Source organism: Pseudophaeobacter flagellatus (assembly GCF_021228235.1).
Taxonomy (GTDB): Bacteria; Pseudomonadota; Alphaproteobacteria; order Rhodobacterales; family Rhodobacteraceae; genus Pseudophaeobacter; species Pseudophaeobacter flagellatus.
This window is the reverse complement of record NZ_JAJQRG010000002.1, coordinates 169,693-225,672: the sequence shown is the minus strand read 5'-3', so window position 1 is coordinate 225,672 and position 55,980 is coordinate 169,693. Positions and strand designations below refer to the sequence as shown.

Annotated in this window: 57 protein-coding genes (2 of these 57 cut by a window edge); 36 read left to right on the top strand and 21 right to left on the bottom strand. The window is 58.1% G+C overall.

Annotated elements, in window-relative coordinates; translation table 11 throughout:
- On the bottom strand, positions 1-291 hold the 5' portion of the coding sequence (locus tag LRK71_RS04595; RefSeq protein WP_232401435.1) for a COG4223 family protein. The gene continues 1,107 nt to the left of window position 1, outside the view; the window shows 291 of its 1,398 coding nt (coding positions 1-291); it begins with the start codon at positions 289-291; the stop codon falls past the left edge of the window.
- 53 nt (positions 292-344) lie between these two features.
- On the bottom strand, positions 345-1,094 hold the full coding sequence (locus tag LRK71_RS04590; RefSeq protein ID WP_232401433.1) for a uroporphyrinogen-III synthase: 750 nt from the start codon (positions 1,092-1,094) through the stop codon (positions 345-347).
- Between the two features lie 75 nt (positions 1,095-1,169).
- Here LRK71_RS04590 and tsaD point away from each other — a divergent pair, with 75 nt between their 5' ends.
- From tsaD to LRK71_RS04565, 5 genes are all read left to right on the top strand, one after another.
- Complete coding sequence (gene tsaD, locus LRK71_RS04585) at positions 1,170-2,267, top strand: tRNA (adenosine(37)-N6)-threonylcarbamoyltransferase complex transferase subunit TsaD (protein WP_232401432.1); 1,098 nt, start codon at positions 1,170-1,172, stop codon at positions 2,265-2,267.
- Positions 2,264-3,226 carry an NAD(P)H-dependent glycerol-3-phosphate dehydrogenase gene (locus LRK71_RS04580; protein WP_232401431.1) on the top strand — a complete coding sequence of 321 codons (963 nt, stop codon included), beginning with the start codon at positions 2,264-2,266 and terminating at the stop codon, positions 3,224-3,226. Before tsaD ends, LRK71_RS04580 begins: the two co-directional genes overlap by 4 nt.
- 1 nt (position 3,227) lies before the next feature.
- On the top strand, positions 3,228-3,500 hold the full coding sequence (locus LRK71_RS04575; RefSeq protein WP_232401430.1) for a YciI family protein: 273 nt from the start codon (positions 3,228-3,230) through the stop codon (positions 3,498-3,500).
- Positions 3,500-3,922 (top strand): EVE domain-containing protein, encoded by a 423-nt coding sequence (locus LRK71_RS04570; protein ID WP_232401429.1) that lies wholly within the window; start codon positions 3,500-3,502, stop codon positions 3,920-3,922. Before LRK71_RS04575 ends, LRK71_RS04570 begins: the two co-directional genes overlap by 1 nt.
- 88 nt (positions 3,923-4,010) lie before the next feature.
- Positions 4,011-4,406 carry a DUF1761 domain-containing protein gene (locus LRK71_RS04565; RefSeq protein WP_232401428.1) on the top strand — a complete coding sequence of 132 codons (396 nt, stop codon included), beginning with the start codon at positions 4,011-4,013 and terminating at the stop codon, positions 4,404-4,406.
- Between the two features lie 331 nt (positions 4,407-4,737).
- On the opposite strand, the gene LRK71_RS04560 is transcribed toward LRK71_RS04565, so the two are convergent.
- From LRK71_RS04560 to LRK71_RS04550, 3 genes are all read right to left on the bottom strand, one after another.
- The gene (locus tag LRK71_RS04560; protein ID WP_232401427.1) at positions 4,738-5,079 is read right to left on the bottom strand and encodes a DUF2853 family protein; all 342 of its coding nucleotides are present in this window, start codon (positions 5,077-5,079) and stop codon (positions 4,738-4,740) included.
- 267 nt (positions 5,080-5,346) lie between these two features.
- Entirely contained in the window at positions 5,347-6,738 is a 1,392-nt protein-coding gene (gene ahcY / locus LRK71_RS04555) for an adenosylhomocysteinase (protein WP_232401426.1), read from the bottom strand.
- Between the two features lie 120 nt (positions 6,739-6,858).
- Entirely contained in the window at positions 6,859-7,173 is a 315-nt protein-coding gene (locus tag LRK71_RS04550) for a hypothetical protein (protein WP_232401425.1), read from the bottom strand.
- A 270-nt stretch (positions 7,174-7,443) separates the two neighbouring features.
- Between LRK71_RS04550 and LRK71_RS04545 the strand changes: the two genes are divergently transcribed.
- Entirely contained in the window at positions 7,444-8,040 is a 597-nt protein-coding gene (locus LRK71_RS04545; protein ID WP_232401424.1) for an HD family hydrolase, read from the top strand.
- 2 nt (positions 8,041-8,042) lie between these two features.
- Here LRK71_RS04545 and LRK71_RS04540 read toward each other — a convergent pair whose 3' ends face one another.
- The 3 genes from LRK71_RS04540 to LRK71_RS04530 form a co-directional block, all read right to left on the bottom strand.
- The gene (locus LRK71_RS04540; protein ID WP_232401423.1) at positions 8,043-9,197 is read right to left on the bottom strand and encodes a glycosyltransferase family 61 protein; all 1,155 of its coding nucleotides are present in this window, start codon (positions 9,195-9,197) and stop codon (positions 8,043-8,045) included.
- 10 nt (positions 9,198-9,207) lie between these two features.
- Positions 9,208-9,762: an ActR/PrrA/RegA family redox response regulator transcription factor gene (locus LRK71_RS04535; protein ID WP_232401421.1), complete on the bottom strand. Its 555-nt coding sequence runs from the start codon at positions 9,760-9,762 to the stop codon at positions 9,208-9,210.
- Positions 9,763-10,122: 360 nt separating this feature from the next.
- On the bottom strand, positions 10,123-10,740 hold the full coding sequence (locus tag LRK71_RS04530; protein ID WP_232401419.1) for an SCO family protein: 618 nt from the start codon (positions 10,738-10,740) through the stop codon (positions 10,123-10,125).
- Between the two features lie 142 nt (positions 10,741-10,882).
- Here LRK71_RS04530 and regB point away from each other — a divergent pair, with 142 nt between their 5' ends.
- The 11 genes from regB (at position 10,883) to LRK71_RS04475 (ending at position 24,208) form a co-directional block, all read left to right on the top strand.
- On the top strand, positions 10,883-12,274 hold the full coding sequence (regB, locus tag LRK71_RS04525) for a sensor histidine kinase RegB (protein WP_232401417.1): 1,392 nt from the start codon (positions 10,883-10,885) through the stop codon (positions 12,272-12,274).
- Between the two features lie 89 nt (positions 12,275-12,363).
- Positions 12,364-13,920: a PAS-domain containing protein gene (locus tag LRK71_RS04520; RefSeq protein WP_232401416.1), complete on the top strand. Its 1,557-nt coding sequence runs from the start codon at positions 12,364-12,366 to the stop codon at positions 13,918-13,920.
- Positions 13,921-14,030: 110 nt separating this feature from the next.
- On the top strand, positions 14,031-14,618 hold the full coding sequence (gene tsaE / locus LRK71_RS04515) for a tRNA (adenosine(37)-N6)-threonylcarbamoyltransferase complex ATPase subunit type 1 TsaE (protein ID WP_232401415.1): 588 nt from the start codon (positions 14,031-14,033) through the stop codon (positions 14,616-14,618).
- A complete protein-coding gene (locus LRK71_RS04510) occupies positions 14,605-15,615 on the top strand; it encodes an aminoglycoside phosphotransferase family protein (RefSeq protein ID WP_232401414.1) in 1,011 nt (336 codons plus the stop codon). The genes tsaE and LRK71_RS04510 overlap by 14 nt, the downstream gene beginning before the upstream one ends.
- Positions 15,612-16,322, top strand: coding sequence for a nucleotidyltransferase family protein (locus LRK71_RS04505; RefSeq protein ID WP_232401413.1), 711 nt, complete (start codon positions 15,612-15,614; stop codon positions 16,320-16,322). The genes LRK71_RS04510 and LRK71_RS04505 overlap by 4 nt, the downstream gene beginning before the upstream one ends.
- Positions 16,312-19,266, top strand: a complete 2,955-nt coding sequence (gene addB, locus LRK71_RS04500) for a double-strand break repair protein AddB (RefSeq protein ID WP_232401971.1) — start codon at positions 16,312-16,314, stop codon at positions 19,264-19,266. Before LRK71_RS04505 ends, addB begins: the two co-directional genes overlap by 11 nt.
- Positions 19,263-22,658 carry a double-strand break repair helicase AddA gene (gene addA / locus LRK71_RS04495; RefSeq protein WP_232401412.1) on the top strand — a complete coding sequence of 1,132 codons (3,396 nt, stop codon included), beginning with the start codon at positions 19,263-19,265 and terminating at the stop codon, positions 22,656-22,658. The genes addB and addA overlap by 4 nt, the downstream gene beginning before the upstream one ends.
- 40 nt (positions 22,659-22,698) lie before the next feature.
- A complete protein-coding gene (trxA, locus tag LRK71_RS04490) occupies positions 22,699-23,019 on the top strand; it encodes a thioredoxin (RefSeq protein WP_232401411.1) in 321 nt (106 codons plus the stop codon).
- 68 nt (positions 23,020-23,087) lie between these two features.
- On the top strand, positions 23,088-23,306 hold the full coding sequence (locus tag LRK71_RS04485; protein ID WP_232401410.1) for a DUF6500 family protein: 219 nt from the start codon (positions 23,088-23,090) through the stop codon (positions 23,304-23,306).
- 177 nt (positions 23,307-23,483) lie between these two features.
- Positions 23,484-23,831 carry a Lin0512 family protein gene (locus LRK71_RS04480; protein WP_232401409.1) on the top strand — a complete coding sequence of 116 codons (348 nt, stop codon included), beginning with the start codon at positions 23,484-23,486 and terminating at the stop codon, positions 23,829-23,831.
- Positions 23,832-23,842: 11 nt separating this feature from the next.
- Complete coding sequence (locus LRK71_RS04475) at positions 23,843-24,208, top strand: Lin0512 family protein (RefSeq protein ID WP_232401970.1); 366 nt, start codon at positions 23,843-23,845, stop codon at positions 24,206-24,208.
- Positions 24,209-24,294: 86 nt separating this feature from the next.
- Here the strand turns inward: LRK71_RS04475 and LRK71_RS04470 are convergent, their stop codons facing one another.
- A complete protein-coding gene (locus tag LRK71_RS04470; protein WP_232401408.1) occupies positions 24,295-24,486 on the bottom strand; it encodes a DUF1127 domain-containing protein in 192 nt (63 codons plus the stop codon).
- Positions 24,487-24,711: 225 nt separating this feature from the next.
- Between LRK71_RS04470 and hslV the strand changes: the two genes are divergently transcribed.
- The 4 genes from hslV to LRK71_RS04450 all read left to right on the top strand — a co-directional run bounded on the left by hslV (position 24,712) and on the right by LRK71_RS04450 (position 28,937).
- On the top strand, positions 24,712-25,302 hold the full coding sequence (hslV, locus tag LRK71_RS04465) for an ATP-dependent protease subunit HslV (protein WP_232401407.1): 591 nt from the start codon (positions 24,712-24,714) through the stop codon (positions 25,300-25,302).
- A gap of 1 nt (position 25,303) precedes the next feature.
- Positions 25,304-26,374, top strand: a complete 1,071-nt coding sequence (locus LRK71_RS04460) for a hypothetical protein (protein ID WP_232401406.1) — start codon at positions 25,304-25,306, stop codon at positions 26,372-26,374.
- 13 nt (positions 26,375-26,387) lie between these two features.
- Positions 26,388-27,701, top strand: a complete 1,314-nt coding sequence (gene hslU / locus LRK71_RS04455; RefSeq protein ID WP_232401405.1) for an ATP-dependent protease ATPase subunit HslU — start codon at positions 26,388-26,390, stop codon at positions 27,699-27,701.
- A 111-nt stretch (positions 27,702-27,812) separates the two neighbouring features.
- Positions 27,813-28,937: an alpha/beta hydrolase gene (locus LRK71_RS04450; protein ID WP_232401404.1), complete on the top strand. Its 1,125-nt coding sequence runs from the start codon at positions 27,813-27,815 to the stop codon at positions 28,935-28,937.
- A gap of 99 nt (positions 28,938-29,036) precedes the next feature.
- Here LRK71_RS04450 and LRK71_RS04445 read toward each other — a convergent pair whose 3' ends face one another.
- From LRK71_RS04445 to LRK71_RS04435, 3 genes are read right to left on the bottom strand one after another with little or no spacing between them, the layout of a single operon-like run.
- Positions 29,037-29,636 carry a Smr/MutS family protein gene (locus LRK71_RS04445; protein WP_232401403.1) on the bottom strand — a complete coding sequence of 200 codons (600 nt, stop codon included), beginning with the start codon at positions 29,634-29,636 and terminating at the stop codon, positions 29,037-29,039.
- A complete protein-coding gene (gene mltA / locus LRK71_RS04440) occupies positions 29,636-30,685 on the bottom strand; it encodes a murein transglycosylase A (protein WP_232401969.1) in 1,050 nt (349 codons plus the stop codon). The genes LRK71_RS04445 and mltA overlap by 1 nt, the downstream gene beginning before the upstream one ends.
- A gap of 59 nt (positions 30,686-30,744) precedes the next feature.
- A complete protein-coding gene (locus LRK71_RS04435) occupies positions 30,745-31,398 on the bottom strand; it encodes a Tim44/TimA family putative adaptor protein (protein WP_232401400.1) in 654 nt (217 codons plus the stop codon).
- A 115-nt stretch (positions 31,399-31,513) separates the two neighbouring features.
- Between LRK71_RS04435 and LRK71_RS04430 the strand changes: the two genes are divergently transcribed.
- Entirely contained in the window at positions 31,514-32,035 is a 522-nt protein-coding gene (locus LRK71_RS04430; RefSeq protein ID WP_232401398.1) for an FxsA family protein, read from the top strand.
- Positions 32,036-32,123: 88 nt separating this feature from the next.
- Positions 32,124-32,609, top strand: coding sequence for a protein-export chaperone SecB (gene secB, locus LRK71_RS04425; RefSeq protein WP_232401395.1), 486 nt, complete (start codon positions 32,124-32,126; stop codon positions 32,607-32,609).
- 86 nt (positions 32,610-32,695) lie between these two features.
- Here the strand turns inward: secB and dnaQ are convergent, their stop codons facing one another.
- Genes dnaQ through LRK71_RS04405 form a run of 4 tightly spaced genes read right to left on the bottom strand, consistent with a single transcriptional unit; the run spans position 32,696 to position 35,436 of the window.
- Positions 32,696-33,424, bottom strand: coding sequence for a DNA polymerase III subunit epsilon (gene dnaQ / locus LRK71_RS04420; RefSeq protein WP_232401393.1), 729 nt, complete (start codon positions 33,422-33,424; stop codon positions 32,696-32,698).
- A complete protein-coding gene (coaE, locus tag LRK71_RS04415; protein ID WP_232401392.1) occupies positions 33,417-34,010 on the bottom strand; it encodes a dephospho-CoA kinase in 594 nt (197 codons plus the stop codon). Before coaE ends, dnaQ begins: the two co-directional genes overlap by 8 nt.
- Positions 34,007-34,840, bottom strand: a complete 834-nt coding sequence (locus LRK71_RS04410; protein ID WP_232401391.1) for a shikimate dehydrogenase — start codon at positions 34,838-34,840, stop codon at positions 34,007-34,009. Before LRK71_RS04410 ends, coaE begins: the two co-directional genes overlap by 4 nt.
- Positions 34,837-35,436 (bottom strand): Maf family protein, encoded by a 600-nt coding sequence (locus tag LRK71_RS04405; RefSeq protein WP_232401390.1) that lies wholly within the window; start codon positions 35,434-35,436, stop codon positions 34,837-34,839. Before LRK71_RS04405 ends, LRK71_RS04410 begins: the two co-directional genes overlap by 4 nt.
- A gap of 410 nt (positions 35,437-35,846) precedes the next feature.
- Between LRK71_RS04405 and LRK71_RS04400 the strand changes: the two genes are divergently transcribed.
- The 7 genes from LRK71_RS04400 (at position 35,847) to LRK71_RS04370 (ending at position 43,310) form a co-directional block, all read left to right on the top strand.
- Positions 35,847-36,302 (top strand): CopD family protein, encoded by a 456-nt coding sequence (locus LRK71_RS04400; RefSeq protein WP_232401389.1) that lies wholly within the window; start codon positions 35,847-35,849, stop codon positions 36,300-36,302.
- Between the two features lie 197 nt (positions 36,303-36,499).
- Entirely contained in the window at positions 36,500-37,771 is a 1,272-nt protein-coding gene (gene rho, locus LRK71_RS04395; protein ID WP_232401388.1) for a transcription termination factor Rho, read from the top strand.
- 32 nt (positions 37,772-37,803) lie between these two features.
- Complete coding sequence (gene mnmE / locus LRK71_RS04390; protein ID WP_232401387.1) at positions 37,804-39,090, top strand: tRNA uridine-5-carboxymethylaminomethyl(34) synthesis GTPase MnmE; 1,287 nt, start codon at positions 37,804-37,806, stop codon at positions 39,088-39,090.
- A gap of 12 nt (positions 39,091-39,102) precedes the next feature.
- Positions 39,103-40,977 carry a tRNA uridine-5-carboxymethylaminomethyl(34) synthesis enzyme MnmG gene (gene mnmG / locus LRK71_RS04385; protein WP_232401385.1) on the top strand — a complete coding sequence of 625 codons (1,875 nt, stop codon included), beginning with the start codon at positions 39,103-39,105 and terminating at the stop codon, positions 40,975-40,977.
- Positions 40,974-41,594 carry a 16S rRNA (guanine(527)-N(7))-methyltransferase RsmG gene (gene rsmG / locus LRK71_RS04380; RefSeq protein WP_232401383.1) on the top strand — a complete coding sequence of 207 codons (621 nt, stop codon included), beginning with the start codon at positions 40,974-40,976 and terminating at the stop codon, positions 41,592-41,594. The genes mnmG and rsmG overlap by 4 nt, the downstream gene beginning before the upstream one ends.
- On the top strand, positions 41,587-42,396 hold the full coding sequence (locus LRK71_RS04375) for a ParA family protein (protein WP_232401381.1): 810 nt from the start codon (positions 41,587-41,589) through the stop codon (positions 42,394-42,396). Before rsmG ends, LRK71_RS04375 begins: the two co-directional genes overlap by 8 nt.
- A 14-nt stretch (positions 42,397-42,410) precedes the next feature.
- Entirely contained in the window at positions 42,411-43,310 is a 900-nt protein-coding gene (locus LRK71_RS04370; protein WP_232401379.1) for a ParB/RepB/Spo0J family partition protein, read from the top strand.
- Here LRK71_RS04370 and LRK71_RS04365 read toward each other — a convergent pair whose 3' ends face one another.
- Genes LRK71_RS04365 through rph form a run of 4 tightly spaced genes read right to left on the bottom strand, consistent with a single transcriptional unit; the run spans position 43,311 to position 46,159 of the window.
- Positions 43,311-43,664: a YbaN family protein gene (locus LRK71_RS04365; protein WP_232401378.1), complete on the bottom strand. Its 354-nt coding sequence runs from the start codon at positions 43,662-43,664 to the stop codon at positions 43,311-43,313.
- 23 nt (positions 43,665-43,687) lie between these two features.
- Positions 43,688-44,842: a radical SAM family heme chaperone HemW gene (gene hemW, locus LRK71_RS04360; RefSeq protein WP_232401377.1), complete on the bottom strand. Its 1,155-nt coding sequence runs from the start codon at positions 44,840-44,842 to the stop codon at positions 43,688-43,690.
- Positions 44,835-45,449: an RdgB/HAM1 family non-canonical purine NTP pyrophosphatase gene (gene rdgB / locus LRK71_RS04355; protein ID WP_232401376.1), complete on the bottom strand. Its 615-nt coding sequence runs from the start codon at positions 45,447-45,449 to the stop codon at positions 44,835-44,837. The genes hemW and rdgB overlap by 8 nt, the downstream gene beginning before the upstream one ends.
- Positions 45,446-46,159, bottom strand: a complete 714-nt coding sequence (rph, locus tag LRK71_RS04350) for a ribonuclease PH (RefSeq protein ID WP_232401375.1) — start codon at positions 46,157-46,159, stop codon at positions 45,446-45,448. The genes rdgB and rph overlap by 4 nt, the downstream gene beginning before the upstream one ends.
- Positions 46,160-46,300: 141 nt before the next feature.
- On the opposite strand from rph, the gene hrcA reads away from it, so the two are divergent.
- Entirely contained in the window at positions 46,301-47,365 is a 1,065-nt protein-coding gene (hrcA, locus tag LRK71_RS04345; RefSeq protein ID WP_232401374.1) for a heat-inducible transcriptional repressor HrcA, read from the top strand.
- A gap of 10 nt (positions 47,366-47,375) precedes the next feature.
- Entirely contained in the window at positions 47,376-47,939 is a 564-nt protein-coding gene (locus LRK71_RS04340; RefSeq protein WP_232401373.1) for a nucleotide exchange factor GrpE, read from the top strand.
- A 99-nt stretch (positions 47,940-48,038) separates the two neighbouring features.
- Here LRK71_RS04340 and mutS read toward each other — a convergent pair whose 3' ends face one another.
- Entirely contained in the window at positions 48,039-50,657 is a 2,619-nt protein-coding gene (gene mutS / locus LRK71_RS04335; RefSeq protein ID WP_232401968.1) for a DNA mismatch repair protein MutS, read from the bottom strand.
- 168 nt (positions 50,658-50,825) lie between these two features.
- On the opposite strand from mutS, the gene LRK71_RS04330 reads away from it, so the two are divergent.
- The 4 genes from LRK71_RS04330 to LRK71_RS04315 all read left to right on the top strand — a co-directional run.
- Positions 50,826-53,081, top strand: a complete 2,256-nt coding sequence (locus tag LRK71_RS04330; RefSeq protein WP_232401371.1) for an NADP-dependent malic enzyme — start codon at positions 50,826-50,828, stop codon at positions 53,079-53,081.
- Positions 53,082-53,086: 5 nt separating this feature from the next.
- On the top strand, positions 53,087-53,959 hold the full coding sequence (locus LRK71_RS04325) for a ribokinase (protein WP_232401369.1): 873 nt from the start codon (positions 53,087-53,089) through the stop codon (positions 53,957-53,959).
- A gap of 517 nt (positions 53,960-54,476) precedes the next feature.
- Positions 54,477-55,385, top strand: coding sequence for a D-amino acid aminotransferase (locus LRK71_RS04320; RefSeq protein ID WP_232401367.1), 909 nt, complete (start codon positions 54,477-54,479; stop codon positions 55,383-55,385).
- On the top strand, positions 55,385-55,980 hold the 5' portion of the coding sequence (locus tag LRK71_RS04315) for a sulfotransferase-like domain-containing protein (RefSeq protein ID WP_232401365.1). Its footprint extends 118 nt past the window's final position; only the first 596 of its 714 coding nucleotides appear in the window; the start codon lies at positions 55,385-55,387; its stop codon lies beyond the right edge, outside the window. Before LRK71_RS04320 ends, LRK71_RS04315 begins: the two co-directional genes overlap by 1 nt.

The following is a 55,980-nucleotide window of genomic DNA, read 5'->3' as shown; positions in this document are numbered from 1 at the left end:
CTCAGTCTCAGTCTCAGTCTCAGTCTCAGTCTCAGTCTCAGTCTCAGTCTCAGTCTCAGTCTCAGTCTCAGTCTCAGTCTCAGTCTCAGTCTCAGTCTCAGTCTCAGAAGAGATCACCTCTTCCGCAGCCTCAAGATCAACCGTTTCGGCGGGGGGCTGATCGTCATTCCGAACTTCGGGCGCCGCAGGCTCCGGTTTATCCGTCGCTTGTTCGCTGGCCTTCTGCGGATCAGAGTCCGGCGTTTCAACCTCCGGCTTGGTCACATTGTCGGCAGTCTTTTTGTTAGCCACGCCGGCCTCCCTCGATTCTAAAATCACCCAAACGCACCGGGATTTCTGCGATCCTACTGCGCAGAATCCCCACCCTCAAGCCGCGTCAGGCGAACTGCGGCATCACGGACCATATCAGCCATACTGGCCGCATCTGGTTTCTTACTGACCTGCAAGCCCTTGTATTTCAAGCCCTGCAACTCTGCGGCAACGGCCTGGCTTATTGCAATCAAAGACAAATTCGCTGCGTCAAGACCCAGGCTGGCGAAATGCCGCGCAGTACGTGGTGAAAAAAGCGGCACGATTACATCGCTTTGCGCCCCGATCTGTTGCCGGGCCGCGTCCCCCAGCGGCAAAAGCTGCTGTTCATAGACCACCTGGCCCCGGCAGGGCAGGCCAGCTGCGCTTAGCCGGGCCGCGATATCACCGCGGGTATGGCGGCCATGCAGATGCAGCAGCGGGCTGGCGGGCCGCATCTTGATCAATTGCGCCACCAGTTCTGCGCCGTTGGTGCCGCAGCACTGCGCCTGCCAGCCCGCCGCCTGCGCCGCCTGGGTGGTGCGCTGCCCTACGCAATAGGCGGGAATCTCACCCGCGGCGGTGACTGCTGCGACCCCATTGGCAGAGGTGAAGATCACCCCGCCATAATCGGCACATGAAACCTCACCCTCCAGCCACTGCACCTGCATCAGCGGCGCATTGATCAGCGCCAACTCTGCGCGCAGCGGCGCTGGCAGCTCTGCGACAAACCGGGCCGCCGCCGCTTTGGGGCGGGTCATCAACAAGGCCACCTGGCGCGGCGATGGGTCGCTGGCAGTGTCCATGCCTGTTGCTCCTGGGATTGTTTGCATGTCGCATAGGTGCTAGCTCCACCAGCAATTCGATGCAACGGGTAGAGCATGACACAAAGCCTGACACTCTTGGGGCTGGAAAGCAGCTGTGACGATACCGCCGCCGCCGTGGTGCGGCAGGAACCGGGCCAGCGGGCCGAGGTTCTGTCCTCTATTGTCTTTGGCCAAACCGAGCTGCACAGCGCCTTTGGTGGGGTGGTGCCGGAAATTGCCGCCCGCGCCCATGCGGAAAAGCTGGACCACTGCGTCCGCGATGCGCTGCAGGCTGCCAATGTCACCCTACGCGATCTGGACGCGATTGCGGTCACCGCCGGGCCGGGGCTGATTGGCGGGGTGATGTCGGGGGTGATGTGCGCCAAGGGCATTGCCGCTGCCACTGGCCTGCCGCTGGTTGGCGTCAACCACCTGGCCGGTCATGCGCTGACCCCACGGCTGACCGATGATCTGGCCTATCCCTATCTGATGCTCCTGGTCTCTGGCGGGCATTGCCAATATCTGATCGCGCGGGGCCCGGAAGATTTCACCCGGCTCGGCGGTACCATTGACGATGCCCCCGGCGAAGCCTTTGACAAGACCGCGCGCCTGCTGGGCCTGCCGCAACCCGGCGGTCCCTCGGTGCAGAAAGAGGCGGAAACCGGCGATCCCAAGCGGTTTCGCTTTCCCCGCCCACTGATCAACCGAGATGATTGCGACCTTTCCTTTTCGGGATTGAAGACCGCCCTGATGCGGATGCGCGACCAGATCGTCGCCGAAAAATCAGGTCTGACACAGCAGGACCGGGCCGATCTTTGTGCCGGGTTTCAGGCTGCAGTTGCCGATGTGCTGGCCTCTAAAACGCGCCGCGCACTGGCGATTTACATGCAGGACGCCCCCAGTTCCCCAGCCCTGGCCGTTGCTGGTGGTGTCGCAGCAAATACCGCCATTCGCGCCGCATTAGAGACGGTTTGTGCCTCGAACAACACCCGTTTCATAGCACCGCCGCTAGCCCTGTGCACCGATAATGCGGCGATGATCGCCTATGCCGGCCTAGAGCGGTTTCGCGCAGGCGCGCGCGACGGCATGGATCTGACTGCCCGCCCCCGCTGGCCACTGGATCAGACCAGCCCCGCCATGCTGGGATCGGGCCGCAAAGGGGCAAAGGCATGAGCATTTCTGTTCTGGGTGCCGGGGCCTTTGGCACCGCGCTGGCCATTTCACTGGCCAAGGAAACACCCGTCACCCTCTGGGCGCGCGATCCGGCGCATGTGGCGCAGATGCAGGCTGAACGCTGCAACGCGGCGCGCCTGCCCGATGTGCCGCTGCCAGCGGGGCTGATCCTGACGGATGATATTGCCAGCGCCGCAAAATCAGAGGTGCTTCTGCTGGCGGTGCCCATGCAAAAACTGCGCGCCGTTCTGACCACCTATCAGGCCGAGTTGGCTGATAAGGTGCTGGTGGCCTGCTGCAAAGGGGTTGAGCTGAAAACCGGCCTTGGCCCCGTGAAGGTGATCGCCGAGACCCTGCCCAAGGCCCGGCCTGCGCTGCTGACTGGCCCCAGTTTTGCCGCCGATATTGCCCGCGGATTGCCTACGGCGCTGACCTTGGCCTGCGCCGATGCTGCACTTTGCCATCGCTTGCAGGAACAGCTGACCACCGCCAACCTGCGGCTCTACCGCACCACCGACACCAGCGGGGCCGAACTGGGCGGGGCCCTGAAAAATGTTATCGCCATCGCCTGCGGTGCAGTGATTGGGGCTGGCCTTGGCGATAGCGCCCGCGCGGCGCTGATGACGCGCGGCTATGCCGAGATGCAGCGCATGGCCCTGGCCTGTGGTGCCCGGCCTGAAACCCTGGCTGGCCTGTCCGGGTTTGGCGACCTGACCCTGACCTGCAGCTCTGCCCTGTCACGCAATTATCAGCTTGGGCTGGCGATTGGCCGGGGCGAGGGGTTTGACCCCAATATCACCGTCGAAGGTGCCGCCACCGCCCGCGCCACCGCAGCCAAGGCCACCACCATGGGGCTGGATATGCCCCTGACAGAAACCGTAGTCGGGCTACTGAATGGTGACTTGACGATTGCCAGCGCCAGCGCTCAACTGCTGGCACGCCCTTTGAAAGAGGAATAACATGCTGATTGCCCTGATCGCCCGCGACAAACCGGATCACCTACAGACCCGCGTCGACAACCGCGCCGCCCATCTGACCTATATCGAAGAAACTGGCGCTGTTGCTCAGGCCGGGCCGCTGCTGGATCAGAACGGCGATATGGCCGGATCGCTGGTCATTCTGGATGTAGAAGACATGGCGACAGCCGAAGCCTGGGCTGCAGCAGACCCCTATAAACTGGCTGGCCTGTTTGAATCGGTAGAGCTGATCACCTGGAAGAAAGTCATCGGCTGATGCGGTATTGGCTGTTCAAATCGGAACCTTCAACCTGGGGCTGGCCGGATCAAGTCGCCAAGGGTGATGCGGGCGAAGAATGGGACGGCGTGCGCAACTATCAGGCGCGCAATTACATGCGAGAGATGACCCTGGGGGACCGGGGGTTTTTCTATCATTCGCAAAAGGAACGGGCGGTGGTCGGCATTGTCGAAATCTGCGCCGAAGCACATCCTGACAGCACCACAGATGATGAACGCTGGGACTGTGTTGATATCAAGGCCGTGCGCCGCTTTGAACGGCCGGTGACGCTGCAGCAGATCAAATCCGATCCGCTGCTGGCAGAGATGCCGCTGGTCAAAAGCCCGCGCCTGTCGGTGCAGCCGGTCAGTGCAGAACAATGGCAGGTGATCTGCGCAATGGGACAAACCGATCCAGAGTGATCCGGGGGCGCGTTGTCCAGGGTCTAATCCAGGCCCCATCCAGGCCTGATTCAGATCTGCTGTAGCGTGCTGAAATGGGAGGAACGTCTTGGAACTTTTGAATGTAATCATCGCAGCCCTTGCCGGCTTTGCGCTGGGGGCTGTCTATTACGGGATCCTGGCAGAGCCCTGGATGGTGGCCGCCGGGATACGACGTGGCACCGACGGCAAACCCGAAGGCGGCCCAAAACCACTGATCTATGTGCTGAGCTTCTGCCTGCAACTGGTTGTGGCAGGCATGATGCGCCATGTTTTCACCCTGTCAGGCATCTCTGGCGCAGGCGCTGGTCTGGTGGCTGGTCTGGGTGTTGGCTTATTCTTTATCAGCCCCTGGATTGCACTGAACAATCTCTTTGGCGGACGTCCTGCCAAACTCACGCTGATTGATGGTGGCTATGCCAGCCTGGCCTGCGCCACCATTGGCCTGGTGCTAACGTTATTCTGAAGCGCCGCGCCCAGCCCCGGAGACGATCCTGCTGACGGTGCTACAGGCCAAAGGAGGGATCAGACATAAAAAAAGGGAAGACCCTACAGGATAGTAGGATCTTCCCTTTCACCCCGCGTGCTCCACAGTCCACCACACGCGTATGAAAATTCCGTCCTAGCCATCCTGGCTGGTATAATCTTTATAGCTTACTTTGGGTTGTGCTGGCAAACTCTATGCACAGACAATTCCATTCAAATGAAAAACACCCGGCACGCCTGCCGAGTGTTTCTGGTCTTGTGTCGCGCCCTACATGGCTGGCGCAGAGCCACAAATCCACAAAGAGTGGGGCTTAGCCGTAGACGGCTTCTTTGCCGAAATGCTTGGTCAGCATGTAATAGACAACTGCGCGATACTTGTTGCGCTCGGATTTTCCGTAGATATCTACAACCTTAGTGATTGCCTCCATCAGTTCTGGACCATCCGCCAGGCCAAGTTTCTTGACCAGGAAGTTTTCCTTGACGGTTTCCAGTTCACTGTCCTGGGTGGCCGCCACGGTAGAGGAATCGGCATTATAGATCGCCGGACCGCAGCCAATGGTCACCTTGGTCAGCAGATCCATATCTGGTTCCATGCCGCATTTGTTTTTCAGATCATCAGCATATTGCGCGATCAAATCATCACGTTTTCCCAAAATCTTTTCTCCCTTCTGGGTTGGATCTTATTCAGGATCCTTCCGGCTGTATCGTTGCCACCTATAGTTTAGAGGCAGATACACACAGAGCAACTGGGAATTTTGGCGTTCAGAGCTCACGCTTCGGCCATTCGCCGCTACAAGACCAATGCCCCCCTTTGGAAAGCTAGGTCAGCATAAGGCGCGCCGATCCCGCCAACAAAAAATCCTCCGCAAGATACTATCTTGCGGAGGATTTAAGGGTATCACAACCTGTAGGTTACGCAGTTAGTAGCGATAGTGCTCTGGCTTGAAGGGGCCTTCCGGGGTCACACCGATATAGGCGGCCTGCTCTAGGCTTAGGCTCGACAGTTTGACGCCAATCCGATCAAGGTGCAGACGGGCGACTTTTTCATCCAGATGCTTGGGCAGGATGTAGACTTCGTTCTTGTACTCATCGCCGCGCAGCCACAGCTCGATCTGAGCCAGAACCTGGTTGGTAAAGGAGGCCGACATCACAAAAGACGGATGCCCGGTGGCATTGCCAAGGTTCAAGAGACGTCCTTCAGACAGCAGGATCAGACGGTTACCCGAGGGCATCTCGATCATGTCGACCTGTTCTTTGATGTTGGTCCACTTGTGGTTCTTCAGGCTTGCCACCTGAATTTCATTGTCAAAGTGACCGATGTTGCCAACGATCGCCATATCCTTCATCTCGCGCATGTGCTCGATGCGGATCACATCCTTGTTGCCAGTGGTGGTGATAAAGATATCGGCGCTATCGACGACATCCTCCAGACGCACCACTTCAAAGCCATCCATCGCGGCCTGCAGGGCGCAGATCGGGTCAACTTCGGTAACTTTGACGCGGGCACCAGCACCGGACAGGGACGCAGCAGAGCCTTTGCCCACATCACCATAGCCACAGACAACGGCAACCTTGCCAGCCATCATGGTGTCAGTGGCGCGGCGAATCCCGTCGACCAGAGATTCCTTGCAGCCGTATTTGTTGTCGAACTTCGACTTGGTGACCGAATCGTTCACGTTGATCGCAGGGAAAGGCAGCTGGCCGTTTTTCTGCAGCTCATACAGGCGGTGCACGCCAGTGGTGGTTTCTTCCGAAACCCCCAGGATCGCCTCGCGGGTTTTGGTGAACCAGCCGGGGCTTGCCGCCATACGCTTTTTGATCTGGGCAAAGATGGCTTCTTCTTCTTCCGAAGTTGGCACCTCGATCAGATCGGTTTCGCCGGCCTCAACGCGGGCGCCAAGCAGCACATAAAGCGTAGCATCGCCGCCATCATCAAGGATCAGATTGGCACCCTCGGGGAACATGAAGGAACGGTCGAGATAATCCCAATGTTCAACCAGCGTCTGGCCTTTGATGGCAAAGACGGGTGTACCACCTGCAGCGATGGCCGCAGCCGCGTGATCCTGGGTTGAAAAAATGTTGCAAGAGGCCCAGCGCACATCTGCGCCCAGCGCCACCAGCGTTTCGATAAGCACCGCAGTCTGAATGGTCATATGCAGCGAGCCAACGATGCGAGACCCTGCCAGCGGTTTGCTATCACCATATTCAGCGCGCAGCGCCATCAGGCCTGGCATTTCGGTCTCGGCGATATCCAATTCCTTGCGGCCAAATTCAGCCAACGCAATGTCTTTTACAATATAATCCTCGGCCATGGTCCGCTCCGTTCTGGTTACGAGTTCTCTTGGCAGCAGGAGGTAACACCGCAATGGTTTACAAGCAACGAAGATAGCAGCGGTGATGCAATGCCGGATCCATTACCGGAAAACCCACCATCAGCTTGGCACTCCGGGCTCGGAACCCGACTTTGTCACTTTGAAATAATTCTGACCGGAGGCGACGATACAACTGATACCCGAAGGATAGGTCACCAGCACGGTAAAGGTCCCGCTATCGGCGGAACTCCAGATCTCGATCATCGTATCAAAAGGCTGGGAATTCTGCAGACCGGCCGATGATAGGCTTTCGGAAAAGGAGGCTTGCAATTGTTGCACCAGTCCTTCGCGCGGCGCACAGCTTGCGGCCAAGGCAGGCGGTGCCATTGCAGACATGCCAAAGACCAGCGCGGATGAGAAGAGACGTTTAAACATGATAAGCTCCTATTTTGTTGAGGTTTCTCTCAGCACTAGGGGCGCATTATCCGGGCGGATAACGCCCCTGTCATGGTATACAATTTAGGTGTTAAACTGGAATTTTCAATCTCACGGCGGATCACCTTCGCGTCGTAGCCCCTGCCGCTGACCTGTCAAACACCCGCACAATTGTCGGCAAAAATCCGGCTTTGCTGCGCTTCGCGGTTTACCTTTGGGCCACCAAACAGATAGGCAGAGAAGGTCTGCTAACCACCGGAATTTCGCCCGATGCCCCCTAAACCCGCCCGCGCCTGGCAACGTATGCTCTCTGGTCGTCGTCTGGACCTGCTGGACCCCACGCCGATGGATATCGAGATAAGCGATATCGCGCATGGCCTGGCCTTTGTGGCGCGCTGGAACGGTCAGACGCAGGGGGATTTTGCCTATTCCGTCGCCGAACATTCGCTGCTGGTGGAAGAACTGTTTTCGCGCATGCATCCCAACGCGCTGGTGAAATGGCAGCTGGCGGCGCTGCTGCATGATGCGCCGGAATATGTCATCGGCGATATGATCTCGCCGGTGAAGGCAGCGGTAGGGTCAGGCTATGGCGAATTGGACCAGCGGCTGACCTCGGCCATTCACATCAAATTTGGCCTACCGGCCCAGCTGCCCAAAACCATCAAGGCGCAGATCAAACGGGCCGACAAAATCAGCGCCTGGATGGAGGCGGTGCAGATTGCCGGCTTTTCCGAGACCGAGGCCAACAAGCTGTTTGGCCGCCCCAGAACCGAGGTGATCGCCGGACTGGCCATTGACCTGCGCCCACCGCTACAGGTGCGCCAGTCCTTTATCGCCCGCCATGCAGATTTGCTGGCCCGCCTTTAGGCCTAGGCTGCCTCACCGCGCTTTTTCTGGGGCTTCGCCTCGACAAAGCCCGCCTGCCCGCCCAGACCTTTGTCCTGCAGGATCTGGTTGCGCTCTGCCTCTGTCAGAATGGTCCAGCCCGTGGTCTTCGAGATAAAGCCAAGCCGCGCCAAGGTTTCGCCAATGACCTGGTGATCCAGTTCACCAAAGCTCAGCCGACTGGATTTTTGCTTGGCCTGGGGCACCCATTCCGCCCGCAGACCGCCAATCACCACCGGGGCGCGGTTGCAAAAGCTTTCGACATGCTGCGCCAGCAAGTTATTGGCGCCAGAGCTACGCCGCAGGATCATCGCCACCTCTTGGTCGGCCCGACCCACCATGGCAAACAGATGCAGCGCCGATCCATCGGCAGCGATCACTTTACGCGCTGCCTTGTAGCGCGCAACCTGTACCGCCAGGCTGTGCTCCTGCGGGTGAAAAATTTCATAGCCTTCGGCCTCTAGCAGGGTTTCCAGCCGTTCTTCGCCCAGCAGACCGCCCTTGCCCAGGCCCAGTTTGGAACGCGAGATATAGAGTTTTTCCGCACCCTCGGCCGCGACATCGCAGGCAAAGCGGCTGTGGACCGCCTGGCGGAATTTTCCCGTACCTCGTGTAATTTTCCCCAGGCCAAACCCCTGCCCCGGCACCACCAGTTCTTCCACATAGGTCGGGCGAGTCGCAACGTGGATAGGCAGATTGCTGCCAAACAGCGACAGGTATTCCCGCTGGTAACCACGCACCACATCGCCGACCTTGGGCCGTTTGGGGATGAACAAAATGCCACGAATATCCTCTTCCACCCGCGACAAAGCCCAGAGCCGCGAAGAGCTTTCGACCAAGAAATGGCCAAAATGTGCCCAAAGCACCCCACCCCAAAGCCAGCGGCCCTGCAGGGATTTGCGAACCTTCCTAGGGCGTTCTGGTGCGATAGTGATGGGGCGGTATTTGCGCCAGAGCGCCGCCTCGGGGCAATAGCTGCCATCGCTGTACAGTACCCCGGCGGGCTGTACCAAGGCGCTGATCTTCGGCGGCACCACACAGGCATCGGCCAAGATATGCATGTCTTCGGACCAGCCGCCACTTGGCAGGGGCTGCAAGGCCGGGTCGGTGATTTCTGGCTGAGATGACGTTTGTGACATCCCGCAGCCCCTAACGCGGGCTGCGTTTGGCCAAGATGCGCTGCAGCGTCCGGCGATGCATGTTCAACCGGCGCGCGGTCTCGGATACATTGCGATCACAGAGCTCATAGATACGCTGGATATGTTCCCAGCGCACGCGATCTGCGCTCATCGGGTTTTCAGGTGGCGGCGGCATTTCGTCATCACCGCTGAGCAGCGCATTCATGATATCTGCCGCATCTGCCGGTTTTGACAGATAATCCGTTGCGCCGATCTTGACCGCTGCAACCGCAGTGGCAATGGCGCCATAGCCAGTCAGCACCACCACCCGGCTGTCGGGGCGCTTTTCGCGCAGGACTTCGACCACATCCAGGCCATTGCCATCTTCGAGGCGGAGATCCACCACCGCAAAGGCCGGCGGGCGGGCGGTTGCGATGGCACATCCACCGGCAACCGAATCGGCAGTTTCCACTTCAAAGCCGCGTTTTTCCATGGCCTTGGCAAGACGCCGCAGGAAGGGTTCATCATCATCAACCAGCAAAAGCGTCTTGTCTGGCCCAATTTCCTGCAGTGCGTTTTCGGTCATGCCCGGTTCTCCGCCAATTCTGCGCAAAGGCTACGCAGATTATTGAAGGCGATACTAGCGACCCCGCCAGCAAGGTCAAACAGCCTAGGTGCGGAACCCGGTCAGTCTGGCATTGCTGGTTTGAAAGATATCTGGCCTGACAACATATAACGCGATAGGAAAAATGGTTATATTTCTATGCATTACACAGCAGTCAGGCCGTTTATCCGCCAATTCCACAGGACGTAGAATCCGCCTCATCTCAGGGATTTTCTGCGCTTGAAAAGTGACCTGCTCTTCTCTGCGCCCAGGAAACCCCTGATGTTTTTTTGGATTTTTCGCCAGAGATGCCGGATGACCGGGTCCAGCGCCTGGACTATTTTACATATTCTCGACGTAGCAGCTAACCTTGTCGGCGACCTGCTCGGGCGTTTCATCGCGGCGGAAGAAATCCACAAAACCGATCTCGGGCAGCACCAGATAGGCAAAGGTCGAATGATCGACCAGGTAATAATCTTCATCGCCGGGCTGGCGTTTGAAATAGGTCTTATAGGCCCGGCTGGCCGCTTTTACCTGTTCAAGGGATCCGGTCAGTGCAATCATCTTTTCATGCATATTTTCGGCGTAGTCTCCCATCACTTCGGGGGTGTCGCGCTCAGGATCAATCGAGACAAAAACCGGAGTGGTGCTGATGCCACGTTCCGCCAGCAGATCGACGGCATCGGCGTTGCGAGTCACGTCCAACGGGCAGACATCAGGGCAGAAGGTATAACCAAAGTACAGGATCGACGGTTCAGTAAAGACATCGCGGTCAGTTACCAGCTCTCCCTTTGCATTGATCAACTCGAAGGGGCCGCCAATCGTATCGCCACCGCTGGCAATGGTACTGCCGCCGCACTGGGCGAATTTATCTTCCCCGCTGCTGCGGGTGAAGAACCATGTGCCGCCGGCCAGGACAGCGATAAAAAGGACGGCAAGAAGCGAATAGAGACGGGTCATGTGATCACACTTTATGTTGCAGGAGGAGAGTTGATCGTTTCTGCCGCCAGACCTATCAAGAAACACAGGCAATGCAACTACGCCAAAACATCACAGCTGTGCGAGGCCGACCCCGGTTTGCGCAGGCTGCAGGAGCGATAGCATGAGTGATAGGCAAATTGACCTGATGCAGGGGCAAGAACGCAGCCATTGGATTAGGCTGCGCACCCTGATTGTGCTGCGCTGGGTTGCCATTACCGGCCAGCTGATTGCCATCACCGTGGCGCAGCAGCTCTATAATCTACAGCTGGATCTGGTCCTCTGCCTGCTTGCGGTCGGGATCTCGGTGATTAGCAACATGCTGGCGATCTTTGTCTTTCCGGTCAACAAGCGCCTGTCAGAGTTTGAAAACCTACTGATGGTTCTGTTCGATCTGCTGCAACTGGGGTTCTTGCTCTTTCTGACAGGGGGGCTGAACAATCCCTTTACCCTGCTGGTACTGGCCCCGGTGACCATTTCCGCCGCAATGATGGGGCTGCGCTCTACCCTGGTGGTGGGGGGAACCGCAATCATTCTGGTGACGCTGCTGGCGGAATTCCACATTCCGCTGCGCACCGCACAGGGATTTATCCTGCGTATTCCGGATGTCTTTATCTTTGGCAATTGGACCGCCATTGTCATCGCCATTCTGTTTATCGGCGCCAACTCCTTTCGCATCAGCACCGAAATGCGGCGCATGTCCGATGCGGTTGCCGCCACCCAGCTGGCGCTGTCGCGGGAACAAAAGCTTACTGATCTGGGCGGGGTCGTGGCCGCCGCCGCGCATGAGCTGGGCACGCCACTGGCCACCATCAAGCTGGCCAGTGGCGAATTGATCGACGAATTGGACGCGCAGCCTGACCTGCGTGAAGACGCGGTGCTGATCCGCGAACAAGCCGAGCGCTGCCGCGATATCCTGCGCGACATGGGCCGGGCCGGCAAAGACGATTTGCACCTGCGCCAGGCACCGCTGTCTACCGTCATTCACGAAGCCGCCGAACCGCATCTCAACCGCGGCAAGGAAATCCATTTTGACGAGGCCCCACTGGAAGATGGCAGTTTCCAGCAACCCACCATTCTACGCAAACCGGAAATCATCCATGGGCTGCGCAATCTGGTGCAGAACGCCGTTGATTTCTCGCGCACGACCGTCTGGATAAAATCAACCTGGAACGACGAAAAGATCTCTCTGCATATTCATGACGACGGGCGCGGGTTTTCTCCACATCTGCTGGGCCGCATTGGCGACCCCTTCATGCGACGCCGCCGCAGCGAAACCGACCGCAAACAGCGCCCAGAATATCAGGGCATGGGTTTGGGATTGTTCATCGCCAAAACTCTGCTAGAGCGCACCGGAGCCGAGTTGAAATTCGCCAATGGGGCCAGTGAACCGCCACCACACCCATCTGATCGCCCCGGTGCCATTGTTGTGGTATCCTGGCCGCGCGGCAAAATTGACGCCCAGTTCGGGGAAAATGCCGTTCCGAAGGGAAAAAATAAGTGGATAGAAGTTTAACTGTTCACTTTTGGATAATTAATTAAACTGCAGTTAACCATTTGTGAGCCACCATGGGAAAAAACGAGCACTGAAATAGGCAGGACAATATGCAGAACCTCATCTCGATCGAGTGGTTGATGCTGGCCACACTTTGCTGTGCAACTGCAGCAGCAGCCGTCTGGTGGCTGTCACCAGAACAGCGCTCCAAGAGTATGGAGCAGGATCTTTTGGTTGGCGATGGCCGTACCGACGCCGTTTTTCTCTTTGATGATACCAGCTTGATCGGGTGGTCCTCGGGCGCGCGGAAATTTATCGGCGAACATGCCGAACATTTCAGCTGGAACATGCTTCGCGACCAACTGGCCCGCAACTATCCAGGCCTGCCGCAAAGCCCCGGTTTTCTGAAAGATATTGGCCCGCTTGTGCTGACCGGAACCGCCTCTGCCGAAAGCCGCGAAGCCCATTGCGAATGGATTGATGGGATCACCCGCGTACAATTGCGCCGCAGCACCCTGGAAGAGCAAAACAAATCGCTCGACCAGGAACTGACCACCCTGCGCGCTGCGGTGCATCAGGCCCCCTATCCGGTCTGGCTGCAATCGGACGAGGGTGCCGTCACCTGGTCGAATCTGGCCTATGATGATCTCAGCCATAAACTGCGCGGACGCGATGCCGATTTTTCCATCCCGCTGTTCGACAATCTCGAAGAACCAAAAGCCAGCGGCAAGGCAGAGCGGCTGTCCATCCCGATGCCCGAAAGCACCAAGCGCCTGTGGTACAATATCTCGACCACCGAAACTGAGGCCGGCTGGCTGTGCCATGCAGTTGATGTCAACGCCGTGGTTGATGCCGAGATCGCACAGCGCAACTTTGTACAGACGCTGGCAAAAACCTTTGCACAGCTGTCCATTGGGCTTGCCATTTTTGACCGCAACCGCCAGCTGGTACTGTTCAATCCGGTGCTGATCGACCTGACCGCCCTGCCGGCCGATTTCCTCAGCTCGCGGCCCAGCCTGATGACCTTCTTTGATCGGCTGCGCGACCAGCGGCTGATGCCTGAACCAAAGAACTATTCCAGCTGGCGCCACCAGATCGAAGACCTGTTGGAAGCCGCCGCAGAAGGCCGGTACCAGGATACCTGGTCGCTGCCCTCGGGTTCTGTCTATTCGGTCTCTGGCCGTCCCCACCCCGATGGGGCCATCGCCTTTCTGTTCGAAGATATCACCGCTGAGGTCACGCTCACCCGGCAGTTCCGTTCCGAATTGGAACTGGGACAGTCGATCATGGATCAGATGGACGAAGCCATTGCGGTCTTTGCCAATGATGGCACCATGACCTTTTCGAATGAAACCTATCATTCGCTGTGGAAAATGGATCCCGAGGCCAGCTTTGCCAAGGTCTCTATCATGGATGCAGCCCGCATCTGGCAAGACACCTGCAGACCCAACCCCGCCTGGGGTGAGATCCGCGATTTTGTTGCCGGCAGCGATGGGCGCACGCCGTGGTGGACCCAGGTGCAACTGCGCGACGGCACGCCGCTGCTCTGCAAGGTCACCGCAATCCAGAACGGCGCAACCATGGTCAGCTTTCAGGCACCAGACCCCGGGCTGCCACCGCTGGAGCAGCAAAAATTCGCCATCACCGATCAGACTGGGCAGGCCTGAGGCCTAGCGCCGCGTCTGGCCAATCATACCTGCCAAAAGGGCGCGATCAGCGGGGGCTGATCGCGCCCTTCTCGCTTGCAGCACAGCCCAGCCAGAGGCATTGTGGCGCCATGATTGAAAGCCCTGATCCTGCCGCCACTGACAGCGGCACCACAACGCCCCCCAGCAGCCCGTTTTCCTGCGACCTTGCCTCTGCCGAGGCAACCGCAGAACTGGCGCGGCTGATCGCTGAACAGTTGCAGCCCGGCGATTGCCTGCTTTTGGCGGGGCCAATCGGGGCAGGTAAAACGCATTTTGCCCGCAGCCTGATCCAATCCCTGATGCCGGTGCCCGAAGACGTTCCCTCGCCCACCTTCACCCTGGTGCAAACATATGACCTGCCGGGCTGCGACCTGTGGCACGCAGATCTTTATCGTCTGTCCGCCCTGGAAGAGATAGAGGAGCTGGGCCTGGTTGAGGCCTTTGAAGAAGCCATTTGCCTGATTGAATGGCCGGATCGCCTGGCCGAACTGACCCCGGCCCATGCGCTGCAGCTGTCGCTCTCGCTTGACCCGGCACTGGAAGACAGCCGCCATCTGACCCTGACATGGACGGATCCAAAATGGCAGCACCGGCTGGATCAGATCGCCAGCCTCAACCGGGCCAGCTCCCCCCCTGCACAGCCCACCCCAAGTGAGAGCCAATATGACCAGTCGTGACACCCAGATCACCGCATTCTTACAGCGCAGCGGCCACGGCGATTGGCAGCGCGCAACACTGGCGGGCGATGCCTCGGCGCGACGCTATGACCGACTGACCAACCCGGATGGGCGCAGCCTCGTGTTGATGGATGCCCCGCCTGACAGCGGCGAAACCATCCTTCCCTTTGTGCGCATCGCCAATTTCCTGCGCAACCAGGGGCTCAGCGCGCCTGGCATCCTTGCCCAAGACCCCGAGGCCGGCTTTTTGCTGATCGAAGACCTGGGCGACCAGCGGTTTTATGAAGTCCTGCAGGCGGATCCCAGCCAGGAAAAGCCGCTTTATGGCCTGGCGACCGACCTGTTGCTGCATCTGCATCAGCAGCCTGCCACCAGTATCCCATTGGCGCTAGAGCCACTTGGACCGCGCGCCATGGCGGAATTGTCCAGTCTGGTAATCAGCCACTATTGCGGCCCGCTGCGCGGAGGCGCCGACACCGACCTGCAGCACCGCTTTGAAAATCAGTTTGAAGACATCCTGCGCCAGACCCTGCGCGGCGAAATGGTTTTTGTGCATCGGGATTTTCACGTGCAAAACCTGATGCACCTGCCGGATCGCACCGGGCTTGCCCAAGTCGGCGTGATTGATTTTCAGGACGCCCGCGCGGGCCATCCCGCCTATGATCTGGTTTCGCTCTTGCAGGACGCCCGCCGCGATGTACCCGCCGCAATCGAGGCGCAGATGATCAACCGCTACCTTGCGACCAGCCCAATCGACGACTCCAGCTTTCGCAGCGCCTATGCGGTGATCGGAGTGCAGCGCAATCTGCGCATCCTTGGCGTTTTTGCCCGGCTCTCGCTAGAGCACGGAAAGCCCCAATATCTGGAACTGATCCCACGGGTCTGGAACCATGTGATCAACGGCCTGGAACACCCGGCGATGGCACCGCTAGCCAATTGGCTGCAACAGGACCTGCCCCCGCCCAGCCCGGAAAACCTGGCAAAGCTGCGCCGATGACCAACGCCGTCCACCCGCAAGACAGCCCCGAAAGCATCCTGCTGTTTGCCGCCGGCTTTGGCACCCGGATGAAGGCACTGACACAGAACTGCCCCAAGCCGATGATCGCCGTGGCCGGCCAGCCGCTGATTGACCATACGCTGACCCTGGCCCAGGCCATGCAACCACGGCATATTGTGGCCAATCTACACTATCTGCCGCATATCCTCGCGGCGCATCTCTCCCCCAAAGGCGTGCTGCTCAGCCAGGAAAGCCCAGAGGTGCTGGATACCGGAGGCGGGCTGCGTCATGCGCTGCCCCTCTTGGGGGCGGCGCCGGTCTTTACCGCCAATACCGATGTGATCTGGAAGGGGCCAAACCCATTTAAGGTTGCCCTGGACGCCTGGGACCCGGCCCGCATGGACGCGCTGTTGGTCTGCATTCCGATCCCCCGCTGCCATGGCCGCAGCGGGGTCGGCGATTTCACCCGCGATTCCGACGGGCGGCTCAGCCGAGGCGGCGATCTGGTTTATGGCGGGGTGCAAATTGTCAAAACCGCCGGACTTGCGCTGATTGAAGAAGATGTTTTTTCGCTCAACCTGTTGTGGAACGATATGGTGCGCGATGGGCGGCTTTTTTCGGTGGAATACCCTGGCCACTGGTGCGATGTGGGCCACCCCGAAGGAATTGCCATTGCCGAGGATCTGATTGCCAATGATGTTGTTTGAACCTCAGGATACGCCACGCATCTTTGCTGTTCCCATTGGCGTCGATTTTCCCCGTGCGCTGGCCCAGGGGTTGCTGCACCGGGCACATGCGCTGCCTCCCGAAGGCCTGGCGCAGGTCGAAGTGATCCTCAACACCTCTCGGATGATGCGCCGCTGTCGCGCGCTGTTTGAAGAAGGCCCGGCCCTGCTGCTGCCACGCATGCGCCTGTTGACCGATCTTGCCCATGAGGCCAGCCTGCAGGGCCTGCCCCCCGCACTGCCACCGCTGCGACGGCGGCTGGAACTGTCACAGCTGATCGCCAAACTTCTGGATGCGCAGCCCGATCTGGCCGCCCGGTCTTCGCTCTATGATCTGTCGGACAGTCTGGCGGCGCTGATTGACGAAATGCAGGGCGAAGGCGTCAGCACCGACGTGATCCGCAATCTCGATATTTCCGATATGTCGGGTCACTGGGCGCGGGCGCAGTCTTTCATCGGCATCGCAGATGATTTCATCGAGGGCCATGATGGTGCTATGGATGCCGAGGCCCGCCAGCGCCAGGTGGTTCTGAACCTGATCGAAACCTGGCAAGACACCCCGCCGCAGCATCCGGTCATCCTTGCAGGCTCTACCGGGTCGCGCGGCACCACCCTGCTGCTGATGCAGGCCATTGCCCGGCTGCCGCAGGGGGCCGTGGTGCTTCCCGGCTATGATTTTGAACAGCCTGCCTCTGTCTGGCAGCACCTGCATGATGCGCTGACCAGCGAAGACCACCCGCAGTATCGCTTTGCCAAGCTGATCGCCGATCTTGATATGACACCGGATATGGTGCGCCGCTGGAACACAGCCGAGCCCACCTCGGTGCCGCGCAACCGCTTGATTTCCCTTGCTCTGCGCCCGGCTCCGGTCACTGACGCCTGGATGAGCGAAGGCCCGGATCTGACCGATCTGGACAAGGCCTGTGCCGATGTCACCCTGGTCGAGGCCCCCACTCCGCGCGCCGAGGCGCTGGCCATTGCCCTGCGTCTGCGCCAGGCTGCCGAAGACGGCAAGACTGCGGCGCTGATCTCGCCAGATCGGATGCTCACCCGGTTGGTTTCGGTGGCACTGGACCGTTGGGACATCCTGCCCGATGATTCCGCCGGCCTCCCGCTGCAGCTGACGCCTCCGGGACGTTTCCTGCGGCATGTGGCCGAATTGTTCTGCCGCCCGCTGACAGCCGATGCACTGCTGACCCTGTTGAAACACCCGCTGACCCATGATGGCACCAGCCCAGACGCTGCGCGCGGTGAACACCTGCGCCATACCCGCGATTTTGAACTGGACCTGCGCCGCAATGGCCCGCCCTTCCCCGATGCTGACAGCTTTGCAGCCTTTGGCATCAAACAGGATCTAACGCCGGGCTGGACCAACTGGCTGGCGCAGAACTTTGCCAACCAGCAGGTCCAGGCCCCCCTCCATCTGAGCGATTGGGCCGCGCTGCTGCGCAGCCGGGCCGAAGCCATCTCAGCCGGCAGCCAGATCACCTTGCCCGGTGCAAGCGGTACGCTATGGGACAAAAAGGCCGGGCAAATAGCGCATGAGGTCTTTGCCAACCTGGAAGCGGAAGCCGCATATGGTGGCGAAATGTCAGCGCGCGATTTTGCCGATCTGCTCTCGGCGCTGTTGTCGCAGGCAGAGGTACGCGACCGCGACACCCCCTATGGATCGATCATGATCTGGGGCACGCTCGAGGCCCGCGTACAGGGTGCCGATCTGGTCATCCTCGGCGGGCTGAACGAAGGCAGCTGGCCCGAAGCCGCCAAGCCCGATCCCTGGTTGAACCGACAATTGCGCCATCAGGCCGGGCTGCTGCTGCCGGAACGCCGCATCGGGTTGTCAGCGCATGATTTCCAACAGGCCGTCGCCGCACCCGAGGTCTGGCTGACCCGCGCCGCTCGCACGGATGAGGCCGATACCGTTGCCTCGCGCTGGCTCAACCGCCTGACAAATCTGCTAAAAGGCCTGCCAGATCAAGGCGGCAAAGCGGCTTTGGATGCAATGAAGGCCCGTGGCCAAACTTGGCTGGACTGGGCCGAAGCGCTGGAAGAGCCGATAGAGCTGCCCGCCGCTCATCGCCCTGCCCCGCGCCCGCCCCTGGCTAGCCGACCGCGCAGGCTAACCATCACCGAAATCCCGCGGCTGATCCGCGACCCCTATGCGATCTATGCCAAACATGTGCTGCGCCTGCGCAAGCTGAACCCGCTGGTGCAGGAACCTGACGCCCTGCTGCGCGGTACGGTTGTGCATGAAATCTTTGAAGATTTTATTCGCGATACGCTGCAGGATCCCAGCCTGCTCAGCCCGGATCACCTGATTGAAACGGCCCGCGCCCTGCTGGAACGCGATGTCCCCTGGCCTGTGGCCCGGATGCTCTGGCTGTCGCGGATTGAACGGATCGCCGGAGATTTCATTCTGTCCGAACAGGCCCGCCAAAGCCGTGGCAAACCGCTGAAACTGGAAGCCAAGGGCGAAGCACGGCTGGAACCTTTGGATTTCTCTATCGCCTGCCGGGCTGACCGGATTGATCAGGATGATCGCGGTTTTCTGCATCTCTATGACTACAAAACCGGCATTCCCCCTTCGGAATCGCAACAAAAGAAGTTCGAAAAACAGCTGCTGATCGAGGCCGCCATGGCCGAGGAAGGTGCCTTTCAGGAGATTGGCCCCGCCGAGGTGGCCAGCGCCGCCTTTATCGGGTTGGGCAGCAGCCTGAAAGAGGTGCCCGCGCCGCTGCAGGATCAGCCCCCCGCCAAGATCTGGGAGGAATTGAAAACCTTGATCGGTGCTTATTTTGAACAGGAACAGGGCTATTCCAGCCGCCGTATGGTGCACCGCGATGATTTTGCCGGCGACTACGATCACCTGGCCCGTTTTGGCGAATGGGATCGCAGCGCCATGCCCAGCCCCGAGGATCTGACATGAGCAGCCCAACCGCCAAGCCCCGCGATGCCGCCTCTGAGGCGCAATTTCGCGCGGCCCGCCCCGATGCCTCTACCTGGCTGGCGGCCAATGCCGGCTCTGGCAAGACCAAGGTGCTGACCGACCGAGTGGCGCGGCTACTGCTCAAGGGGGTGCAACCGCAACATATTCTGTGCCTTACCTATACCAAAGCCGCTGCCAGCGAGATGCAGAACCGGCTGTTCAAGCGCCTTGGCGAATGGGCGATGCTGCGCGATGATCAGCTTACCGCCGCGCTGAACGATCTGGGGGCAGATGATGCGATATCTGCAGAGGGTCTGTCCCAGGCGCGCACCCTGTTTGCCCGCGCGATTGAAACCCCCGGCGGCTTGAAAATCCAAACCATCCATTCCTTCTGTTCGTCCCTGTTGCGGCGTTTCCCGCTAGAGGCCGGCGTCAGCCCGCAATTCGCCGAAATGGAAGACCGCGCCGCCGCGCTGCTGCGGGCCGAGATCGTCGAGGATTTTGCCAAGGGCGATCACGCCCATCTGGTTGAACCCCTGGCGCGCCATGTGGGTGGCAGCGATTTTGAAGACCTCACCGCAGCCCTGTGTCAACGCCGCGCCGCTTTTGAAGCGCCGCTAGACTGGTCCGAGCTGCTGGCGCGGTTTGATCTGCCGCCCGGATTTGACCGTGCAGCACTGGAACAGCGGGTCTTCCTCGGCGGCGAAACAGAACTGTTGCAAGCCAGCCGCGCAATGCTGGCCACGGGCGGCACCACGGATCAGCGCGCCGCCGCCAAACTCGCCGGGATTGACCAGCCCCGCCTTGCCGATCTGCCAGTTCTGGAAAGCCTGTTCCTGACCGGTGCCGCCGCGGCAGCGCCCTTTACCGCAAAGATCGGCAAATTCCCCACCAAAAAGCTGCGCGAGGCCAATCTTGGCCTCATGAACCAGCTAGAGCCGCTGATGCTGCGGGTGGAAGATGTCCGTGCCAAGCGGCTGGCGCTGGTGGCAGCGCAGAAATCGCACGATTTACACCGCTTTGCCGCCGCCTTCCTGCCGGAATACGAGGCCCGCAAACGGCTGCGCGGCTGGCTGGATTTCGACGATCTGATCCTCAACGCCCGCCAGCTGTTGAATGACCCGGCAGTGGCCGCCTGGGTGCTGTACCGGCTGGATGGCGGCATTGATCACATTCTGGTGGATGAGGCCCAGGATACCAGCCCGGTGCAATGGGATGTGATCGAAACCCTGGCGCAGGAATTCACCGCCGGGGAAGGCGCGCGCTCTGATGTAGAGCGCACGATCTTTGTAGTTGGCGACAAAAAGCAGTCGATCTACTCGTTTCAGGGTGCCGACCCGGATGCCTTTGACCGGATGCAGGAAGAATTTGCCAATCGTCTGGCCGAATCCGGCGAGGGACTGCAGAACGCGGCGCTGGAATTTTCCTTTCGCTCTTCCGCCGCGATCCTGCGGCTGGTTGATCTGGTGTTCAAAGATAGCCCGCGCGCCGGGTTTCACGCAGAAGCGCTGCACCGTGCCTTCAAATCCGACCTGCCCGGCCGGGTTGATCTCTGGCCTGCGGTAGAGAAGAGCGAAGACGAGGATGACAGCGACTGGACTGATCCGGTTGATCGTCCCGGCAGCCGCCATCACACCGTGGTACTGGCCGAACGCATCGCGGCACAGATCAAGGAAATGATCGTCACCCAGGTCACCATCCCCGAGGATGGAACCGCACGCGGCACATTCAATCGCCGACCCGTGCATGCCGGCGATTTTCTCATTCTGGTGCAGCGCCGATCCGAGTTGTTTTCCGAAATCATCCGCGCCTGCAAATCCGCCGACCTGCCCATCGCCGGCGCCGACCGGCTGAAGGTGGGGGCGGAACTGGCGGTAAAGGACATCGCTGCGCTCTTGTCCTTTCTTGCCACGCCAGAGGATTCGCTATCATTGGCCGAGGCGCTGAAATCTCCACTGTTTGGCTGGTCAGAACAAATGCTGTTTGACCTGGCGCATCGCCGCGACGGGGGGCAGCATCTTTGGGCCGCCCTGCGGGCGCGCAGCACAGAGTTTGCCAACACCATGGCGGTGCTGAACGACCTGCGCAGCCAGACCGATTTCCTGCGCCCCTTTGATCTGATCGAACGCATCCTGACCCGGCATCAAGGGCGGCAAAAACTGTTGGGCCGTTTGGGAATAGAGGCCGAAGATGGCATCAATGCACTGCTGTCGCAGGCGCTGGCCTATGAACGATCAGACATTCCCAGCCTGACCGGATTTCTGGTCTGGATGAAGACAGATAATCTTGAAATAAAACGCCAGATGGGCGCTGCGGGCGATATGATCCGGGTGATGTCGGTGCATGGATCAAAAGGGTTGGAAGCCCCCATCGTCATCCTGCCGGACACCGCCAAGCGCAATGCCCCTAGTGACGCCGAAATCATGCTGGCCGAGGGCACTCCGCTGTGGAGACTGCCCAAAGACCAGATGCCGGATCTGTTGTTTTCAGCCCGTGAACTGGCACAGGAAAAGCAGCAGAACGAACGGCTGCGCCTACTCTATGTTGCCCTTACCCGAGCGGAAAAATGGCTGATCGTCGCCACAGCCGGCACGCTCTCGAAAGAGGGCGACAGCTGGTATCAACGGGTGGAAGCCGCCCTGCGCGAAGCCGGTGCCACCGCCTGTAATCTGCCCGGTGGCGAAGGCCTGCGCCTGTCGCATGGCGATTGGGAGGGGCTGGAATTTGTCCCGCATGAGGTCGCCATACGGGACCGCGCCAGCCTGCCTGCGGTCTTTGGCCATCCTGCCCCTATCTATCAAGCCCCTGCCGCCGCGCTGACCCCATCGGATCTGGGCGGGGCAAAAGCGCTGCCGGGGGATCAGGGGTTGGAGGAAGAAGACGCCAAGGCGCGCGGCAGCCGGTTGCATCTGCTGCTGGAACATCTGCCCGCACAATCAAGCACCGATTGGCCCATGCTGGCAGCGCGGCTGCTGCCCGAGGCCGAAGACTGCGAAGAGCTGCTGGCCGAAGCGAGCGCGGTGCTGCAGACCCCGGCCCTGGCGCATATCTTTGCAACCGATGCCCTGGCCGAGGTAGCAGTCACGGCGCAGCTGGGCGACAACCGCCTTTTTGGCATCATTGACCGGCTGGTGGTGACGCCAGAACGAGTGCTGGCGGTGGATTTCAAATCGAATGCCCAGGTGCCGGACCGGGCTGAAACTTGCCCCAAGGGGCTGCTGCGCCAAATGGGGGCCTATGCCCATGCGTTGAAACAGATCTACCCGGATCGCAAGATCGACACCGCGCTATTGTGGACCCGTAGTGCCAGCCTCATGCCGCTGCCGCACGATCTTGTGACAGATGCGCTGAAGCCGGTGCTGGACCTTGACGATCCGTTAAGCCCTACCTAGGTTCCAATTTCAGTTGCCATAGATCTCAGGAGACATTTCAATGTCCACCGTAGCCGTCACCGACGAAACATTTGACGCCGAAGTCAAGAACTCCTCTGTCCCCGTTGTGGTCGATTTTTGGGCCGAATGGTGCGGTCCCTGCAAACAGATCGGCCCCGCGCTGGAAGAACTGGCTGCAGAATATGGCGACAAGCTGAAGATTGCCAAGGTTGATGTCGACAGCAACCCAAATGCCGCCGCCGCCATGGGCGTGCGTGGCATTCCGGCACTGTTCATCTTCAAGGACGGTGAGGTTGTATCCAACCGCGCCGGCGCCGCCCCCAAGGCCGCGCTGCAAAGCTGGATCAACGATTCCATCTGATCCAAGCCATCCTCTGGATTTCAAAGGCGCCCTCGCTGGGGGCGTCTTTTCATTTCAAGGGACAGTTTATGACACCCGATTTTCGCCAAAAAGCCATTTCCATCTGCACCGACAAGATCGCCAAAAAGGGCGAAGGCGTTGGCCTGTCGTTTTATGCCTTTTTCAAAAACCGCAATGATGATCCCCTGCTGCTGATGCAGGTGGCCCGCTGGTGGATTGAAACGCATCAATTGGACCATTTTGTAAAGGCCGTGAAAATCCGCAACATGCTGGAAACCGGCGCATAGCCTGTCTGACCCGGACCCGAAGCTGCTTTGTCGGGGAGATGTCTATCCTATGGGGCGCTGCCCCATTCGGCCCTAACGGGCCTCACCCCCCGGGATATTTTTGGCCAAATGAAAATATGGGGTTTTCTTTTGCGGCCTGCTGCGGAGAGTGGCCAGGACAGAAACGGGGAGGCAGAGATGGCCAAAACACGGGTATTGGTGGAATTCGGCATGGGCACATCGCTGCGCCGCGAGGACTACACCGAGGCGGCAAAACGCGCGATCAAGGATGCGCTGTGGCATAATTCTGTGAGTGTCGCAGAGCTGTTTGGTTTTCCGAAAGAGGCGATGATTATTGATGCCGAGGTGGGCGTGGCCCGGCCTGAACGGGTCGATCTGGCCGCGCTGAAGGCGATCTTTCCCTATGGCCAGCCGGAAATCACAGTCACCCAGGGCGGGTTGGATGTGGAAAAACCCGATGGGGCAGGGCGCACGGTGATTGCCAATGCTGCGGTAAGTGTCTCTTTTGATATGGAATCCATCTGATGGAACAAAAAATGGGCGAAAAACGCATCATCCTGGAAATGGGCACTGGCAACGATCTCTACGGTCAGGATTATACCAAGGCGGCGCGGCGCGCGGTGCAGGACGCCCTGCATCATTCCTCGATCACGTTGTTTGCCAAGCTGGGTGTCGATCACAGCAAGATGCGGGTCGCTGTCACCATCGCGGTACAACAGCCAGAACTGGTCGATTGCGATCTGGTGGCGCGGGATCTGCCGCGCGGCTGTGCATCGGTGCGGGCGGTCAAAGGCGGATTGGATGTGGCCGATGCCGGATCTGGCAGCCCGCATGTCATCGCCACTGCCGCAATCGAAGCCTGGATGCCGGATCTGGCACCGCATTACAAGCTCAGTTCCTGAAGTGGGTGAGCCAAAAGACAAAGCCGCCCCGAAATGGGAGCGGCTCATCCTATCTCTGGCGCGGCAGCGCCCAGACCAGACTGTTGTTACAGTTTGGCGATCTCTTCGGCGGTGAGGCCAATATCTTCCAGCTGAGCAGCGGAAAGCTGCGACAGCGCCTTGCGGGTCTGGCGGGATTCGTTCCACTCAACCAGGTTTTCTTTGGCGTTGAAGATGAAGTCTACCAGGCGAAGAACGGAGACTGCGCCCAGCGGCGCATGGAGGTTTGCGGTCGTCATTGCACGAGTCCTTAAAGTGAAGAGTGTTGAGCACAGTGTATGTCTGTGACCTCCATGTAGGAGAGCAATGTGAGTCTCACAATTGCCTATTAAACAGTCCTGAAATGCGCTGGATGCATAGCAAGTAAGCAGCATATTAACGCCCCTCAATTCCGCAGCAGCAGCCGAGCCTTGTACAGCGCTGGCGATGCTTCCATATAGGGGGCAACAAAACTGGAGGCATAAATGGCAGAGGATCAATTCCCCGGCTGGCACGGAACCACCATCATCGGGGTCAAGAAGGGCGGCCAGGTCGTCATCGCCGGCGATGGACAGGTTTCACTGGGGCAAACCGTGATCAAGGGCACCGCCCGCAAGGTGCGCCGCCTGTCCCCCGGCGGGTTTGACGTGGTTGTCGGCTTTGCTGGTTCAACCGCCGATGCCTTTACCCTGCTGGAACGCCTGGAAGCCAAGCTGGAAGCCACCCCCGGCCAACTGGCCCGCGCCAGTGTTGAACTGGCCAAGGACTGGCGCACCGACAAATATCTGCAAAAACTAGAGGCGATGCTGATCGTCACCGACGGAACCGAGCTTTTGGTGATCACCGGTGCCGGTGATGTGCTGGAACCGGAACATAACGTGGCGGCGATCGGATCGGGCGGCAACTTTGCGCTCGCAGCGGCGCGTGGCATGATTGACAGTGATCGCACTGCCGAGGAAGTGGCGCGCGAGTCGATGGCAATTGCCGCCGATATTTGCGTCTATACCAATGGGCGCCTGACGGTCGAAGCCATCGCTGCCGATGGTAGCGATCCAAACAGCAAGTCGGAGCACTGAAGTGAGCCTGATCGACCAGAATGACATTCGCGCAGCCGTTGGCTCTGGCCTGATCAGTGAAGCTCAGGCGACCTCTTTGATGGCCATGGCCCAGAGCCGCCGTGGCGCGCGCGAAAACCTGGCCCCCGGCGATGAACCCTTTGAACTGTTCAGAGGCTTCAACGAGATCTTCATCGTCATTGGCATGCTGATCCTGGCCTCGGGCTGGGCGGCGGTGACAGCTGCCTATATCGCAGGCAGCCTGGGTGGCTATGTTGACAAGACCATCTACTCCTCGGCTCTGGGCGCAGTGGTCCTGTGGGGATTTGCCGAATACTTCATTCGCCGCCGCCGCATGGTCGCCCCAGCAGTTGCGCTGTCGCTGCTATGGGCTGGCAATGCCGGTGTCGGCATCACTGCCTTTTTTTCGGAACCCTTCATGGTGGCGCAGAACGATTATTCCAGCCTGCCGCTGCCCATGGCGCTGACCACCCTGGCCATGACGCTGTTCTGGCTGCGCTTTCGCGTGCCCTTTGCCATGGCACTGATCGCGCTGGGGATTTTTGCCTTTGCCCTGATGGTCGCCGCCGAACAGGCCGGCAGCCCGGCTGGCATCAGTGATTTCTTCCTGTTTTCCGCCTCTGGCCCCTTTGCCTGGGTGACACTTTTGGTGGGGCTTGCGGTGTTTGGCGTCGCCATGATGTTTGACCTTAGCGATCCGCATCGGGTGACCCGCCGCTCGGCGCAGGGATTTTGGCTGCATGTGGTGGCCGCGCCGGCCCTGGTGAATACCATTGCTCTCAACCTGTTGCAGGACGGCACAACCCAGGGGCAGCTAACACTGATGGCGGTGCTCTTTGGGTTTGCCCTGGTGGCCATCATCATTGACCGCCGGTCCTTTCTGATTGCCGCCATCGGCTATAGCGTCACACTGGCCAGCACTGTCTTTGACGGCGAAGGTGCTGCGGTAACCATCCTGTTGCTTGGCCTTGTCCTGGTGATCCTGGGTGCCTTCTGGGCGCCGATCCGGGCTGTCCTGCTCTCTCCATTGGCTGGTGTGCTGCCGCTGCACCGGCTTCCTCCATCACACTGAAACGAGACCTGCCATGACTGATCTGACCCCCCGTGAAATCGTTTCTGAACTCGACCGCTTTATCATCGGCCAGAACGATGCAAAGCGCGCCGTCGCCGTTGCCCTGCGCAACCGCTGGCGCCGCAAGCAGCTGTCCGATGATCTGCGCGACGAGGTCTACCCCAAGAATATTCTGATGATCGGGCCCACTGGCGTTGGCAAAACCGAAATCTCGCGGCGGTTGGCCAAACTGGCGCGTGCGCCCTTTATCAAGGTCGAAGCCACCAAATTCACCGAGGTCGGCTATGTCGGGCGCGATGTGGAACAAATCATCCGCGATCTGGTTGACAGCGCAATTGTGCAGACCCGTGAATTCATGCGCGAAGACGTCAAGGCCAAGGCCAATCAAGCCGCAGAAGACCGGGTGATCACCGCCCTGGCCGGCGAAGACGCCCGCGAAACCACCCGCGAAGTTTTCCGCAAAAAGCTGAAATCCGGTCTGCTGGACGATGCGCTGATCGAATTGGACGTGGCAGATACATCCAACCCCATGGGTAACATGTTTGATGTCCCCGGCCAGCCCGGCGGCGGCAATATGGGGATGCTCAACCTCGGCGATATCTTTGGCAAGGCCATGGGTGGGCGCACGATACGCAAAAAGATGACTGTCGCCGAAAGCTACGAGGTGCTGATCAGTGACGAGGCCGACAAATTGCTGGATGACGAAATTGTCACCCGTACCGCGGTTGAGTCTGTTGAGCAGAACGGCATCGTCTTTCTGGATGAAATCGACAAGGTCTGCGCCCGCTCTGATGCGCGCGGCGGCGATGTCAGCCGCGAAGGGGTGCAGCGCGATCTGTTGCCGCTGATCGAAGGCACCACCGTCAGCACCAAATATGGGCCAATCAAAACCGACCATATCCTGTTCATTGCCTCTGGTGCCTTTCATATCGCGAAACCGTCGGATCTGTTGCCCGAATTGCAGGGCCGCCTGCCGATCCGTGTTAATCTGCGCGCCCTGAGCGAGAATGATTTCATCCGCATCCTGACCGAAACCGACAATGCGCTGACGCTGCAATACACTGCCCTGATGAGCACTGAAGAGGTCGAGGTCACCTTTACCGATGACGGTATTGCCGCGCTGGCCAAGATCGCCGCAGAGGTCAACCACGCGGTGGAAAACATCGGTGCGCGGCGGCTCTATACGGTAATTGAACGGGTGTTCGAGGAACTCTCTTTCAGCGCGCCGGATCGCGGCGGCGAGCAGATCACCGTCGACGCACAGTTTGTCAGCAAACACCTGGGCGAGCTGGCGAGCAAAAGCGATCTTAGCCGCTATGTGCTCTAGGCAGTTTCAGCACCAATAGCGTAGGTTCAAATCTGACCATAGGCTTGCTAACCTATGGTCAGGCAATAGCCTAGGTCAGATTGGCCAGGTCGGGTTCAATAAGGGTTCAGCATGGTCTTTCTTCGTTTGGCGGCTGCTTTTGGCCTGTCTCTGGTACTGATTGGCTGCACCGACCGCAGCCTGTCTCCGGTGACCCCACAGGCCCTGCAGGTGGGCACACCAAAGACAATCTTTGTTGCCACCAACCGGACAGAATTACCCGATGGCTCTTTTGGGCCAGAGCGTAGTGACAAAAACAGCCTGCTCGAACTCACTGTGTCTATTCCGCCAAACCATACGCCAGGACAGCTGGAATTTGGCTATGGCGACCCGGACCCCCAGAATAAATTTACCCTGGCAGCACGTCATCAGTTTGAAAACAGAGCGGCCTTTGATCGTCGGCTGAATGAGCAGCTGAACCGCTATTCCCCCAATGAACGCGATGTTCTGGTCTTTGTGCATGGTTTCAATTCCACCCAGACCGAAACAGCCTTTCGTGCGGCCCAGCTCACCCATGATCTGAACACGCCGGGCGCGACGGTAATCTATTCCTGGCCCAGCCTCGGCAGTCCGCTGGGCTATGCCTATGATGGCGACAGCGTCATGTTTGCCCGTGACGGATTGGAAGACCTGCTGCGCCACCTTAGAAAGGCCGGGGCCGGGCGCATCGTTCTGGCGGCCCATTCCATGGGCACGGTGCTCACGATGGAGGTCTTGCGGCAGATCGAGATCAAGACGCCAAACTGGTCTGACGAAAACCTGGCCGGCGTGGTGCTGATGTCGCCGGACCTGGATCTTGATGTATTTCACAGCCAGATGCGTCGTATGGAGCGGGTACCGCAGCCGTTTTTGGTCTTTGTGTCGCGCAAAGATACCATCCTCAGCCTGTCTCAGCGGCTGCGTGGCACCTATAGCCGTGAACGTTTGGGCAATCTGAGTTCAACCGATCAGGTGGCTGACTTGCCCATCGAAGTCATCGATACAACAGCCTTTGACAAGAATGCCGACTCCAGCCATTTTGTGACTGCGACCTCTCCGGCGTTGCTGTCGCTTCTCAATCAGGCAAAGGCAACGCATGATGCCTTTTCGGTCAATCCGCGCGTTATCGGCATCGGGGCCGCACTGCCGCAAACTGCCCTGATAACCCGCCGGGAAGGTCAAGCTGCGGTGCTAACGCTGACAGGGGGAACCCGCTAGCGCATGTTGCGCAAAGGCAGCTACGGGTTCTCAACCTCTAAAACTTGCGAAATCAAATGGGTTGCGCTTGTCGCCTGCCTGAAAATGAACGCGACAACATTAGCGGTTGCGCCGCAGATAGACGTAATAGGCACCGGAGCCGCCATGGCTGATATGAGATTGGCTAACCTGCAGCACCGCCTGCGCCAAGGGTGGCAGCGCCAGCCATTGTGGCACGTGATGGCGCAGTACCCCGCGTGGCACCGGGATTGGGCCTGGCTCATCCCGGTCTTTGCCCTTGCCCGTCACTACCAGCACCAGCCGCTTCCCCGAGGCCTGCGCCGATAGGATAAACCGGGTAAGCGCGGGATGGGCGCTGTCAACCCGCATGCCATGCAGGTCTAGCTTGCCTTCGGGGCGCAGCTTGCCCCGTTTCATTCGACGAAAGGCCTTTTCATCCATCTGCACTGACTGCGCGGACAGGGCCTTTGCCGGGCTGGGCTTCAGATCATGGCGCGCCGCTTTGGGTTTGGCGCGGCTGCCCAGTTCAAAGGCCTCCAGCAGGTTTTCCGACCGGGGCTCTGGCTGCTTTGTCGGCTTTGGCTTGGGCAGCGGCAGGGCAGGCGGCGTCGAATGGCTGCCGGGATGCAGCCGTTCGGTATGTTCAACCACCTGATGCCAAAGCGTGATCTCTTCGGATGTCAATTTGCGGCGGCTCATCAGAAACCATCCGGCACAAGCGCAAAGCCACGTTGAATAGGCAGAAGAACCACCATGCGTCCAGGGTCCCGCAGACGCCCGGCTGCCTGTCCGGCGCTGTCGCCGGTGCCATAAAAGATATCTCCACGCTGGGCACCCTTGATGGCAGAGCCAGTATCCTGTGCGATCATCAGGCGGCGCATCTGGGTTTCGCCGTCCTTTTCAAGCCAGACCGGCGCCCCAAGTGGCGTATATTTGGGATCCACCGCCAGGCTGCGCAGCGTCGTAATCGACCTGTTCATAGCACCAAGCGGCCCTTTTGACGGGCGGATTTTGCGGATTTCACGAAAGAACACATAAGACGGGTTGTGCAACAGGAGCTCGGCGCCATCAACCGGATTACGCCGCACCCAGGATTTGATCACTTGGGCGCTGACCTGATGCGCCTTGTAGATGCCGCGCCGTACCATTTCCATACCGATAGAGCGATATGGATGACCATTGGCGCCGCCATAGCCAACCCGAAGGATGCCACCACCGTTGAGCTTGATGCGGCCAGAGCCTTGAATTTGCAGAAAAAACAGTTCTACCGGGTCATCCACCCAGGCAATTTCAAGCCCGCGCCCCTGCATTGCATCACCGGTCAAGATATCGCGACGCGACAGCCAGGGACTGTTGAGACCGGCCTCTGGCGGCATCTTATAAACCGGATAGCGATAGCGGGCGGTGCGATAGCGCGATCCCTCCAGCTCTGGTTCGAAATAGCCGGTAAACAGGGCAGGGGCGCCGTCTGCGATCAGCACCGGACGAAAGAAGAGTTCAAAAAACCTGCGGGCAGCCAAGATGCCCTCTGGCTGCGCCAATATTGGGGCCTGCGACTGAGCTAGGGCGCAGAGATTATGCCAGTCCTGATCTTTCAGATCGGGGCAGGTTTCCAGAAATACCTTTAGCGCGGAAGCGTGATTATCTTTCTCCCAGCCGTCGAGCTGAGAGAAATCCAACATCGTATAGCTGACCTCGGCAGCCGCGCCCGATGCTGTCACCACAGCCCCCAGGATTGAGGCCGCCATAATGGCGGCCTGCGCGGCGGCCTGTGCCTTTGCCCGGAAAAAATCCCGGAGCACTGCACTCACCCGTCCGTGGCGATCAGCTGCCAGTTTGGATCATCTACACCCATTCTGCGGGCAAAGACCCAGGAGTCTTTCTGCCGCTTGACCGCATTGGCATCGCCTTCGATGATCTCGCCCGCGCTGTTGCGCACCACTGATGTCAGTTCGCCGACAAACCGCATGGTGATTTCCGCCATCCGGGTGGATTCATCAAAATGGGCATTCAGCACGGCGGTTTCACGCACGCCAATGAATTCGGCCTCAATGGTCAGGCCCTGATCTTCACGATGCGCCACGGCCTCTACAAAGCTGTCGAACACATCTTCGGCCAGAAAGCCCTGCAGGCTGTCCAGTTCGCCACGCTCAAAACCCATCAGGATCATTTCATAAGCGCTGCGGGCCCCCTGCACAAATTCACCCACCTGGAACGAGGGTTCGGCACGTTTCATCGCGGCCAGGGCGGTGGCCTGGGCGCTGCCCTCTGCAACATAATCGGTGATGTCGCGGTCAGGACCACCTTCGATCACTTCCAGATCGGGGCGGCGGCTCTTCTGTTTCGGGGCCACCGGAGGTTTTTCAAAACCGTCGCGGGTGCCCAAAACGCTTCTTAGGCGCAGGATCAAAAACACCGCGATACCGGCCAGAACCAAAAGACTAATCAAGGGCGACTCCATAAGAACCTCTCGCTGGATATTACAGGCCCGATTTGAAACCTGGCCGATCTCTCCTTATGTAGGTGCTTGGGGGGGGCAAGTCTACCGTCCAGCGCATGATCACAGGAAACCACCAATGTATCTTTTTATCGCCTTTCTGATGGTGCCACTTATTGAGATTGGTCTGTTCATTCAGGTCGGTGGCGCAATTGGCCTATGGCCAACGCTGGCGATTGTGGTGCTCACCGCGATCCTTGGTACCGCGCTGGTGCGGGCGCAGGGCCGGTTGGCGCTGGGGCAGGTGCGCAGCTCTTTTCAAACACTTGGCAATCCGACTGAACCCTTGGCCCATGGGGCGATGATCCTGTTTTCCGGCGCGCTGTTGCTGACACCGGGATTTTTCACCGATGCTGTCGGCTTTGCCCTGTTGATGCCGCCAGTGCGCATGGCGGTTTATCGCTATATTAGCAAGCGGATCACCGTGGCGCAGTTTCAGATGGGTCCAGACCCCATGCAGGGGCAACAATCCCCCACTGGCCGTCGATCGCATCCCGCCGGGCAGGGCGATATCATTGATGGCGATTACCAAGAGGTGACGCCAAAGGATCCCAAGAATGCCAATCATAAGCCATCCGGCTGGGTTGAAGGACCAAAATAGGCCTTTACCCCTACCGTTATCCCTACCCGTTGAGCTACCCGAGCCAAGCTGATAAGCACAAGCCAAACGTATTTTTAGGAGTATCTCAATGGCCGAAAATGGCGCAACCGAAGGCACACAGCAGCCTCAGGTCCAGATGAATATCTTGGGTCAATATATCCGTGACATGTCTTTTGAAAACGTCATGGCGCAAAATGGCGCTGGTGGCGAAGTTCAGCCTGACGTCAACGTTGCGGTTAACCTCGATGCCAAGAAGCGGTCGGTCGAAAACCAGTATGAGGTGATGACCAAGCTGAACATCGAATCCAAAAACAAAGAGGGCGGCGACGTTCTGTTTGTGCTGGAACTGGAATATGTCGGCGTTTTCAACATCACTGGCGTGCCAGAAGATCAACTGCACCCCTTCCTGCTGATCGAATGCCCGCGTATGACCTTCCCCTTCCTGCGCCGCATCGTGTCCGATGTCACCCGTGACGGTGGTTTCCCGCCACTGAACCTTGATAACATTGATTTTGTTGCAATTTACCGCAACGAACTGGCCCGCCGTCAGGCCGAAGCCGCACCGCAGCAGTAAACGATCTGCATCTGCCTGAATGCAAAACGCCGCTGATTATTCAGCGGCGTTTTTTGTAAGCAAAGACTTGGAAAAGCCTTTATCGCTCAGGATCGATCCTGCAGCCAAAGCGCATTCTCGCCCAGTTTGGCAACAAAGGCCTCGTGATTGGCGCGTTCTTCCGGGGTGAGGCGCGCTGGCAACGGGGTTGCGCGCGGGGTAGGGCGCCAATCATCCCTGGTTTCGTCGCTGCCAGATGCGCTGGTCGATAGACCAAAATCAGGTTGCCGCCCGCCGATCAGTTCCAGATATACCTCGGCCAGGATTTCGGAATCGAGCAGGGCGCCGTGAAGCGTTCGGTTGCTGTTATCGATGTGGAACCGACGGCACAGCGCATCCAGCGTGGCGGGTGAACCGGGATAGCGTTTACGCGCAATGGCCAGCGTATCCAGCGCCTGATCCATCGGCAATTGCCGCAGCCCCATCCGATCCAGTTCAGCGTTGAGAAACTTCATATCAAAGCTGGCGTTGTGAATCACCATCCTTGAATCGCCAACAAAATCCAGAAAGCTCTGGCCGACCTTGGCAAAGACGGGTTTGTCACGCAGGGTGACCTGGCCTGGTTCCGGCCTTTGCGGCGGTTCCAGCAGATCGGGGCCAATGCCATGCACGCCAAAGGCCTCTTGCGGCATGCCCCGCTCGGGGTTGATGTAGACATGATAGGTTTCGCCGGTGGGCATGTGGTTCAGCAGTTCAACCGCACCGATTTCGACAATCCGGTCACCGGAAAACGGATCAAAACCCGTAGTTTCGGTATCGAGCACAATTTCACGCATCTGCCTGCATCTTTCTGATCTGTTCCAGCACCGCGCTCACCTGCTGGCGCGCATGGTCCAGCGTATCTGTTTCTATGACAAAATCGGCACGGGCGCATTTTTCGTCAATCGGCATCTGTTTTGCCAGGATCTGTTCAAACTGCGCCTCTGTCATGGTGCCGCGCGCCAGAACCCTGTCCCGCTGGGTTTGCGCATCCGCACGCACACAGACCACCACATCCATGGCCGCGTCACCGCCAGTTTCAAACAACAGCGGGATATCAAACACTAGAATATCGCTGCGGGCCTTATCGCGAAAGGCCTGACGATCTGCCGCCAGCAACGGGTGAACAATGGCCTCCAGCCGGGCAAATTCCGCAGGTGTCGCCGCCAGGATCTGCTTGAGCGCATCGCGGCTGACCGCGCCATCAATTACCGCATCCGGAAAAGCCGTTTTCATCGGCACCACTGCTGCGCCGCCCTTGGCATAAAGCCGGTGCACCGCCGCATCTGCATCCCAGATCTCGCAGCCATTTTCGGCAAATATCTCTGCCGTGGTGCTTTTGCCCATCCCGATAGAGCCGGTCAAACCCAGAGAGACTGTCATTTCAGCGCAGCCGCCCGCGCCGCCTCATCCACTTCGGGGCGTTGGCCAAACCAGCGTTCAAACCCCGGCACCGCCTGATGCAGCAACATGCCAAGCCCATCTACTACAGTGCAGCCGACCTGTTCGGCAGCTTGCAGCAGGTCGGTTTTCAACGGCGTGTAGATCAAATCGGTTACAACCATATGTGGCCGCAGCCCATCAAGCGGCACGCGCAATCGGGGTTTGCCCTGCATGCCCAGCGAGGTTGTGTTCACAACCAACGCTGCCTGTTCAATGATATTGCCTGCCTGCACCCAATCAATCACCTTGATATGGTTGCCAAAATCTTTCTGAAGCTGCTCTGCGCGGGCCCGGGTACGGTTGGTCAGCAAAATCTCGGGCGTACCTGCCTCTAGCAAAGAGGCCACCACCGCACGACAGGCACCGCCTGCACCCAGCACAACAGCCGGGCCGCTATCAGGCACCCAATCGGGCGCACCCTGATGCAGATTGGTAATAAAACCATACCCATCTGTATTATCGGCAAGAATACTGCCGTCACTGCGAAAGATCAGAGTATTGGCCGCACCCATCAGCTTGGCCCGATCTGTGACCTTATCGGCGATCTGCATCACTGCTTCTTTGTGCGGGATGGTGACATTGACCCCAACAAACCCGGCTTTGGGCAGGGTTCTGATCACGTGCTCAAGGTCTTCCGCCTCCACATGCATGGGAACATAGTGCCCGGCAATATTATGAGCTGCCAGCCAGTGATGCTGCAACTGTGGCGATTTAGAATGCGCCACAGGGCTGCCAATCACCCCGGCCAGCGGGATTTTCTTATCGCTCATTGATCAATTACCCCCTGCAGAGCCAAGTAGTTAAGCAGTTCTACCAGAGGTAGTCCCAAAACGTTAAAGTAACTGCCTTCGATGTTGGAAAACAAGCGCACGCCTTCTTCTTCCAGCTTATATGCGCCAACCGCATGTTGAATGCTATGCCAGTTGCGCGTCACATAAGAGGACAGATAGTCATCCGAGCAATCATGCATCCGCAGTCGCACCTGGCCAACATGGCGCCAGATAGGTTCACCATCGCGATAGATCACTGCAGCCGACAGCAGGATATGGCGTTTGCCACGCATAGCGCCAAGTTGGCTCAGTGCCTCTTCCGGGGTTTTGGGTTTTGACAGCAGTTCGCCATCGAAATCCAGCACCTGATCACAGCCAAGAACCAGTCGGCCGGGTCTTTTTACGCTGATTTTACGTGCCTTTGCCTCGGCCAGAGCATCAGCAATATCACGCGGGCTGGCCTGTTCAGCCAATAGTGCCGCCTTGATTGCAGCCTCATCTACACGGGCGACCTCTGCTTCAAAAGGCACCGCCGCCTGTCGCAGCAACTGAGCACGGATCTCTGAGCCAGAGGCCAGAAGGATGTGGGCAGACATGTGGAAAACCCCATGGAAAAGATACGCAAGTTTGTAGGATGGTTTGTATGGTTTTCCGCGATTTTCGCAAGTGCACAGGCAAAGGTGAAATTCCACGAAACTGCGCGCTGATTCCTCCGCCGGGGATTGGGATAACTTTGAAAACCGGGATATCTCTGATCTCCACGATTCCTCCCACAGTTATCCCCACGCTCAACCCTGTTAACGGATCGTTAATACCCCTTGTTTGCAAGCCGGTTAACCAATGTGTCACCAATATGGCCGACCAGAACCAAGAATTTGCCCCCACTGGGGATAAGCTGGTGAGAAACTGAATAATCCACCGAAATCGCTGTCCCTACAAAAACATCATCCTTTTAATCTTTCTTTATTATTATAAGGGTGGGCCATACGTGCCAAAGGACAGAGCCATGGACCTGACAAACTGGATGTTTTCCCTCTACCCCTATGCGAAATCGCTACACATCATGGCTGTGCTCAGCTGGATGGCAGGTTTGTTCTATCTGCCACGTCTGTTCGTGTACCACGTGGAGCAGGCAGAGAAGGTGCCTGAAAGCTTGGCGATCTTTGTCACCATGGAATACAAACTTCTGCGTTTCATCATGCGGCCTGCAATGATGGTCACATGGGGGGCAGGGCTGTTTCTGGTGGCGACCCCCGGCATTGTCGATTGGGGCATGCTCTGGCCCTGGAGCAAGGCACTGGCAGTGATTGGCATGACCTGGTTCCACATCTGGCTATCGCGCCGTCAGCGCGCCTTTGCAGAGGGGAAGAACGCGCTGTCAGGGCGGCGCTATCGGCTGATGAACGAGGTTCCGACGCTACTGATGGTGGTGATTGTTGTTTCGGTGATCTTCAAATTTTAGACTTGGCCATTCGGTAGGCCACCATCCCCCTCTGTAAGGGGGGCTACAGCGCCATTGGGGGGCTATTGCAAGCAGATTGACTTGCGGGGGGGTAACCCCTATGTATGGCGCCCAACAGGCCCGTCCGGGCACTCGTGTTCTCCGAACTTGATAAAACACTTCTCCCCCAATAGCCGGGGCATAAAGGCCATATATTGATGACCGTCGAATCCCTAAATCTGTCTGATCTCAAAGCGCAAAGCCCTAAAAACCTTCTGTCTATGGCCGAAGAGCTGGAGATCGAGAACGCCTCGACCATGCGCAAAGGCGAGATGATGTTCCAAATCCTGCGTGAACGCGCGGATGAAGGCTGGGAAATCGGTGGCGATGGTGTGCTCGAAGTGTTGCAGGATGGATTCGGTTTCCTGCGCTCGCCCGAAGCCAACTATCTGCCCGGCCCGGATGATATTTATGTCTCGCCTGAAATGATCCGCAAACATTCGCTGCGCACTGGTGACACCATTGAAGGCCAGATTAAGGCTCCGCTGGAGGCAGAGCGCTATTTTGCCATGACCAGCGTCACCAAGATCAACTTTGAAGACCCGGAAAAAGCCCGCCACAAGATTGCTTTTGACAACCTCACGCCGCTCTACCCGGATGAGCGGCTGACGATGGAAGTTGAAGACCCAACGCTGAAGGACCGATCGGCGCGGGTGATTGATCTGGTTGCGCCCATCGGCAAAGGCCAGCGTTCGCTGATCGTGGCGCCGCCACGTACCGGTAAGACAATGATTTTGCAGAATATTGCAAACTCGATCGAGAAAAACCACCCAGAGTGTTATCTGATCGTTCTGCTGATTGATGAACGCCCTGAGGAAGTCACCGATATGCAGCGTTCGGTCAAGGGTGAGGTGGTTTCTTCCACCTTTGACGAACCCGCCACCCGGCACGTTGCGGTGTCTGAAATGGTGATTGAAAAGGCCAAGCGCCTGGTCGAACATAAGCGAGATGTAGTGATTCTTCTCGATTCTATCACAAGACTTGGTAGGGCTTTCAACACAGTAGTTCCTTCCTCCGGTAAAGTTCTGACCGGTGGTGTCGATGCCAACGCCCTGCAGCGTCCAAAACGGTTCTTTGGTGCAGCGCGCAACATCGAAGAGGGCGGTTCGCTCACCATTATCGCCACCGCGCTGATCGACACCGGCAGCCGTATGGATGAGGTGATCTTCGAAGAATTCAAAGGTACAGGTAACTCTGAACTGGTTCTGGATCGTAAAATCGCTGACAAACGGGTATATCCTGCCATCGACATCCTTAAATCCGGTACCCGGAAAGAGGAACTCCTGGTCGATAAGGGTGATCTGGCCAAAACCTTTGTTCTGCGCCGGATTCTCAACCCCATGGGCACCACAGACGCGGTAGAATTCTTGCTAGGCAAGTTGAAGCAAACCAAATCCAATGCGGATTTCTTTGATTCGATGAATACCTAGAACTACCCGGCCGGCGAAAGAGGAAGGCCAAGATGGATACGATCTTTGCACTGGCTTCCGCGCAGGGGAAGGCTGGGGTTTCGGTAATACGTGTGTCTGGCCCTTTGGCCCTGGTGGCTGCCAACCAGCTTTGTGATCGCCCAATGGCGGCAAAAGGACGTGGTCTGCGTGTGCTGACCGACCTTGATGGCCGCCATTTGGACGAAGGGCTGGTGCTCAGTTTTGCGGCACCGGCCAGCTTTACCGGCGAAAATGTCATTGAATTTCAGGTGCATGGCAGCACGGCAGTTGTGTCTTCCCTCCTTGATACCCTGTCGCAGCTAGAGGGTCTTCGCTTGGCAGAGCCAGGGGAATTTACCCGGCGTGCGCTTGAAAATGGCAAGCTGGATTTGGCGCAGGTTGAAGGCCTGGCAGATCTGATTGATGCGGAAACAGAGGCACAGCGCCGCCAGGCACAGGTTGTTCTGGCCGGCGGTCTGGGGAAATTGGCTGAACAATGGCGACTTGATCTGATCCGCGCGGCGTCTCTTATAGAAGTGACCATTGATTTTGCCGATGAGGATGTACCTGTCGATGTCACCCCAGAGGTGACGGCATTGCTGGTCGGCGTTGCCAGTGATCTGCGCCGCGAAACCCAAGGTGTGAAAATCGCCGAACGTATTCGTGCCGGATTTGAAGTTGCCATCATTGGTGCCCCGAACGTTGGAAAATCAACTCTTCTCAATACCTTATCCGGTCGAGAAGCAGCGATCACCTCGGAATATGCCGGCACAACGCGTGATGTGATCGAGGTCCGAATGGAACTTTCCGGCCTGCCGGTGACGCTGTTGGATACCGCGGGCCTGCGCGAAACCGATGACCATGTCGAAGGCATTGGCATCGAATTGGCGCGTAAACGGGCCGATCAGGCTGATCTGCGGGTTTTTCTGGCTGAACCGGACGAATCCCTGGATATGGAACTTCGTGATGGCGATATTCGCCTTTCTCCAAAGGCGGATATGCGGCAGGATCTCGCCGGCGCAATTTCCGGCAAGACCGGGGCAGGGGTCGACCAGCTGGTCAGCCATATTTCCGATGTGCTAAAAACTCGCTCGACTCAGGTCGGGGTGGCGACGCGCGCTCGCCATCGCGATATGATGCTCTCAGCCCTCAGCAGCTTGACCGAGGCGCAGACCGTATTGGAACGGGGCTCTGAATTTTATGATCTGGCCGCCGAAGATATGCGTTCTGCGATTCGTTCGCTTGAAATGTTGGTTGGTCGCGTTGGTGTGGAGGATCTCCTTGATGAGATTTTCTCAAGTTTCTGTCTTGGAAAATAGGGAGTGTTTCACGTGAAACATTCAGATTTTGATGTTGTTGTCATTGGTGGTGGACATGCCGGCGCCGAGGCCGCCCATGCCGCCGCCCGCATGGGGGCGCACACAGCCTTGGTGACATTGACCAAAGATGGAATCGGCGTAATGTCCTGTAACCCCGCGATCGGCGGATTAGGTAAAGGGCATCTGGTCCGAGAAATTGACGCCATGGATGGCGTGATGGGGCGGGTCGCGGATCTGGCCGGTATTCAGTTCAGATTGCTCAATCGGAGAAAGGGCCCAGCAGTGCAGGGGCCGCGGGCTCAATCAGACCGTGGTATCTATCGGCGAGAGATGCTGAAAGCGACAGAATCTCAGGATAGGTTGACCATCATCGAAGGTGAAGCGACTGACTTTATTATGTCGGGTTCTCGCGTTGCCGGGGTGTGCTTGGCGGATGGCTGCGAAATTCACTGCGAGGCGGTTATCCTGACCACAGGTACCTTTCTACGCGGCGTTATTCATATTGGTGACGTGTCCAAACCCGGTGGTCGCATGGGGGATCGCCCCTCGGTCAAACTGGCGGAACGTCTAGACAGTTTATCTCTCCCTATGGGGCGGTTGAAAACTGGTACCCCGCCGCGCCTGGATGGCAGGACGATCAACTGGGATATCCTGGAAGGTCAGCCAGGAGATGATGATCCGACATTTTTTTCTTTTATGACCAAAGGGTTGTCAGCCAAGCAGGTCGTCTGTGGTATCACCCATACCAATGAAAACACGCATGAGATTATTCGCAAGAATCTCTCTCGATCTGCCATGTATGGCGGTCACATAGATGGGGTTGGGCCGCGCTATTGCCCTTCTATCGAAGACAAGATTATTCGCTTTGCGGATAAGACCTCACATCAAATCTTTCTGGAGCCCGAAGGCGCGACAGACCACACGGTTTACCCCAACGGAATTTCGACTAGCCTACCGGTAGATGTGCAGCAAGATTATGTCCGATCTATTGTTGGCTTGGAACAGGCAGAAATTCTGCAACCAGGATACGCAATTGAATACGATTATATCGATCCGCGCGCGCTGTCGCTTGATCTATCGTTGAAAGATGTTCCCGGTCTTTACCTGGCCGGCCAGATCAATGGTACCACTGGCTATGAAGAGGCCGCTGCGCAGGGCCTCGTTGCAGGTTTGAATGCCGCCGCGCAGTGCCTTGGCAAGGATCCGGTCCTATTTGGACGCGCCAACAGCTATATCGGCGTGATGGTTGATGACCTGACAACTCATGGCGTGACAGAACCCTATAGGATGTTCACCTCGCGGGCAGAGTTCCGCCTGTCATTACGGGCGGATAACGCTGATCAACGTCTTACGCCTCTGGCTGTCTCGTTGGGCTGCATTTCAGATGAGAGGGCGGCGCGATTTGGTAAGAAGATGGAGCATCTTGAAGCCACGCGGCAGATTTTGGAAGAGAATGTCTTTACACCAAAACAAATCGCAGAATCAGGAATTTACGTCAATCAAGATGGAAACAAGCGAACTGCCTATGAAGTCTTGGCCTTCCCGGATGTGAGTTTTAGTGACCTTATTCCCCTGTTGCCGGTATGTGCTGACGCGGATGACGTTACCCGGCGCCAACTGGAGCGTGATGCGCTCTACGTCCACTATATCGCCCGCCAGGAAAAGGAAATTGCCGCAGTGAAACGCGACGAAGGATATCGAATTCCGCCTGATTTTGACTATAGCGTGATTGATGGCCTGTCATCTGAACTGCAGCAAAAGCTTACGCTTGCGCGACCTGAAACTCTAGCAAAAGCCAGTAGAATCAATGGGATGACACCCGCTGGGCTTGCTCTTGTCTTGGCGCGGTTGCGGCGCGAAAAAAAACTGCAGGAGAAGGCAGGATGAACCAGAAGGCGATACTAGATCAGTTCAATGTTTCACGTGAAACATTGGAACGGCTCGAGATCTTTGAGACGATCCTTCTAAAGTGGAACCCTCGCATCAACCTGGTTTCAAAAAATAGCCTGCCTTTTCTTTGGGAACGACATATTGCTGATTCAATACAGGTCTTTGACTGCGCCGAAGAATCAGTCAAAACCTGGTTGGATATTGGCAGTGGTGGCGGATTTCCCGGTATTATCGTTGGGATTCTCTCGGCTGAGCGCGATTCGAAAACAAAGGTCACCTTGATTGAAAGCGATCAGAGGAAAACGGCCTTTTTGCGCAGTGCAGCGCGAGAGTGTGGTATCGACATAACGATTTTGAATGAACGCATTGAAAAAGTTCCGGCGCAAAAGGCTGATATCCTATCTGCTCGCGCTGTCGCCGATCTTGATATTCTATTGGAATTTGCTGAACGACATCTGGCAGAGCAGGGCACAGCCCTGTTTCCAAAAGGCGCAAGCTGGAAAAAAGAAGTGGATAACGCAGCCTTACGGTGGCGATTTGATGTTGAACCGATTACAAGTTTGACTGAAAGTGAAGCAGTTATTCTGAAAATCAAGGGAGTCACTCGTGCCTGATTTATCCCGCCCGGAGGGGCCACGAATCATCGCGGTTGCAAACCAGAAGGGTGGAGTAGGTAAAACAACAACGGCAATCAACCTGGCTGCAGCCTTGGTCGAGACAGGTTTGCGCGTTTTGGTCGTTGATTTGGATCCGCAGGGGAATGCTTCTACCGGATTGGGCATCGACAGTGCTGATCGTGATTCTACAACCTATGATTTGTTGGTAGATGATGCCCCACTGAGTGAGGTCATTCGCACAACAGAGATTGAAGATCTTTGCGTTATCCCCGCAACTGTTGATCTTAGCTCGGCTGATATTGAACTGTTTGCCAATGAAAAGCGCAGTTTTCTTTTGCATGATGCCCTGCGGCAGACAGCCATGGATGATTATGATTGGGATTACATTCTGATCGATTGTCCACCTTCTCTTAACCTTTTGACCGTGAATGCGATGGTCGCCTCGCACTCTGTGCTGATTCCTTTGCAAAGTGAATTCTTTGCTTTGGAAGGGGTGTCGCAGCTGTTGTTGACGATTCGAGAGGTCCGGCAGTCGGCGAATCCCGGGTTGCGGATCGAAGGTGTGGTTCTCACCATGTTCGACCGCCGCAATAACCTGTCTCAACAAGTTGAGCAGGACGCGCGCGAAAACCTGGGAGAGCTGGTTTTTGAAACCAAGATCCCGCGTAATGTCAGGGTCAGCGAGGCGCCATCTTATGCTTTGCCGGTGCTGAACTATGATAGCAACTCGCTTGGGGCCAAGGCCTATCGTGCCCTGGCAGCTGAGTTGATCTCTAAAAACCAACAAATTGCGGCCTGAGCACGGAGTAAGACATGTCAGATAAGAGAAACAAACCCCGTGGGCTGGGCCGTGGGCTGTCCGCCTTGATGGCGGATGTAAATCCTGATCCGGTCAGCACCGAATCCCGGCCGCAGACGCCGCGCAATGCAGAAGTCCTGGTTCCAATCGAAAAGGTGATTGCGAACCCAGATCAGCCACGTCGGCAGTTTTTGCAGGAAGATCTGGATGATCTGACCGCCTCGATTAAGGAAAAGGGCGTTTTGCAGCCCTTGATCGTGCGACCCCGCGATGGAGATATCTATGAAATCGTCGCGGGGGAGCGACGCTGGCGTGCCGCCCAGGCAGCCCAGCTGCACGAAGTTCCGGTACTGATCCGGGACTATTCTGATGTAGAGATGATGGAAGTTGCGATCATCGAAAACATCCAGCGCTCTGATTTGAACGCGATGGAAGAGGCGTATAGCTATAAGCAGCTGATGGAACGTTTTGGCCATACGCAGGAAAAAATGGCCGAGGCCCTTGGCAAGAGCCGTAGCCATATCGCCAACCTTGTACGCCTGTTGCATCTGCCAGAGGATGTGCGGACCCTGGTGCACGAAAGAAAGCTATCGGCGGGTCATGCGCGGGCTTTGATTACGTCGGATAATGCCTCTGATCTTGCAGCTAAAATCGTCAAGGGTGGCCTGTCAGTGCGCGCAACCGAGGCACTGGTGAAAAAGGATGCGGCGGGGCTGCAAACCTCTGCGCCGAAACGGTCGGCAAAGTCAGGTGAAAAAGACGCTGATACCAAGGCCTTGGAGGGCGATCTTTCGGCAATCCTGAGGATGAAGGTCTCTATTGATCACAGATCGGGGGGCGAATCCGGTTCGGTGACCATTAGCTATGAGACGCTTGATCAGCTGGATGAGATTTGCAACATCCTGAGCAAGTAATCAGGCTGTTGGGCGGGTCCAGATAAAGGTCAACACTGCTGTCAGAACGACGGCTTGAATGCCCAGAACATGGACCGGCGCACCAAAGAACAGAGACACAAGAAAGACGGCGGCAATCGATAGGGTTGCCGCTTTTTTTGCGGCGGGTCGAATGGCGCCGCTGCTTTGCCAATCCTGGATCATCGGACCAAAGGCCCTATGGGTAAGAAGCCAATTGTGCAGCCGTTCCGATGATTTTGCCGAAAAGAAGGTGGCCAACAGTAGGAAGGGCACCGTCGGGAGCAGCGGTAAGATAGCCCCGATCAAGGCCAGCATCAAAGACAGGCACGCAAGAGTGGCATAGAGAAGGCGCATCAATCTGTCCGATCCTTGCAAGCTTAGTCAACCAAGAGCTCTCTGAGCACCGCATTCAGAACCGCGCGGCCCTGATCGGTGGCGCATAGTATCTGATCTGTCCTGATTACCATGCCTAAATCTACCAGATGCGCAACCTGCGCCAGGGGCAAATCCTTTCCGGCCAGGGCGCTATAGCGTGGAATATTCATGCCTTCGCGCAGGCGCATCGACATCATCATGTATTCGATTGCGGTATCTTCACGGGGCAGGGGCTGGCACAGGCTTTCCCCGGATCCTGCCGCGACAGCCTGGAGCCAGGCCCCCGGTGCGCGGTGGGTCTCTGTCGCGTAGCGTTGGCCATCCAGCGTCAGCCGACCATGGGCGCCGGGACCGATGCCAAGGTAGTCACCATAGCGCCAATAGATCTGGTTGTGGCGTGATTCTTCGCCGGGACGGGCATGGTTTGATATTTCATAGGCAGGCATACCGTGGGTTCCGCAGATGTCCTGGGTGGCCTGATACATATCGGCGGCGCTGTCATCGCTGGGCAGATTGCGCAGTTTGCCTCGGGCGTAGCGATCACCAAAGGCGGTGCCTTCCTCGATCGTCAGCTGGTACAGCGACAGGTGATCAATCGCCATCGACAGGGCCTCGGTTAGCTCTGCCTGCCAATGGGCAAGATCCTGACCCTGGCGGGCATAGATCAGATCAAAGCTGACCCGGTCAAAACATTTGCGGGCAATGTCAAACGCGGCGCGGGCCTCGGCAACAGAGTGAAGCCGACCAAGGCGGCGCAGGTCTTCGTTGTTCAGGGCCTGAATGCCCATAGAGACCCGGTTTACCCCGGCATCACGGTAGCCGACAAAGCGCCCGGCCTCGACCGAGCCTGGGTTTGCTTCCAGGGTGATCTCTATGTCATTGGCAAAAGGCCAGATTTCACGTGCGCCTTCGATTACGGCGGCGACGGTTTCCGGCATCATCAAAGACGGCGTGCCACCACCGAAAAAGATAGAATTCAGCACCCGCCCTGACAATGGTGGCGCGCAGCGCTTCAGCTCGCTCAGATAGGCGCTAACCCACCGTTTTTGATCAACATTTGCGGTGACATGACTGTTGAAATCGCAATAGGGGCATTTGGCCTGGCAAAAGGGCCAATGCACATAGAGGCCAAACCCCCCCTGGCGCCAATCATCCACTGAAACAGCCTTTGACAAAGGCGCTGACGGCACGGCCTCGGTGGCTGATCTGGTTCTTTTCTTCCTTGGCCATCTGGGCGCAGGTCACGTCATAGCCGTCTGGCATGAACATCGGATCATAACCAAAGCCGCCTTCGCCGCGAATGGGCCAAACCAGTGTTCCGGGCATCACACCCTCAAACACTTCGTCATGGCCATCAGGCCAGGCGAGAACCAGGGTGCAGCGGAACTGGGCGCTGCGGGGGGCATCCGGCCCTTTTGCGGTAATTTCATCATTGGCGCGGGCCATGGCCCGCATGAAATCGCGACCGTTGCCTGTTTCAGCCCAATCGGCGGTATAGACACCAGGGGCGCCATCCAACGCGTCGATGGTGATGCCGCTGTCATCTGACAGGGCGGGCAGGCCGGTGGCCTTGGCGGCGGCATGGGCCTTGATCCGGGCGTTGCCGACAAAGCTGTCTTCGGTTTCGTCCGGTTCGGGCAGGTTCATCGCGGCGGCGCCGATGACCTTGACGCCAAAGGGCGCCAGGATCTCGGTGATTTCCTGCAGTTTACCGGCGTTGTGGGTGGCGACCAGAATCTGGTCGCCCTCAAATTTACGGGTCATGCGCAGGCTGCCTTTTGCATTTCGGCCAGCTCTGACGTACCCTTTTCTGCCAGATCCATCAGGTGGTTCATCTGGTCACGGGAAAAGATCGATCCCTCTGCCGACATCTGAACTTCGATCAGTTTGCCCGATCCGGTCATGATGAAGTTACCGTCAACGCCGGCTTCGGAATCTTCCGGATAATCCAGATCAAGCACTGGCTGGCCAGCGTAGATGCCGCAAGAGATGGCGGAAACAGGATCCATCAGCGGGTCGATTTTGACGTCGCCGACCTTCATCAGTTTGTTGACGGCAAGGCGCAGGGCGACCCAGCCGCCGGTAATTGCGGCGCAGCGGGTGCCGCCATCGGCCTGCAGCACGTCACAGTCGATGGTGATCTGGCGTTCTCCCAAGGCAACGCGATCAACCCCGGCGCGCAGAGCCCGGCCAATCAGGCGCTGGATTTCCACGGTGCGGCCACCCTGTTTGCCGGCAGCAGCTTCGCGGCGCATCCGGGTATTGGTGGCGCGGGGCAGCATGCCATATTCCGCCGTCACCCAGCCCAGCCCGGACCCCTTGATAAAGGACGGCACGCGCTCTTCCAGGGTGGCGGTGCACAGAACATGGGTTTCCCCCATCTTGATCAGGCAAGAGCCTTCGGCGTGTTTGGTGAAACCGGTCTCGATCGACACGGGGCGCATTTCGTTCAGGTCTCTGTTAGAAGGTCGCATGGGCTATCCTTTTATTGCTGCCCTTCGGATAGCCGCCGGGGGCGCGGGGATGCAAGCATGATTGACCTTTTCCCCTATCGCTCTTTAATGCAAATTGGGTAGGGGATCCCGTAACCGCAGAATGTGACCGTAAAACCGCTGATGACAAATGCCAAAGAAATACTAAGTGATATGAACGATCGTTCCCGCGAGGTGTTCCGGACGGTTGTTGAAAGCTATCTTGAAAGCGGTGAGCCTGTGGGCAGCCGCACCTTGACGCGATCTTTGAACGAAAAGGTCAGCGCCGCGACGGTGCGCAATGTGATGCAGGATCTGGAATTCCTTGGGTTGCTTAACAGCCCGCATGTCAGCGCCGGGCGTATTCCAACCCAGATGGGGCTGCGGATGTTTGTTGACGGGTTGCTGGAGGTCGAAGATCTACAAGCCCGCGACCGTGCAAAGATCGATGCGACCCTGGGCAAGAACGGTGGCGATGTCGGCGGTATGCTGGATCGGGTTGGATCGGCGCTGTCGGGGGTGACGCAGGGCGCATCCCTGGTGTTGACGCCAAAGCAGGAAAGCGAGCTGCGCCATATCGAGTTTGTGTCCCTGGCGCAGGATCGGGCGCTGGTGGTTCTGGTGTTTTCCGATGGACATGTGGAAAATCGTTTGTTTTCCCCGCCGCCTGGGCAGACGCCCAGTTCTATGCGCGAGGCAGCAAATTTTCTGAATTCACTGATCGAGGGGCGTACCCTGGGCGGATTGCGGCGCGATATGCAAAAGGAAATCGACGCCCGCCGCCAAGAGATTGACGTATTGGCGCAGGAAATGATCGAAAGCGGTCTGGCGGCTTGGGAAGCAGATGATGCGGATAAGGCGCGGCTGATCGTGCGCGGACGCGCGAATCTCTTGGGGGAGGGGGGCGTGCCGGCGGAACTGGATCTGATCCGCAGCCTGTTTGATGACCTGGAGCGCAAGCAAGATATTGCCGAATTCCTGGAGCTGACCGAAGATGGCGAGGGCGTTCGCATTTTTATCGGTTCTGAGAACAAACTTTTCTCACTTTCGGGTTCCTCTTTGGTGGTGTCTCCCTATATGAACTCGGATCGAAAGATCATTGGCGCGGTTGGCGTGATTGGCCCGACCCGCCTGAATTACGGACGGATTGTGCCGATTGTGGATTACACGGCGCAACTGGTTGGACGGTTACTATCTGACCGGAGCTAGAGGTGAAAAAATGGCAGAGCCCAGAAACGACGATTTTTTGGACGACATCGAAAATGTCGAAGCGGAAGAGCTGGCATCGGAGATGGCTGAATTGGACGATGCTGCGATTGAGCTGGATGAGCTGCGAGCGGAGCGTGACGAATACAAGAACCGCTTTATACGGGCGCTGGCCGATGCGGAAAATGCCCGTAAACGCGGTGACAAGGCACGCCGGGAGGCCGAACAGTACGGGGGGTCAAAACTGTCACGGGACATGTTGCCGGTTTTTGACAATCTAAAACGTGCGGTAGAATCCACCACTGATGAGCAGAAGGAAGTTGCCTCTGCCTTGATCGAAGGTGTTGAGCTGACCTTGCGGGCACTGGTTGGCGTGTTTGAGAAACACGGTGTGCGGATTGTATCGCCACAGATCGGCGATCGATTTGATCCGCAGCTGCATGAGGCAATGTTCGAAGCGCCGGTGCCAGGCACCAAAGCTGGCGATATCATTCAGGTCTCGGCCGAGGGTTTCATGTTGCATGACCGGTTGTTGCGCCCCGCGCAGGTTGGGGTGTCTTCGACACCGGCGAGTTGATCGCAGAATTCGAAATTTACGGCCCCGCTGGGGCCGGCCTGCGGCGCAGGTATTTTTTGTAAGATGAAGGCAAAGGCGGCTCTGTGGGGCCGCCTTTGGCTATTTTCCTGTGTCTTTCAGATGGTACAGCAGGTCCAGGGCTTCACGTGGTGTGAGCTCGTCCGGGTGAATTTCTGACAGCAGCTGTTCCACTGGAGAAGGGCCCGCTGGGGCTGATTTTTGTGGGGCTGGGGCGGCGGCAAAAAGCGGCAGGTCGTCGATTTGGATTTTGGCCCCGGCACCTTCGCGGCTGCCCTTTTCCAGCATATTCAACACATCGCGGGCCCGGGCGACAACGCTGGCAGGCAGGCCAGCCAATTGTGCGACCTGAACACCATAAGACCGGTCGGCGGCGCCTTTGGTGACCTCGTGCAGGAAAATCACTTCGCCTTCCCATTCCTTGACCGCAACGGTTGCATTTTCGACACCACTGAGCGTGTTCGAGAGCTGGGTCAATTCGTGGTAGTGGGTGGCAAAGAGGGCGCGCGATTGGTTCACCTCGTGCAGGTGTTCGAGGGTGGCCCAGGCGATGGAAAGCCCGTCATAGGTGGCGGTGCCACGGCCGATTTCGTCGAGAATGACCAGGGCGCGGTCGTCAGCCTGGTTGAGTATGGCGGCAGTTTCGACCATTTCGACCATGAAGGTGGAGCGGCCACGGGCCAGATCGTCAGAGGCCCCGACGCGGCTGAAGAGCTGGCTGATCAACCCGATATGGGCCGTTTCACATGGCACATAGCTGCCCATCTGGGCCAGGAGGGCAATTAAGGCATTTTGGCGCAGAAAGGTTGATTTACCGGCCATGTTGGGGCCGGTCAGCAGCCAGACAGCGGCGCCATCTGTGGCGCTGAGATTGCAGTCATTGGCGACAAATGCATCGCCGCCCTGTTGCCGCAGAGCACGTTCCACAACTGGGTGACGCCCACCGGTAATGTCAAAGGCGCGCGAGGTGTCGACCTTGGGGCGGGTCCAGTTTTCGCCCCGTGCCAGATCGGCAAGGGCGCAGACAAGATCCAGTTCCGCCAGGCCCCGCGCTGCGGTGTTAAGCCGGGCTGCCTGATCCATAACTGCCGCAGATAGCCTGGAATAGAGCCGTTTTTCGATCTCTAGCGCGCGGCCGCCAGAGTTGAGGATGCGGGTTTCGATCTCGCTGAGTTCTACCGTGGTGAAGCGCACCTGATTTGCGGTGGTTTGACGGTGGATGAATTTGTCAGTGAGCGGCGGCGACAGCATCTTGTCCGCATGGGTTGCGGTGGTTTCGATGAAATAGCCCAGCACATTGTTGTGCTTGATCTTGAGCGAGGCAATGCCCGTTTCACTGGCGTAGGTCTGTTGCATGGTGGCAATGACAGAGCGGCCTTCATCGCGGAGGGTGCGGGCCTCATCCAGACCGTCGTCATAGCCGACTGCAATGAAACCACCATCGCGGGCCAGGAGGGGTGGTTCCGCAATCAGGGCGCTGTCAAGCAGATCGAGCAGGGCGTCAAAGCCAGTCAGATCCTGGGTTGCACTGGCAATAAGCGGCGGTAGCTCTTGGCTATGATTGGACGCGGCTATGGCGCTTGCCTGGGCCAATCCGTTGCGGATTGCGGCCAGATCACGGGGCCCACCACGATCCAGTGCCAGGCGCGACAGGGCGCGGTCCAGATCTGGGGTTTTGCGCAGGGCGGTGCGCAGCTCATCGCAGAGCTGGTCGCGGTCCACCATGAAATCCAGTGCTGCCAGGCGGGCATTGATTACATCAAGGCTGCGCGAAGGGCTGGAGAGCCGCTGTTCCAGCAAGCGGGCGCCGCCGGGGGTGACGGTGCGGTCGATCACGGCGAGCAGCGATCCCGCCCGCCCACCTGAAAGAGAGCGAGTGAGTTCAAGGCTAGCGCGGGTAGAGGCATCAATCTGCACCACACGATCCTGGACTTCCTGCTGCGGCGGTTGCAGCAGTGGCAACTTGCCCTTTTGGGTGATTTCCAGATAGTCGATCAGCGCCCCCATGGCGGAAATTTCGGCGCGGGAAAAAGTGCCGAAACCATCCAGTGCGCTGACGGAGAACAGATTGCAGATGCGCTTTTCTGCGGCGGTGCTGTCAAAACTGGCCTTGCCCAGCGGGGTCAGGGGGATCTTGTATTCACTGGCCAGGGGGGCTGCTGAGTCATAGGAGGGACCCTCGGCGACGATCAGTTCTGATGGTGCAAGGCGGGCGAGTTCTGGGGACAGCCGCAGCTGGCTGATCGGCATGACGTGAAAATCCCCGGTGGAGATATCGGCCCAGGCCAGGGCTGCCTCGTCGCGCAACACGCAGTAGGACACCAGAAAGTTATGGCGCCGCGCTTCCAGCAGGGAATCTTCGGTCAGGGTGCCGGGGGTGACCAGCCGGACCACATCGCGTTTGACCACCGATTTGCCGCCGCGTTTCTTGGCTTCGGCCGGGGTTTCCAGCTGTTCACCCACCGCCACGCGAAAGCCCTTGCGGATCAGCGTCAAGAGATAGCCTTCGGCGGCATGAAACGGCACACCACACATCGGGATATCCTCATCGTTGTGCTTGCCGCGTTTTGTCAGGGCGATATCCAGCGCTTCAGCGGCATTGACCGCGTCGTCAAAAAACATCTCGTAGAAATCGCCCATCCGGTAAAACAGCAGCGCATCCGGATATTGTGCCTTGATGTCGAGGTATTGCGCCATCATCGGCGTGACTGTGGCCAAGAGAGATCTCCGCGTATCGGGGTGGGGTTTGTCGGGGTGACCATACAAACCGCCGACCTGCGACGAAAGGTGAAAACGTATAGTCGTTGTGGCAACCCACCGGCTGGGCTATGAAGTTCCAGCCCCCTTGGAAAAAGAACGACGGATACGATGCCCAAAGCAAAGATCACCGATGAAGAAGCCCTCGCCTTTCACCTGGATCCAACGCCAGGGAAATGGGAGATCAATGCCACCGTTCCGATGACGACGCAGCGCGATCTGTCGCTGGCCTATTCGCCCGGTGTTGCGGTCCCCTGCGAGGCGATCGCGGCCAACCCTGAAACCGCCTATGATTATACCAACAAGGGCAACCTTGTGGCGGTAATTTCAAACGGCACGGCGGTTCTGGGTCTTGGTAATCTTGGCGCGCTAGGGTCGAAACCGGTGATGGAGGGCAAATCTGTTCTCTTCAAACGCTTTGCCGATGTGAATTCGATTGATATCGAGCTGGACACCGAAGACCCGGATAAATTCATCGAAGCCGTGCGTCTGATGGGGCCAACTTTTGGCGGCATCAACCTCGAAGATATCAAGGCACCTGAATGTTTCATCATTGAGCAGAAGCTCAAGGAAGAGATGGATATTCCGGTGTTCCACGATGACCAGCACGGCACAGCGGTGATCTGTGCGGCGGGGCTGATCAATGCGCTGCATATTTCGGGTAAAAAGATCGAAGACGTGCGCATCGTTCTGAATGGGGCAGGGGCGGCTGGTATTGCCTGCATCGAACTGCTGAAACGCATGGGCGCGCGGCACGAAAACTGCATCGTATGTGACACCAAGGGTGTGATCTATCAGGGCCGGACCGAGGGCATGAATCAGTGGAAATCGGCCCATGCCGTGACCACAGACCTGCGGAGCCTGGAACAGGCGATGGAGGGTGCCGATGTTTTCCTTGGCGTATCGGTCAAGGGTGCGGTGACCCAGGATATGGTCAAATCCATGGCTGACAATCCGGTCATTTTTGCCATGGCCAACCCCGACCCGGAAATCACCCCGGAAGAGGCTCACGAGGTGCGCGTTGATGCCATTGTGGCCACCGGACGGTCTGATTATCCCAATCAGGTCAACAACGTGCTGGGCTTTCCCTATCTGTTCCGGGGCGCGCTGGATATCCACGCCCGCGCCATCAATGACGAAATGAAGATCGCCTGCGCCCATGCACTTGCCGCACTGGCGCGCGAAGACGTGCCGGATGAGGTGGCGCTGGCCTATGGCAAATCTCTGACCTTTGGCCGCGACTATATCATCCCCACACCCTTTGATCCGCGTCTGATCCACCGCATTCCACCTGCCGTGGCCAAGGCAGGGATGGATACCGGTGCTGCGCGCCGCCCCATTATCGATATGGAGGCCTACGAGGTTGGCCTGAAGGGTCGGATGGATCCGACTGCCTCTATCCTGCGTGGTCTCAATGCACGGGCGCGTTCTGCGCAAAGCCGGATGATCTTTGCCGAAGGGGATGATCCAAGGGTGCTGCGCGCCGCCGTCAACTACCAGCGGTCTGGTTTTGGCAAGGCGCTGGTGGTGGGGCGCAATGACGACGTAAAGCAAAAGCTGGAAGCCGCCGGTCTCGGCGATGCCGTCCGCGAGCTTGAGATTGTCAATGCTGCCAACACTGCGCATTTTGATGTCTACAAAGACTTTCTTTACAAGCGCTTGCAGCGCAAAGGCTTTGATCGCAAGGATGTGCACCGCCTGGTCGGGCGTGACCGGCATGTGTTTTCAGCCCTGATGCTGGCCCATGGTCATGGTGATGGTCTTGTGACAGGTGCGACACGCAAATCGGCGCATATTCTGGATCAGATCAACCATGTGTTTGACGCTGACAGTAGCCATGGCGCCGCCGGGGTAACGGCGCTCTTGCACAAGGGGAGGATCGTGCTGATCGGCGATACCTTGGTGCATGAATGGCCCAATGAAAACGACCTGGCTAATATTGCCGAACGTGCTGCCGGTGTGGCGCGCCATATGGGGCTTGATCCTCGGGTGGCCTTTGTCAGCTTTTCAACCTTTGGCTACCCGGTTTCGGAGCGGGCTGAAAAAATGCACCTGGCCCCAGCCGAGCTGGACCGCCGCAGGGTGGATTTTGAATATGAAGGCGAGATGACCGTCGATGTGGCGCTCAACGCCGCCGCCCAAGAAGCCTATCCCTTCCAGCGCCTGACTGGTCCGGCCAATATTCTGATCGTGCCGGCTCGGCACTCGGCCTCTATCTCGGTGAAACTGATGCAGGAAATGGGCGGCGCCACCGTTGTTGGCCCCATTCTTTCTGGCGTGGATAAACCAATCCAGATTTGTTCTACCACCTCTACCGCCAATGATGTGCTGAACATGGCCGTTCTGGCGGCCTGCAATATCGGGTAGATCACATGGCAATATGGAACCTCGGATCCATCAATGCAGATATGGTCTATACCCTGCCGCACCTACCCGGCGCAGGTGAAACTCTCGCGGCAACCGGGCTAGACCAGTTTCTGGGCGGCAAGGGGGCCAATATGTCGGTCGCTGCCGCCCGTGCCGGATCGGTGGTACATCACATCGGCGCGGTCGGCCCCGAAGGCGGCTGGGCGGTGGCACGGCTGATGGAATATGGCGTCGATACCCGCCATATCGCCAGTCTCGGCCAACCCACCGGCCATGCCATAATCGCTGTGGAGCCGTCTGGTGAAAACCAGATCATCCTGTTTCCCGGTGCCAACCGGGCCATCAGCCAGGATCAGATCGGTCAAGCGCTGAGCGCTGCAAATGCTGGCGACATGCTGGTGCTACAAAATGAAACAAACATGCAGGCCGAGGCGGCGCAGATGGCACAAGATCTAGGTCTGAAGGTGGCCTATGCTGCCGCCCCGTTCGACGCAAAGGCGGTGCAGGCCCTGCTCCCCTTTCTCGATCTGTTGTTCCTGAACGAGGTCGAGTCACAGCAGTTGCAGCAGGCCACCGGCAAGGCGCCCGATGGGTTTGGCATTGCGGATGTGATTGTCACGCTGGGGGCCCGTGGGGCGCGTCATTATAGCAGCACGACGTCCCAGGTGCAGGATGTGCCCGCCCTGCCAGTCACAGCTGTCGATACCACCGGGGCCGGCGATACCTTCACGGGTTATGTTCTGTCCGCATTGGATCGCGGCTTGCCCATGCCGCAGGCTCTGGCGCTGGCGGCTCGGGCAGGTGCTCTGATGGTGATGCGCCACGGCACAGCTGATGTGATTCCCAATCTGAAAGAGGTGCAGAACGCTCGCTTTTGACGCAGATCTGCCGCGTCTTCATTTGGCCTGAAATATCCCGGGGGTGAATTGCGCCTGGGCGCAAGAGGGGGCTGGCCCCATGGGCGGCCTCATAGGCTTGGTAATAGCCTTTGGTGGTGGCCCGACCCTAGAACATGGTGCGTAAAATAGAATGGGTATAGCGTGTTGCGTGACTGATCATGCACGCGACAGGCTCTAAATGACGCTGGGCACCGATGAAAAAAGGCTCTCAACGCACCAGAAACAGCTACCTACGACGGTCCATGCCTCTGTTGTCTGGGGCTTAGCCTCATGGCTGCGCAGCACCAGAGCCAATACCATAAAGAGGGCCAGCGCGATGGGTTTCAGAGTATTCAACTGGGGCATTGCGCCCTCCATCTTGCAGTATTTCTGCACTCTGCGGCGGCAGCGGTATTGCTGCAACCCGGTGACATCGAATCTCACGCAGAGGTGAGAGCAAGTTACCGCTTGGAAATTGGATCCAATCCTTCTAGCGTGCCGTCAAACGGAGGATACCATGTCAGAAAAGATGAGCACCCATCAGGCTGCAGAAGATAAGCGCAACGAAGAGATCCTGATCTATCTGAATGGTAAAATCGTGCCCAAGGCCGAGGCCACGGTCAGCGTTTATGACAGCGGCTTCATGCTGGGCGATGGGGTTTGGGAAGGGCTGCGGCTGTATAATGGCACATGGGCCTTTATTGACGCCCATCTTGATCGCCTGTTCGAGGCCGCAAAAGCGATTGATCTGGACATTGGTTTGGACCGAGATGGCGTGAAAAATGCCATATTAGAGACACAAAAGGCCAATGGCATGACCACAGATGCCCACGCACGGTTGATGCTGACGCGGGGGGTAAAGACGCGGCCGTTCCAGCATCCGTCCTTGTCGCAGCAGGGGCCGACCATGGTGATCATCATGGAACATTCCAAACCCAACCTGCCGCGCCCCATCCGGCTGGCAACGGTGCCGCATCTGCGTGGACTGCCGATGACCCAGGATCCAAAGCTGAATTCCCATTCCAAACTGAACTGTATTCTGGCCTGCATTGCGGCGGAAAAGGCTGGTGCGGATGAGGGGTTGATGCTGGATGTGAACGGCTTTGTGAACACCACCAATGCCTGCAACTTTTTCATCGTGCGTGGCGGTGCCGTTTGGACATCGACTGGGGACTACTGCATGAATGGAATTACTCGGCAAAAGGTCATCGACCTATGCCGCGCCAATGATATTCCCGTGTTTGAACGCAACTACTCGCTGGTGGATACCTATGGCGCCGATGAGGCCTTTTTGACCGGGACCTTTGGCGCGCAGACCCCTGTGGGGGATATTGATGGCCGCCAGATCGGCAGCGGTGAAATGGGACCCGTGACCAAGCGTATTCGTGCGCTGTACAAGGACATGATTGAAGCGGAGTGCGCCTGATGCGGATCGCCATGTGGTCCGGCCCGCGCAACCTGTCGACGGCGATGATGTATGCCTTTGGCAACCGTGGTGACTGCGCGGTGGTGGATGAACCCTTCTATGCGGCCTATCTGGCCATGACGGGCCTGACACATCCGATGCAGGCAGAAATCCTGGAAAGCCAGCCACAGGATGCCAAGGCCGTGGCAAAGACCCTGTTGGGACCAGTGCCTGCGGCCAGGCCCTATTTCTATCAAAAGCATATGACCCAGCACATGATCGCCGGGGTGCCGCGGGATTGGATGCGTGAGGTCACTAACGTATTTCTGATCCGCCATCCGGCACGGGTCATCGCCTCTTATGCGGCGAAACGGGAGAACCCGACGCTGGATGACATCGGCTTTCGCCAACAGGCAGAGCTGTTTGAGCTGTGTCAAAGTTGGGGACAGGTGCCGGTGGTGGTGGATAGTCACGACATTCGCGAAGACCCTGGCGCCAAGCTGGCGCAGCTCTGTGATGCGATTGGCTTGCCGCCTTCGCCAAAGATGCTGAGTTGGCCCAAGGGCGGCCACCCGGATGATGGTGTCTGGGCCCCCGTCTGGTACGGTGCTGTGTG

Excerpts from the sequence above, each read along its gene's own strand:
- LRK71_RS04590 (WP_232401433.1), bottom strand. The coding sequence starts at position 1,094 with ATGGACACTGCCAGCGACCCATCGCCGCGCCAGGTGGCCTTGTTGATG.
- tsaD (WP_232401432.1), top strand. The coding sequence starts at position 1,170 with ATGACACAAAGCCTGACACTCTTGGGGCTGGAAAGCAGCTGTGACGAT.
- LRK71_RS04580 (WP_232401431.1), top strand. The coding sequence starts at position 2,264 with ATGAGCATTTCTGTTCTGGGTGCCGGGGCCTTTGGCACCGCGCTGGCC.
- LRK71_RS04575 (WP_232401430.1), top strand. The coding sequence starts at position 3,228 with ATGCTGATTGCCCTGATCGCCCGCGACAAACCGGATCACCTACAGACC.
- LRK71_RS04570 (WP_232401429.1), top strand. The coding sequence starts at position 3,500 with ATGCGGTATTGGCTGTTCAAATCGGAACCTTCAACCTGGGGCTGGCCG.
- ahcY (WP_232401426.1), bottom strand. The coding sequence starts at position 6,738 with ATGGCCGAGGATTATATTGTAAAAGACATTGCGTTGGCTGAATTTGGC.
- LRK71_RS04550 (WP_232401425.1), bottom strand. The coding sequence starts at position 7,173 with ATGTTTAAACGTCTCTTCTCATCCGCGCTGGTCTTTGGCATGTCTGCA.
- LRK71_RS04545 (WP_232401424.1), top strand. The coding sequence starts at position 7,444 with ATGCCCCCTAAACCCGCCCGCGCCTGGCAACGTATGCTCTCTGGTCGT.
- LRK71_RS04540 (WP_232401423.1), bottom strand. The coding sequence starts at position 9,197 with ATGTCACAAACGTCATCTCAGCCAGAAATCACCGACCCGGCCTTGCAG.
- LRK71_RS04535 (WP_232401421.1), bottom strand. The coding sequence starts at position 9,762 with ATGACCGAAAACGCACTGCAGGAAATTGGGCCAGACAAGACGCTTTTG.
- LRK71_RS04530 (WP_232401419.1), bottom strand. The coding sequence starts at position 10,740 with ATGACCCGTCTCTATTCGCTTCTTGCCGTCCTTTTTATCGCTGTCCTG.
- regB (WP_232401417.1), top strand. The coding sequence starts at position 10,883 with ATGAGTGATAGGCAAATTGACCTGATGCAGGGGCAAGAACGCAGCCAT.
- LRK71_RS04520 (WP_232401416.1), top strand. The coding sequence starts at position 12,364 with ATGCAGAACCTCATCTCGATCGAGTGGTTGATGCTGGCCACACTTTGC.
- tsaE (WP_232401415.1), top strand. The coding sequence starts at position 14,031 with ATGATTGAAAGCCCTGATCCTGCCGCCACTGACAGCGGCACCACAACG.
- LRK71_RS04510 (WP_232401414.1), top strand. The coding sequence starts at position 14,605 with ATGACCAGTCGTGACACCCAGATCACCGCATTCTTACAGCGCAGCGGC.
- LRK71_RS04505 (WP_232401413.1), top strand. The coding sequence starts at position 15,612 with ATGACCAACGCCGTCCACCCGCAAGACAGCCCCGAAAGCATCCTGCTG.
- addB (WP_232401971.1), top strand. The coding sequence starts at position 16,312 with ATGTTGTTTGAACCTCAGGATACGCCACGCATCTTTGCTGTTCCCATT.
- addA (WP_232401412.1), top strand. The coding sequence starts at position 19,263 with ATGAGCAGCCCAACCGCCAAGCCCCGCGATGCCGCCTCTGAGGCGCAA.
- trxA (WP_232401411.1), top strand. The coding sequence starts at position 22,699 with ATGTCCACCGTAGCCGTCACCGACGAAACATTTGACGCCGAAGTCAAG.
- LRK71_RS04485 (WP_232401410.1), top strand. The coding sequence starts at position 23,088 with ATGACACCCGATTTTCGCCAAAAAGCCATTTCCATCTGCACCGACAAG.
- LRK71_RS04480 (WP_232401409.1), top strand. The coding sequence starts at position 23,484 with ATGGCCAAAACACGGGTATTGGTGGAATTCGGCATGGGCACATCGCTG.
- LRK71_RS04475 (WP_232401970.1), top strand. The coding sequence starts at position 23,843 with ATGGGCGAAAAACGCATCATCCTGGAAATGGGCACTGGCAACGATCTC.
- LRK71_RS04470 (WP_232401408.1), bottom strand. The coding sequence starts at position 24,486 with ATGACGACCGCAAACCTCCATGCGCCGCTGGGCGCAGTCTCCGTTCTT.
- hslV (WP_232401407.1), top strand. The coding sequence starts at position 24,712 with ATGGCAGAGGATCAATTCCCCGGCTGGCACGGAACCACCATCATCGGG.
- hslU (WP_232401405.1), top strand. The coding sequence starts at position 26,388 with ATGACTGATCTGACCCCCCGTGAAATCGTTTCTGAACTCGACCGCTTT.
- LRK71_RS04450 (WP_232401404.1), top strand. The coding sequence starts at position 27,813 with ATGGTCTTTCTTCGTTTGGCGGCTGCTTTTGGCCTGTCTCTGGTACTG.
- LRK71_RS04445 (WP_232401403.1), bottom strand. The coding sequence starts at position 29,636 with ATGAGCCGCCGCAAATTGACATCCGAAGAGATCACGCTTTGGCATCAG.
- mltA (WP_232401969.1), bottom strand. The coding sequence starts at position 30,685 with ATGGCGGCCTCAATCCTGGGGGCTGTGGTGACAGCATCGGGCGCGGCT.
- LRK71_RS04435 (WP_232401400.1), bottom strand. The coding sequence starts at position 31,398 with ATGGAGTCGCCCTTGATTAGTCTTTTGGTTCTGGCCGGTATCGCGGTG.
- LRK71_RS04430 (WP_232401398.1), top strand. The coding sequence starts at position 31,514 with ATGTATCTTTTTATCGCCTTTCTGATGGTGCCACTTATTGAGATTGGT.
- secB (WP_232401395.1), top strand. The coding sequence starts at position 32,124 with ATGGCCGAAAATGGCGCAACCGAAGGCACACAGCAGCCTCAGGTCCAG.
- dnaQ (WP_232401393.1), bottom strand. The coding sequence starts at position 33,424 with ATGCGTGAAATTGTGCTCGATACCGAAACTACGGGTTTTGATCCGTTT.
- coaE (WP_232401392.1), bottom strand. The coding sequence starts at position 34,010 with ATGACAGTCTCTCTGGGTTTGACCGGCTCTATCGGGATGGGCAAAAGC.
- LRK71_RS04410 (WP_232401391.1), bottom strand. The coding sequence starts at position 34,840 with ATGAGCGATAAGAAAATCCCGCTGGCCGGGGTGATTGGCAGCCCTGTG.
- LRK71_RS04405 (WP_232401390.1), bottom strand. The coding sequence starts at position 35,436 with ATGTCTGCCCACATCCTTCTGGCCTCTGGCTCAGAGATCCGTGCTCAG.
- LRK71_RS04400 (WP_232401389.1), top strand. The coding sequence starts at position 35,847 with ATGGACCTGACAAACTGGATGTTTTCCCTCTACCCCTATGCGAAATCG.
- rho (WP_232401388.1), top strand. The coding sequence starts at position 36,500 with ATGACCGTCGAATCCCTAAATCTGTCTGATCTCAAAGCGCAAAGCCCT.
- mnmE (WP_232401387.1), top strand. The coding sequence starts at position 37,804 with ATGGATACGATCTTTGCACTGGCTTCCGCGCAGGGGAAGGCTGGGGTT.
- rsmG (WP_232401383.1), top strand. The coding sequence starts at position 40,974 with ATGAACCAGAAGGCGATACTAGATCAGTTCAATGTTTCACGTGAAACA.
- LRK71_RS04370 (WP_232401379.1), top strand. The coding sequence starts at position 42,411 with ATGTCAGATAAGAGAAACAAACCCCGTGGGCTGGGCCGTGGGCTGTCC.
- LRK71_RS04365 (WP_232401378.1), bottom strand. The coding sequence starts at position 43,664 with ATGCGCCTTCTCTATGCCACTCTTGCGTGCCTGTCTTTGATGCTGGCC.
- rdgB (WP_232401376.1), bottom strand. The coding sequence starts at position 45,449 with ATGACCCGTAAATTTGAGGGCGACCAGATTCTGGTCGCCACCCACAAC.
- rph (WP_232401375.1), bottom strand. The coding sequence starts at position 46,159 with ATGCGACCTTCTAACAGAGACCTGAACGAAATGCGCCCCGTGTCGATC.
- hrcA (WP_232401374.1), top strand. The coding sequence starts at position 46,301 with ATGACAAATGCCAAAGAAATACTAAGTGATATGAACGATCGTTCCCGC.
- LRK71_RS04340 (WP_232401373.1), top strand. The coding sequence starts at position 47,376 with ATGGCAGAGCCCAGAAACGACGATTTTTTGGACGACATCGAAAATGTC.
- mutS (WP_232401968.1), bottom strand. The coding sequence starts at position 50,657 with ATGATGGCGCAATACCTCGACATCAAGGCACAATATCCGGATGCGCTG.
- LRK71_RS04330 (WP_232401371.1), top strand. The coding sequence starts at position 50,826 with ATGCCCAAAGCAAAGATCACCGATGAAGAAGCCCTCGCCTTTCACCTG.
- LRK71_RS04325 (WP_232401369.1), top strand. The coding sequence starts at position 53,087 with ATGGCAATATGGAACCTCGGATCCATCAATGCAGATATGGTCTATACC.
- LRK71_RS04320 (WP_232401367.1), top strand. The coding sequence starts at position 54,477 with ATGTCAGAAAAGATGAGCACCCATCAGGCTGCAGAAGATAAGCGCAAC.